Consider the following 57,671-nt stretch of genomic DNA (forward strand, 5'->3'; position numbering starts at 1 on the left):
TCATGCAAATACTATTCGTTAAACCTACATAAGGCTCGTAGTTATCTACTATCTCAAATCCTACTTTTTGATACAAATTAATAGCTTCAATCTGTTTATATAATGTTTCCAAAATCATGATTTCAAAACCCTGACTTTTCGCTTCAACTTCTAACTCTCCGATTATCATTTGCGCCAACCCCAAACCTCTGGCTTTGGGCGAAACAAACATTCTTTTTAATTCGACTGCATTTTTATCATATTTCTTAAAACAGCCACAAGCGACAGGCTCATCATCTAAATAAATAATAAAAACATTGGAATTAAATTCAATTATATTATTTCCCCAATATTCCTTCTTTAATTCCGGATAACGTTCCCACAAAAAAGTATCGAATGTTTCGATCAAAAATAAAAAATCAGGATTTTCACTAGTTGTTTTTACAACTTTTATAGTTGGATTCATTTATAAAATCTTAAAAGGCTAATATATAAAAAATAAGAAAAATCATTCAATAAAGTTTAAAGAAATAAAAAAGAGAAATCATAGCTTTTGCATTTGCAGTGATTTCTCTTTTAATATAAATCCATTACGTTTATTCAATTAATGCTTTTACTTCGTCAAAGTTCAATCCACCATAATTACCTGAACTCATCAATAATAAAGCAGAGTTTTCAAGATTTAAATTGAATAGATATTCTTTAAATTCCACAGGATTTGTGTAAATAATTAAATCTTTTCTATTAAAAGAAGTTGCAATTTGTTCGTAGGTTACTTCTTCTAATTGCTTAATTTTTACTGCATCCGGAGAATAGAATACTACAGCTACATCAGCATATTCAAGCGCTCCTTCGTATTCTTTTAAAAACTCAGCATTTAAACTGCTATAGGTGTGCAATTCTAAACAAGCTACTAAAGTCCTGTTCGGATATTGTTCTTTTACAGCTTTTGTTGTTGCTGCCACTTTACTTGGCGAATGGGCAAAATCTTTATAAGCAACCTTTCCTTTGCCTTCTGCAATTTTTTCAAGTCGTTTTGATGCTCCTTTAAAACTTGCAATTGCCTCATAAAAATCTGCTTCATCGACACCCATATTTTGGCAGATCCATTTTGCTCCGGCTAAATTATTTAAATTGTGCGCTCCAAAAACTTCAATTGGCATATCACCTTCCGGAGTTTTAAGCAAAGTTATACCATCACTAACTGTATATTCGGGCGTATTATAAGGCAGTTTACGAATTGGATTTGTAGCAGCCTCTGAAACTCGTTTTACTTCAGGATCATTTTCATTGTAGACTAAAATTCCTCCATTTGTAATTTTGCCAATGAAAATCTCAAACTGCTCTACATAATTTTCATACGTTGGAAAAACATTAATATGATCCCAGGCAATACCTGAAATCAAAGCAATATTTGGCTGATATAAATGAAATTTCGGACGTCTGTCTATTGGCGAAGATAAATACTCATCACCTTCCAGAACCATAAAATCATTTTCTTCGGTAAGATGAACCATTGTATCAAAACCTTCTAATTGTGCACCAACCATATAATCCACTTCGATATTATGATAATGCATTACGTGCAAAATCATTGAGGTAATAGTTGTTTTTCCGTGAGAACCACCAATTACAACACGTGTTTTATTTTTAGATTGCTCATACAAAAATTCAGGATACGAATAAATTTTCAATCCTAATTCCTGAGCTTTTAACAATTCAGGATTATCAGCTTTAGCATGCATTCCTAAAATTACAGCATCGATATCTGATGTTATTTTTTCAGAAAACCAACCCATCTCAACAGGTAAAATTCCTTTTTTCTCTAATCTTGATTTAGATGGTTCAAAAATAGCATCATCACTACCTGTTACCTTATATCCTTTGTTATGCAATGCTAATGCTAAATTGTGCATGGCACTTCCGCCTATAGCGATAAAATGTGTTCTCATTTAAATTCCAATTTTTATCCCGAAGCATCGGGACCAAATTCCAATTATATTTCAGAATTCAGTATTTAATATTTGCTTATTACGGTTCAAATTTTTGTTTTAATTCCCTGGCTTTTTTAGGGTCATTTAATTTATTCAAATATAAATTATATAATTTTTGAAATGTGTTTTTTGATTTACCAATTTCATGCGCTTTTATAAAGTTTTTTTCGGCTGCTGTATATCTTTTAAAATAAACATCTATTCTTCCTCTCGACAAATAACCATCAACCGGCGATAATTGTGCTAACTGATTGGAGTATGAAATCGCTTTTGATTCACTTCCACCAAAAATTCCCGGCAATTGCAAATATATTTCGATTAATGCCCATCTGGCCGGAATATGTTTTGGATCTAAAGCAATCGCTTTTTCAAAAGATTCTTTCATCTCTCCTACCATTCCCAAAGCCTTAAATCTACTTACTTCCATAGCTCGCATGGCTAAACAACCACCGTATTTATAAAAATAATCAGCCACAGTAGGTTTAAGTTCTTTAAGTTTCCTGAAATAGACAGCTGCATTTTCCCATGCTTTGTTATGAGCCTCAATCTCCCCCAAATATTCAAGCGTTTTTATATCCGAAGGTTTCGTTTTTAAAATTCCTTCAAAAATAACCTGAGCTTCATCATACTTTTTTGAGTGAAATAATTTCTCTCCTTTTTCAAAATTAGTTTGTGACCAAAGTATAAGCGGTACAAACAAAAAAAGGAATAGCAGTTTTTTCATGTCTCAAAAATAAGGAAATATAACGTGCATCATTTAGTTTTAATTGCAAATTAATATTCAAAAAAAATCCGTCCTGTAAAAACAAGACGGATTTTTAAATGTTATTAAATTCGATTATTTTACAATCGTCATTTCATCAATAATATTTTTAGCACCTGCATATTTGTCAATAATCCAAAGTACATAACGAATATCCACATTGATTGTTCTTTGTAATTTAGGATCAAAAATAACATCACCGGCCATAGCTTCGATGTTACCATCAAAAGCAATTCCTATTAACTCTCCTTTTCCGTTAAGAACCGGAGAACCAGAGTTTCCTCCTGTAATATCATTATCTGTTAAAAAGTTTACTGGCATATATCCTGCTTTATCAGCATATTGACCGTAATCTTTTGCTTTATTCAATTCTAACAAACGTGCTGGTAAATCAAATTCCTGATCTCCTGCTTTATACTTTTTCACCATACTTTCCATGGTAGTATAATTGTTTATTGTAGCATCATTACGAGTATCAGCAGGCAATGCGCGAACTTTTCCGTAAGTAAGTCTCAAGGTTGAGTTTGCATCCGGATATTGAATCGTATTTAATTTTGATGCTCTTAAACCTTCAACCAATTCGCGGTAAGCAATTGCAAAACCATCATCAGCTTTTGCCTGATCGTCTGTTTTAGAACGGTATTTTGTCAACAAATCGTTAGAAATAATATACAAAGGATCATGTACAATTGCTAATGGTTTCGGATTAGCCATAAATGCCAATACTTTCTCTTTAGTTGTAAAATAACTTATTTCAGTTGCCTTTGCTACATCTGCAGTAAAATCACCATTATTCTCTGATTTCATTTTAGCAATTTGTGTAGCTAAACCATATTCAGCAGCTTTAGAAGCATACAAATTTAATTGCGCTGTTAATATATCTTTTTCAAGAGGCGCATGAAATTCACCGTAAATATTATCAATCATCGTGTTGATTTTTGGTAACATTTCTGCTTTTTTAGCATCATTTTCAGCATAGTAAGCAATCAATGCATTTCCTAAATTTGCAGGACCTGCTGCGTAAGCAGAAGTACGTAAAAGCTGCATCAAATAATTATCATGACGTGCTTTTAAATTGGTCTCTCTGTAATAATCATTAATTGTTGGAATTACATTTTCATATTTTTCGCTATTTGCCGGTTTAGTTGCCCATTCGTAGAATTTGTCTTCTTGTGCCGTTTTAGCATCTACCGTTCCCGCTTTTGTCAAAGCATCGATCATACCTTGACGGTTTTTCCAGTAATTAGCTGTCGAAGCATATTTAGATGCATATTGCAAACGCACTGTAGCATCTTTATCCATATACTTTTTCATTTGGTCCATTCCGGTTTTTGCACCTTCAACCCAAGCAGGATAAGCGTACTTAATATTTTGCTCAATTCCGCCAGCCGGCATCCAACGGTTTGTTCTTCCCGGATATCCAAGAATCATAGCAAAATCATTTTCTTTTACACCTTTAATACTTACAGGTAAAAAATGTTTTGGCTTTAAAGGCACATTCTCTTTAGAATATGTTGCCGGATTTCCGTCTTTATCAGCATAAACTCTAAACATAGAGAAATCTCCAGTTTGACGCGGCCATTCCCAGTTATCAGTATCTCCACCAAATTTACCAACACTTTCAGGAGGTGTTCCCACTAAACGAACGTCTGTATAATCCTGGTAAACAAAATAGTAATATTCATTTCCCTGAAAGAAAGGACGAACAGAAACAGTGTATTTTCCACCTTCATTATTCTCTTTTTCAATCAAAGCAATTTCTTGTTGAATAATTTTGTTTCTTTCTGTTTCTGTCATCGTATCATTTACTTTCGATAAGATTCTTTTAGAAACATCATCCATACGAACAAAGAAACGAACGTATAATGATTTTGGTTTCATCTCGGCACTTCTCTCTTTTGCCCAAAAACCATCTTTTAGATAATTTTGTTCTGCTGTAGAAAGCTCAGCAATTGCATTATATCCGCAGTGGTGATTTGTTAAAACCAATCCATCTTTAGATACAATTTCAGCAGTACAACCTCCATTAAACTGAACAACAGCATCTTTTAAACTATGATGATTAATACTGTAAATTTCTTCGGACGTTAATTGCAAGCCCATTTTTTCCATATCCCTATGGTTTAATCTTTCGATAAACATCAAAAACCACATTCCTTCATCAGCTCTTACAGGAAAAGCCATTAAGCACATGGTCAAGAATAAAACTATTTTTTTCATGTTATTTTGTTTAAGTATGCGAATATAGCGCATTTTCGCAACAATACACAAAATTAGCGCCTAAATACAAAACATATTAAATGTATTTCATCTCAGTTTTGCGAAATTCATAATTCATAAAAAATAAAATTTAAACTAATTTCAAAGATCAAAAATCAATTAACTTATTAAAATCTAAAAGAATGCAAAAAGAAATCATTAAGAAACAATACAATTTGTAAAAATTAACTTTCAATTAAAAATAAATAATATAAATTATTTCTTACAATTATGTTTGTCTAAATTTGCTTTAAATTTAAAACAAATACAAAATGAAAAAATTTTTACTGGCATTAGCCTTATTAGTAGTTACTATTTCTAATGCACAAAAAGGATCAATGTTATTAGGTGGGAATGTTGGGTTTTCTTCAGAAAAACTAGGAGACAGCAAATCAGAAAATTTTGAATTTTCTCCAAAAATTGGATATCAATTTGCAGATAAATGGACTGCAGGAGTTGAAGGTTCAATCAAAACTTTTAAAAACACAGGATCAGACAGCGCAGAGAAATATAAAATTGGAGGTTTTGTACGTTATGCTACTCCACTTTCTGAATTATTTTCGGTTTATGCTGATTTAGGTGCAGGTTATCAAAATGCATCTATAAATAATGCAAAAGGAATGTATGTAAATCTTACTCCTGCTTTGTTTATTAATATGAAAAGAGGATTTGGTTTAAACTTCTCTATCGGAGGTGTTAACTATGATAACATTGATGGTAAAAATGATCCAAGACAAGAACGTTTAGGTTTTGATTTTGGAAAAACATTTAACATTGGTGTATCTAAAAACTTCGGACTTTAATCTTTAAATAAAAAGATAAAAACCGAGATGCTTTTGTTATTCGCTAAAAGCAAAAACCCGACAAGCTATTAACTGTCGGGTTTTTTATTTTATTTTAATTAAAGATTTTAATCATTTAGCATTTTCCAAAGCTTATCTTTTAAATCTGTCAAACCTTGCTGTGCAACAGATGAAATAAACATATACGGAACATCTTTAAAGGCAACATCTAATTCTAGTTTTAATTCTGCTTTTAATTCGTCATCCAGCATATCACATTTTGATATTACTAACAAACGTTCTTTGTCTAACATTTCAGGATTATACTTCGTTAATTCATTAACTAAAATATCATACTCTCCTTTAATATCAGGCGTATCAACAGGAACTAAAAACAGTAAAGTTGAGTTACGCTCAATATGTCGAAGGAAATAATGTCCTAAACCTTTTCCTTCTGCAGCTCCTTCAATAATTCCAGGAATATCAGCAATTACAAAAGATTGAAAATCTCTGTAAGCTACAATTCCTAAATTTGGTTTTAAGGTTGTAAAAGGATAATCGGCAATTTTTGGTTTTGCCGAAGTTAATACAGACAATAAAGTTGATTTCCCGGCATTTGGAAAACCTACTAAACCAACATCTGCCAAAACTTTAAGTTCCAGAATTACATCCATTTCTACACCCGGTAAACCTGGCTGTGCATATCTTGGAGTTTGATTTGTTGAACTTCTAAAATGCCAGTTTCCTAACCCTCCTTTTCCTCCTTTTGAAAGAATTCTTTTTTCTCCGTCTTCCGTAATTTCGAATAAAGTTTCTCCGGTTTCCTTGTCTTTTACAACAGTTCCCAAAGGTACTTCGATAAATTTATCTTCTCCATCTGCGCCCGTACTACGGTCTCCTCCTCCATCTCCACCGTGACCGGCTTTAATATGACGAGCAAATTTTAAGTGAAATAATGTCCACAAACCTTTATTTCCAACCAAATATACGTGTCCACCTCGACCACCATCACCTCCGTCAGGCCCTCCTTTTTCAATAAATTTCTCTCTATGTAAATGTGTAGATCCTTTTCCTCCCTTTCCGGAAGAAACATATATCTTAACGTAATCTACAAAATTTCCTTCTGTCATTTTTCCTTGTTTATATATAGTTTCAAGTTTCAGGCTTCAGGTTAATCAACAGAACGTCAACAAACTTGAAACCTGAAACTTGAAACAAATTTTCTTTTACTCTTTAAGCGCTTTTACCAGCACTTTATCAATCTTTACACCGTCCATATCCAATACTTCAAGTACAAACTTTTGCCAGATTAATTTTTCGCCTTCTTTTGGAATATGTGAAAGCTCGGTCATAATCATTCCACTTACCGTATTTACTTCATAATCGTTTGTTAGTTCATCTAACTCAAAATACGTTAGAAAATCATGAAGCGAATAATGTCCGTCAACCAACCAGGAACCATCTTCTCTTTCGATTAACTGAAACTCATCTTTATAAAACTCAGATGCATCTCCTACTAATGCTTCAAGAATATCATTCAGCGTAATTATTCCCTGAAAAACTCCATATTCATCTGAAACCAAAGCATAATGAACACCCGTTCTTTTAAAATTTTCCAACGCTTTATAAGCCGTTGTCTGCTCCATTAAATATGGAGGATCTGTCATGATTGCCGACAAATCAAAATGATCGCTTTCGATATTGGCAAATATATTTTTTAGCGTTACGATACCCACAATATCATCGTAGTTATCGCTATAAACCGGGTAAACAGTGTGCAAATCCATTAAAACCAATTCTTTAATTTTGGCTCTTTCTGCATTTAATGGCAACATATCAACCGATTTACGGTGTGTCATTAATGAGTTTACTTTTCTGTCGCCAATATGAAAAACTCGTTCTACGATATCTTGTTCAATTTCCTGAACCTCACCTACCTCAGTTCCTTCTTTTATGATGGCTTTAATTTCTTCTTCGGTAACTTTTCCGTCAGCAGTTGGTTTTATCTGAAAAACATTCAATAAAAAATCTGTTGAAGATGTTAACAACCAAATAAATGGCGCTGTAATAATCGAAATTACTTTCATTGGCATTGCTACCATTTTTGCAATCGATTCCGGATAATTTAATCCGATGCGTTTTGGAAGTAATTCTCCTAAAACCAAAGAGAAAAAAGTTAAAACCACAACTACAATTCCTACTGCAACTGAATGTGCGTAAGGCTTTAAAACTTCGAATCCGTTTACAAAAGTTTCAACATCTACTGTGATTTTATCTCCACTATAAATACCTGTTAAAATACCAATTAAGGTAATTCCGATTTGTACGGTTGATAAAAACTTATTTGGAGAGTTGGCTAAATCCAAAGCTGTTCTGGCGCTTTTATTTCCTTTTTTTGCGGCCGTTTCCAATCTGTTTTTTCTAGCCGAAATCAGTGCAATTTCTGACATGGAGAAAACTCCGTTTAATAGTATTAGAAAAAATATTATTAGTATTTCCAATTTGTGGTTTATTCGTTATATAATAGTTCGTTAATTGTAATTTGTAACCTCAATGTATTTTATAGCCCAGATGAAAGAGAAAAGCCCGGAGCTAAAAAAACTAATTTTTCTTGCCAGAAAACAGCTGACTTCCGAAGCGTCGGGAGAAGCTTGTTTTGTGGTTAGAAAAATAGTTTTTTTAGCGTCCCGAAGCTTCGGGATGTAACGTACAGCCGGAAAAAGCTTCTACAAATTATCTATAACTGACGTTAATCGCTCTGTGATTTCTTCGATAGTTCCGATACCATTTACGGCATGAAACTTACCTTGTTCTTTATAATAACCAATTAATGGTGCTGTTTTTTCGTTGTATTCCTGATATCTCACACGAATTTTCTCTTCGTCCTGATCATCTGCTCTGCCACTTGTTTTTCCTCTTTCCAGTAAACGTGCTACTAAAATTTCGTCATCGGCTTCTAATGCGATTGTTGCCGTAACACTTGAACCAATTGTTGGTAAAAATTTATCTAAAGCTTCTGCCTGATCTAATGTTCTTGGATAACCATCAAATAAAAACCCTTCAGTATCAGGGTGTTTTTTTACTTCATCGATTAACATTGCTGTGGTAACTTCGCAAGGAACCAATTCGCCATTATCCATAAAAACTCTGGCTTTTTTTCCTAATTCGGTATCATTTTTTAAATTAAAACGAAATATATCTCCAGTTGAAAGATGTGTTAATTTATATTTTTCTTTTAAAAATTCTGCCTGAGTCCCTTTTCCTGCTCCTGGCTTTCCAAATAAAACGATGTTAATCATAATGTTAGTGTTTCTTGACTTCCTGACTGTAATTCGAGAAGTTTAAAATGAATATATAGTTGTGTTTTGTTTAAATTTATTCTGCTAATTTGTAAACTTCAGATAAATTACGCCCTAAACCATCGTAATCTAAACCGTAACCTACAATGAATTTATTTGGAATTCTGATTCCAACGTAATCAATCTTAATATCTTTTTTATACGCCTCTGGTTTAAAAAATAAAGTAGCCACTTTAAAATGTTTTACATTTTGCGCTTTAAAAAGATGTTTTAATTCTTCTATAGTATTTCCTGTATCAATAATATCTTCAATAATAACAACCGATCTGCCGGATAAATCCTGATTGATACCAATTAATTGTTTTACTTCATTGGTACTTTCTGTTCCTTCATAAGATGCCATTTTTATAAATGAAACTTCGCAGGGACTTTTGTATTTTTTCAGAAAATCGGCAACAACCATAAAAGCACCATTTAAAACGCCGATAAAAATTGGCGTATCGTCTCCAAAATCATCTTCAACCTGAGCTACTATTTTGGTTAAGGCAAAATCAATTTCTTTAGCCGAAATAAACGGAACAAATTGTTTATCGTGAAGTTGTATCATTATTTTTACTGTTTTAAAACAATGGACAAAGATACAGAATTAGAAACAAAATCTTAGTATCAAAATAAACGGTTGATTTATTTTTTTTGTTAATGTTAAATATCAGTTAATGTTTACAAAATTCAATTTAACATTATTTTTAAATTTATTAAATTGTTATAGTATAAATATTTAACTAGAGAGCGTAATGAAAACAGCGACACAATTATTTTCTATATCATTATTAATTTTAATGACAGCTTGCAACGGTCAGGTAAAAAAAGAAGAAAAAGAAGCTCTGGCAAAACAACCCGGAAATGTTGTAAAAACGGCAGTGGGAGAAATTACTTTACCACCTCCTTATGCTACAGAATCTAAAACAAAAAACAGTAAAGTAATAGGCTGGCCAGAAGGTAAAATGCCTACCGCACCGGAAGGTTTTACAGTCACAAAATTTGCTGATGGTTTTGAAAACCCCCGTTGGACTTATATTGCACCAAACAATGATATTTTTGTTGTAGAAAGCGGAACAAGAAGCAGTAAAAATCAAATTACAGTTTTACGAGACAAAGATAAAGACGGCAAATTTGAAACCCGCGAAGTTTTTATAGATGGCTTAAACAAACCTTTTGGAATGTTGGTTTTAAAAGACTTTTTCTATATCGCGAATACGGATGGTTTGTATCAATATCCATATAAAAACAATCCGTTAAAATTAGAAACAAAAGGTGTAAAAATTCTTGAACTTCCTGCCGGAGGTTATAACAATCACTGGACCAGAAATTTACTTGCCAACGCCGATGGGACAAAAATTTATGTTTCTGTTGGATCTGGAAGTAATGTAGCAGAAAACGGAATCGATAAAGAAATTCGTCGCGCTTGTATTCTGGAAATTAATCCTGACGGAACGGGCGAAAAAATCTACGCATCGGGACTTAGAAACCCTGTTGGTATGGATTGGAATCCGGCAAACAAGGAACTTTGGACAGCGGTTAACGAGCGAGATGAATTGGGCGACGATTTAGTTCCGGATTATATTACAAGTGTAAAAAAAGATGGTTTTTACGGATGGCCGTATTCTTATTTTGGTAATATTTTAGATCCAAGAATGAAAGGACAAGGGAAAGATCTTGCTGCTAAAGCAATTGTTCCTGATGTTCCGGTTGGTTCTCATACGGCATCTTTAGGGTTGGCTTTTTATAATAAAAGTGCTTTTCCGGCAAAATATAAAAACGGCGCTTTTGTGGGTCAGCATGGTTCATGGAATCGCTCGAAAATATCGGGTTATAAAGTCCTTTTTGTTCCTTTTGCAAATGGAAAACCGTCTGGAAAACCAGAGGATTTTTTAACTGGTTTTATTTCAAATGATGAAAAAGCCGAAGTTTACGGGCGTCCGGTTGCGGTTACGGTTATGAATGACGGATCGCTTTTGGTAAATGACGATAGTGGAAATACAGTTTGGAAGGTGACGGCGAATAAATAAAATTTTAAAATTCCAAACTAGAAATTCCAAATTCCAATTGCTAGTGAATATTAAACACATAGATTCTACCTTTAAAGAAAGGTATTGCATCCAGAATTATTTTTTAATTTTTAATTCTCAATTTTTAATTAAAAAAACTTTATGATCTTAAAAAAATATTGTTTTTTTGTTTTTGTGCTTTTTGCTTCTATAAACAATTTTGCACAAGAACAAAAAGACAAAGCTATTGACACTCTTAAAACAGAAAAACTGGAGGAAGTGGTTATTAGTCCGCTTCATATAAATACCAATATTTTGGATGCTCCGGCTTCGATCGGGATTTTATCCAAAAGTCAGCTTTTGCAAAATAACACCACAGATATTACAACGGTTATTAATACAATTCCCGGCGTTTTTATGCAATCGTCGAATTTTACAACTAGCCGAATTTCGATTCGCGGAATTGGTGCGAGAACTACTTACGGAACCAACAAAATCAGGGCTTTTTACGGCAGTATTCCGTTAACTTCTGGGAACAGCGAAACTGTAATTGACGATATTGATCTTGAAAACCTCAACCAGATCGAAATTATAAAAGGTCCGCTTTCGAGTATTTACGGCGCAGGTTTAGGCGGTGCGATTTTAATTTCACCTCAGCTTTCCAAATCAAAAGGACAAAGTGCCGGAATAAGTTCGGTTTTTGGTTCTTACGGTTTATTAAAAAATAGTTTGAATTATAGCTTAAACGAAAATGAAGGCAGTTTAAACATCAGTTATCACAATTTAAAAACAGATGGCTGGCGCGAAAACAGTGCGTACAATCGGGAAGGAATTACGCTTGCGGGTGAATTGTTTCGAAAACAAAACAGCAAACTGACTTATTTTACCAATTATACGTATTTAAAAGCTTTTATTCCAAGTTCGATTAACAAAGATGCTTTTGAAAATAATCCCGAATCTGGTGCTCCAACCTGGGTGGCTTCTAAAGGATTTAAGGAGTACAAATCGACTTTGGGCGGATTAGCGTATGATTTCAAAATTGGTGACAACCTAAATAATTCAACTTCTGTTTTTATCAATTATAAAGACAGTAATGAGCCGAGACCTTTTGATATTCTGCGTCAATATACTTTTGCGACCGGAGCGAGAACGCAATTTTCCGGTAATTTTAAAATTAAGGAAACCGGAATTGATTTCATCGCCGGAGTTGAATATTTTACGGATACTTATAGCGGAAATACTTTCGAAAATTTATACCAGCAAAATAATGGTCAGGGAAGTCTGCAGGGAAATCAGCTTACAGAAACCGATCAAAAAAGGCACTTTTATAATGTATTCTCGCAGCTTAAAGCTTCACTTTCTGAACACTTTGAAGTTCAGGCGGGAATCAATTATAACAAAACACAATTTGAACTTACAAATTATACCGAAAACTCAAATCAGAAATACAGTTATGATGGTATTTTCTCTCCGCAATTGTCTTTTCTTTTCAAACCAAATAAAGAACAAACTATTTATTTTTCTGCAAGTCGGGGATTTTCTCTTCCGGCTACCGAAGAAACCCTTACCAGCGAAGGCACGATTAATCCGGATATAAAACCTGAAAACGGTTATAATTTTGAACTTGGCGGAAAGTTCTATTTTTTCAATAAAAAACTTTATACTGAAATTGCAATTTATCGAATGGAAATTAAAGATTTACTGGTTGCAAAAAGAGTTGGCGACGATCAATATGTGGGCGCAAATGCGGGAAAAACTTTTCATGAAGGAATTGAAGTTACGCTAAATCATAATTGGCAAATTAATCGTTTTTTTGGGCTGAATTCTTATTTGGGAGCGTCTATTGGAAATTATGAGTTTAAAGAATTTATTGATAACGGAAATGATTTTTCGGGAAATAAACTAACCGGAGTTCCTGCCAATAAAATAAATGCAGGTTTGAGTTTTAATACCCGTTTGGGAATTTATTTTAATGCCGATTATCAGTTTGTAGACGAAGTTCCGATGAACGATGCTAATTCAGCTTTTTCAGATTCATATGCAATTATTAATCTGAAAACGGGATATCGATTTGAGATTCTGCAAAATCTAACTTCTCATATTGCTGCGGGAATAAATAATGTAACTAATGAAAAATATGCTTCGTTAATTTTACCAAATGCGGTTGCAAATGGCAATACAGCGCCCAGATATTATTATCCTGGTTTGCCTGTAAATTATTACGGCAGTGTTTCATTAAATTACTTATTTTAGATGTTTATTTCAAATCGAAAATTAAAAAAAATGTCTTCTGAATTGCAAAAAAAACTCGACTATGTTAGTCCTTGCAGAGCAAGCAGATCGCTGCTTTCAGGTGAAATTTTAGAAAACCATTCTTTATTTGATGAGCTGGTTGCTGCCTGTTTTTTAACTTCGGATAAAAATCATCACAGAGCTTGTTGGGTTTTAGAATTTGTTTGTTACGAAGAATTACTTTGGATGCAGCCTCATGTAGATTTTTTCTGTTCGAATCTGAAACATTTGAAAGAAGAAAGCGCCATTAGACCGATTGCAAAAGTGATCCAGCTTTTAATAAAATCTCATTATAAAAAAGCCGAAAACTGCATTCTCCTTTCTGAAGAAAATCTGCAAAATTGCATCGAAGCTTCTTTCGACTGGCTGATAAATGATGTAAAAGTAGCTACAAAAGCCTATTCTATAAGAACTTTATATGTTTTGGGAAATCATTACGATTGGATTCATCCTGAACTGAAAATTATTCTGAATAAAGATTTTTCAAATCATTCGGCAGCATACAAAGCCGTTGCCAAAGAAGTTTTGAAGAAAATAAAATAGCATTGAAGTAATCTGAATATTTGTAAAATAAATAAGGGCAGCTGTGATAGCTGCCCTTATTTCTAATATTCTGAATTTGATTTTTTTGAGTTATTAAATTTAAACCTCAAGAAAAATTCATTTGAGTTTTTGGCACTTGCCATAACTTTACCTGTATTTGTTTCATAAGCATAACCGAATGTCAAATGCTTACTAATTGTTATACTGGCCATTGCTGCGTAAGCATTGTCTACTCTGTAACTTCCTCCAATTTCTAAAAATTCTTCAATTTGAAGCATCAAATTTAGATCTACAGAAAGCGGCGCACCATTAACATAACGCATCATAAAAGATGGTTTTAAAATTAAAAGTGTTGTTGTTTCAAGATCAAAATTATAACCACTACTTAAATAAACGTGTGGTCTGTCTGTAGCAACAGCCTTGTAACCATCTTTGTTTTTTGCTCGTTCAGTATTCAAAATTCTTGGGACAGAAAGGGATACGAAATATTTGTCGCTTTTTAATAAGGCTCCAACACCAACATTTGGATTAAACTGATTGATGTTTGCCAAAGCAGGATCTGACTGATTTGAATATGTTTCAAGACCAGTAGCATTGACATTGTAAAAATTTCCACCGGCTTTTATTCCGAAATACAAATCAGTAAGTTCACCAACCTGCATTTTGTATGAAAGGTCAATTCCTAATTGGGTTTGTTTTTCAACGAATGTCTTATCGTAAACCATAGAAACTCCTAATCCTATGTTACCTCCAACCGGTGTACCAAAAGATAAAGCTTGTGTTTCGGGAGCATTTTCAATTCCTGTCCATTGTTTACGAAATGTAGTTGCCAAAGCAGTTTCGTTATCTACACCTACATAAGCCGGGTTTACCAAATTCATGTGGTAACGGTATGTTGTAAGTATGGTTTCCTGTTGGGCAAAAAGCATACTACTAAAAAGTAGTAATGCTCCCGCCGATATATTTTTAATTATTTTCATTTCTAAAATTTTAATTTTTACAATTACCTGTTTATGTATATCCAACCTTGTCTGTCAATTGTTCCGTTACCATCTAAATCGATTTGATAGTAATAAGAACTTGCTGCAGGTAAAGTGCTTGACTGACCTTTCGCTTGTCCATCCCAATTATTTTGGTAATTTCTTGCAGTAAATACTTCTGCTCCCCAACGATTGAAAACACGAACTACAGAAGCAGGATGATTTTCTATATTAGAAATAACCCAGGTATCGTTTATACCATCTCCGTTTGGAGTAAAGGCTTCAGAAATATTCATTTGATCTTTATCGCAGGTATCTCCAATACCATTGTTGTTACGATCTTCCTGATATGGATTTGCTGTAATTGGGCAATTGTCTTTTGTATCTAAAACTCCGTCATTGTCATCATCAGGATCGCAATTGTCTAAAATTCCGTCATTGTCATTATCTCCAAATTTGTTTACAACAGTCACTTTTGCAGTTGCAGTTGCTGTGTTTCCACTTTTATCTACTACCGTTAAAACAACTGTATTGGCTCCAACATTGGTACAATCAAAAGAAGTTTTACTAAGAGTCATGGTACCGATACCACAATTGTCTGAACTTCCGTTGTTAACCTGATTAGCCGTAACCGAAACATTTCCTGCCTGGTCAAGTTCAACCGTTATATCCTGAGTTTGAACTATTGGTGCAACGTTTTCAAGTACGGTTACTATTGCGGTTTCAGAAGAAATTTCTCCGTTTGTACCCGTTGCAGTAAGTGTTACTGTATTGGCTCCGGCATTGGCACAAGTAAATGATGATGGAGAAACTGCTAAAGTTAGCGATCCGCCACAAACGGTTATTGAACCATTATCAACATCTGCCGCTGCGATCGAAGCATTTCCTAAAGCATCAAACTGAATTGTGATGTTTTTTGTTAAAACAATTGGTGCTGTTTTATCTTCAATTGTTACTGTTGCAGTTGCTGTATCAAAATTTCCGCTGGCATCTGTAACGGTTAAAGTCACTGTATTGGCTCCAACATTTGTACAATTAAAAGTATTTGGTGAAACTGAATATGTTAATGTTCCTCCACAAAAATCTGCAGATCCATTATCAACATCATTTCCTGTTATTGTAGCATTTCCTGTTGCATCAAGTTGAACAGTGATATTTTTTGCTGAAACAACTGGTGCCTCAGCATCAACTACAACAACATCATAATTACAAGTCTCCGTATTTCCGGCAGCATCTGTTACTGTCCAGATTACATTTGTTGTTCCAACCGGAAATACTGCTCCGTTTAGTGTAGCTGAATTATTAAAATTATTTAAAACTGATACTGTAGAACAATTATCAGTTGCAATAGCATCTAAACTATTGTCTGCTACTGTAAAACCACAAACTCCCAAGTCATTATTATACGAAGCCGCGGGAACAGCACATGTAATTGTTGGTTTTTCTGTATCAACTACAACAATATCATATGTACAAGTTGCATTGTTTCCGGATGCATCTGTTGCTGTCCAGATTACAGTCGTTGTTCCAAGAGGAAAAATTGCTCCGCTTAATGTAGCTGAATTATTAAAATCATTTGAAACTGTTACTGAACAATTGTCTGCCACAACAGGATCTAAACTTGTGTCTGATACTGTATAACTGCAAACACCTGCATCATTATTATAAGAAGAAGCAATAGCAGCACATGTAATAGTTGGTAGAGCTGTATCTTCAACTGTTATAGTTGCATTTACCGAAGAAACATTTCCACTATTGTCTGTAACATATAAAATCACATCATGATCACCAAGATCTGCACAAGAATAAGTTATTGATGCTGTTGCAGATGAACTTGAAGGTCCATAAGCTGCTTCAACAGCTAATCTTTTTTGTGTTCCGTTACAAGGATCTCCAAATGTAGAATTACTTGAATAAATAGTTGCACTGTTTTGCCCAAGTAAGGCCGATGATACGACACTTAAGCTATTAGCTGCATTGCAAAAACCTGAAACAAAATTTCCACAAGTTCCTGTAGAATTTCCAAAGCTAGCAAATACAATATTATTAAAAATACTTCCTGCCGGTGCAGTAAGTACTAAATAGTCCTCTTCGCCAACAACATTACAAACAGTACCTGAAATTTCAGGCGTGATTTTATAATTGTTAATTCCGCAATTATCTGTACTATTATCATCCAATTGATCTGCATTTACGATAACACTTCCAGTTGCATCTAATTGAACTGTGATGTTTTTGGCAATTGCAACGGGATTTACGTTATCTAAACCGGTTCCCTGAACAGTAAAACTATACGGATTCTCATCTGCATCATCACTTGCAATGCTAACAATAGCAGTTTGCAAACCTACAGTTGTGCAGGTTGGATTGAAACGAACTGCAAATGTTTGTGAACCTAAACCTGCAACTGTTGCAGAAGCTGGCTGGGTTTGAATTGTAAATGCAGAACTCCCACTAATACTTACAATTGGAGTACCTGATAAAGTCAAGTCGTTAGTACCTCTATTTCGGATCGTAAAAGTGTGATCTAACGCACTTTCGCTAACTACTGTTCCAAATTCTGTATCATTAGCAGCTATTGGTGTAGTATTTCCACTTGCGATAGAAAGAGATCCACCTTTAACACTGATTTCCGGATCAGGTCCGGGAGGCGGATAATTTACAGTTACTTTGGCATAAATACCTGGCTGTCCAGGAAGGTTATCAATACCTTCAGAGCTCCCTGTTGTGTTAATATTTATAGTGTTTAAACCCTCTTCATTATAATTCGAAGGATCTACGGTCCATGTGGAAATATATGGACCAGGGTAAGAACAGCTGCAATTATAAGGAACGTTAACCAACCCAGATTGATTGCCATTGTTCAGAGTTATTCCTTTTGCTGTTGAAATACAATTGATAATAAAATTTACTTCTACTGTAATACTCGTTGGAATTCCTACTCCTGTTGAGTTCCAGTGAAATTGCATATCTCTCGCATAATTGTATTTGCTTGTTGCTCCACAAGTCGAGGAAAAAGATTCAAAATCCGATAAGGGCACATCATAAACCTTAGTCTGGGCAAACGATGTAAACGTCTGCAGCAATGTGACTATTATAATTAATAAAATTTGTTTTTTCATATTCTAATATGATTTTTGTTTTTTTTGAGTTGATTATTAATCTCTTTATTTTTATTTCGAAAACAACAATAAATTGCCTGTTCCAATTGCTAAGAACAATGGAACTTTACTTGTCTCGAAGACAAATTATTTATAAAAGGAAAATTTAAAAACTGTCCGAAATAACAGCTTGCATTATTTAATATGCAAAGGCGAAATAAGAAGTTTTTTGAAAGTTGCGAAGCTTATTCGCATTGAAGCGTAGTTTTATTATCATATTGTTTAAGTTTAAGTTATCCAACAAAAATATATTGAAATAAAACCGCTCAAATAGCCCATTCGGACACATCAATAGCCCGAAACGACCAACTCAATTTTACAAAAAATTGTTGTAAGGATTGGATTTCTTTGCGAAAATTAAAACATTGAAAATCAGTTAAATAAAACTTATACAGAAATAAGATAAATTATAAAAAAGTATTTATTATAAAAGAAAAAACATGAAAAAGAAAGAATTTTACAGCGCTTAAAGCCTTATTTCTGAAGGCATTTTTCCAAAACGCTTTTTAAAATTTGCCGTAAACTTGCTGGAACTTTTATAACCCGTTGCCAAAGCAATATTTTTTATCTGCATATCGGTGTTTTCAATCATCTGCATGGCAAGCAATAATTTCTTTTCTTTATGATACTGCATCATCGAAACACCATGAACTAATTTAAAAGTTAACTTGAGTTTTGTAGGCGACATGCCGACTTTTTCTGCTATATATTCTACGCCCAAAAACGGACTTGTTATAGTGTCTAAAAGCATTTTTTCGGCTTTTGAAATTTTTCTGTAATCAGGAGTTTCCTGAAAGGTGTAACTTCCAATTCTCTGATCTAAAGAAGCATTCTTGAAAAAAGTAGAAATCAGCTGAAAAGCCTGGGTTTTTAAAAGTGCTTTGCTTAAAATATCTTGTTTATTGTCTTCTAAAATAACCAAAATTTCTTTAGACAATTGCTCGGCATTCGGAACTATGTTTTGGTAAGTAATAAATCCGCTATCTGAATCCAGGAATTTTTTAATGTGATTATCTTCAGAAAGTGTTTCAAAAGAAAAATTACGTTCGGCCCACTCTTTACTAAAAGCAAACAAATTAAATTCACATTCAGAACCTTTATAAAAATAGGCTCCAACAGGCGTTCCTGGTTTTTTGAATCCCCAATATTTGCTCGAAAAAGGCGTTTTGTCTGCAAATGTGTTTTGCAGTTTTACTTCACTCTCAAAAACCGAAAAGGTTAGTGTATAATAATCAATAGGATAATCTTCATCATAAATCGCTTTCAGCATTACGTTTTTCTTAAAAGTAATACTCGTTACAATAACCCACAAACCTTCTTCAATTTCGCGGTATCGCATGACACCTTTAGAAAAAGGATTATTTCTGTAAACAGCCTGCTCTTCCTCAACATGTTTTACCGATGGAGAATTGACAATACTTTTTATAATTACCTGAGGCGAATTAGACAAATAAGGCAACTCAAAAAAACCATCTCTATAAAAGTTTATGTTGTCTTTTATAAATTTAACCCATCTTCCTACGTTCATATATGAAACCCAATTTAATTTTCCCTAAAAACAGAAGGCAATTCCTTAAAACGTTTTTTAAATGCCGCTGTAAATTTACTTGCGCTTTCAAAACCTGTAATTATCGCAATTATCTGAACTTCAATTTCTGAATTTTGAAGCAATTGCTTTGCCAAAAGCATATTTTTTTCTTTATGATATTGCAACATCGAAAATCCAAAAACGGTTTTAAAATTGGCTTTTAATTTTGTTGGCGATGTATTTACTTCAAAAGCAATTTTATCAATTCCCAAAAAAGTTGATTGCAGATTGTGCAGAATCATTTTTTCGGCTTTGGCCACATTAAAATAATCCAGATTGCACAACGAAATATTATCTTCAATCCTACTGTCTTCAAAAGCATTGCTAAAAAACTCGGCAATTAACTTCATACAATGTTTGCGCAATTCAGGCGTATTTTGATGAATATTAGCTTCGTCTTCTAAAATATTTGAAAGTTTTTTGGATATTGAGTGTGCTTTTGGAGCAATATCAAGCCAGGTATAAAATCCCTTTTGTCCGTTGAAGAAATTTTCAAGAATTCCTTTTTCGCAAAATTTATCTGACTTTATATGCTTGTCAACCCATTCTTTATTCATGGCAATATTAAAAAACTTGCCTTTTGTACCTTTATAAAAATAAGTAGCCACTTCAGTATCGGGTTTGTAAAAAGTCCAGCACGTACTTAGCAGGACTATATCCTCTGAACCGGGGAATGGAAATCGATACTCAAAAACCGAAAAAGACAGAATATAATAATCCTTAATATGATCTTGAGTATAAGTTGCTTTGGCCAATATATTCTCGTTCATCGTAAGGTTGGTTTCCAGAATCCAGAACCCGTCTTCGATGGTGCGGTAGCGCATTGTACCTTTCCAAAAAGCATTATCTGTAACGATTAATTGCTTTGTTGGTGTATGTTTTGTAATAGGCAATTTGATAAGGCTGTCTAACATTACCTGAGGCGAATTAGACAGATAAGGCAATTCAAAAAAATCATCTTTTAATAAAAAAAGATATTTCTGAATATGGTTCGCCCAATTATTTGTGGTCATTATATTACGAAATGGATAATGGTTGAAAATCAGATCAAACCTAAGGAATTCAGGCATATAAAACAAAATATTTAAACCACTTCTTTAAAAAAAATACATTATTTTAACAAATTATTTTTTGCTTTTGAAATTTTAAAAAACAGCAATTCCATACACAATAAATTGGCATTTCTATTTTATCAATTATCTTTGCACAAACACACTACAAATGAATTATTTTTCTTCTGATTTTAAATTAGGAATATTAGGCGGCGGACAATTGGGTAAAATGTTATTGTCTGACACCAGAAAATTTGACATACAAACTTATGTTTTAGACCCGAGCGACGAAGCGCCGAGTAAAATTGCCTGTAACAAATTCTTTAAAGGCGATTTGATGGATTATGAAACAGTTTACAATTTTGGAAAACAAGTTGATGTTCTTACTTTTGAAATTGAATTGGTTAATCTTGAAGCTTTAACACAATTAGAAAACGAAGGCGTAAAAGTATATCCGTCTCCAAAAACATTAAAAGGAATTCAGAATAAAGGCATCCAAAAAGCTTTTTATACCGAAAGTAATATCCCAACCGCAGCTTTTTTACGATTTGATTCTCCGGAACAACTTCAAAAATCGATAGGAAATAACGAAATCACAATTCCGTTTGTATGGAAATGTACCGAATTTGGTTATGATGGAAATGGCGTAAAAGTAATTCGCCAGATTTCTGATCTGGATGATTTACCTAACGTAGAATGCATTGCAGAAACTATGGTTCCGTTTAAAAATGAATTGGCGGTTATTGTGGTTCGAAATCCATCGGGAGAAATTAAAACGTATCCGGTTGTAGAAATGGAATTTCACCCTGAAGCCAATCAGGTTGAATATGTAATTTGTCCCGCAAGAATTGATGAAAAAGTAGCCGAAAAAGCCAGAGCAATTGCTTTGAATGTTTCAGAGAAATTCAATCACGTTGGGCTTTTGGCTGTAGAAATGTTTCAAACCAATGAAGATGAGATTTTGGTAAACGAAGTTGCTCCTCGCCCACACAACTCGGGCCATTATTCTATTGAGGCCAGTTATACATCTCAATTCGAAAATCATTTACGCGCGATTCTTGATCTTCCTTTAGGAAATACAGACAGCAAAGTAGCTGGAGTTATGGTAAATTTAGTAGGTGCCGAAGGTTTCTCCGGAGATGTCGTTTATGAAAATATCGAAACTATTTTAGGATGGAATGGCGTTACACCACATATTTACGGCAAAAAACAAACAAGACCATTCAGAAAAATGGGGCATGTTACGATCGTAAATGAAAATATGACCGAAGCAAGAAAGATTGCCGAGAAAGTTAAGAATACGATTAAGGTGATTAGTGCTTAGTTTTCAGTCGTGGTCGCAGTTTTCAGTCTCTAATAGCAATCATTTTTTAATTAGCTTTGTAAAAACTCAATAAATGAAAATTTCAAAATTACATATCGATCAGTTTAGACATTTAGAAAATCTGGATTTTGATTTTACTTATCCTGAAGATTTCCATATTAAAGAAAAAAGAGGAAAACCTTTAGATAAAATATGTTTTATTGGACAAAGTGCAACTGGGAAGACTGGGTTATTAGAATTGATTAATGAACAAATTATGTGTGCTTTACATATAAGTCTACTAAATGGAAATACAGATTCACCATCAGTGTTTAGCGAATATTTGCCTGAATTAAATGGGAAAATTGAATTATTATTTAGCGATACAACATATAGCCGTGAAAATAAAAAATTTTCTTACAACAATAAAGATTATATTTTCGAATTACAAAACGGTTATGGAACACATTTAATACCTACTAAAGAAGAAAAAATCATTTACTTAAAAGCTAATTTAATTTCTGATAAGAATATTGATATTTTCACAAAAAACCCAATTGATTTAATTGAAATATATCGAAAAGGTACTGAGGTAAATATTGAAAATTTACTAGATAAAAGTTTCTATCTTTCAAATTTCGTTTTTAATGATAATGTTGATCCTAAAATCTGGCTATTCCTTCTTAGTGAAATTTTAGAATATCGTAAAAATTTTACACAAAGAATATCTGAATTAATTCATAATAAAGACGGCTCAGCAGATTTGTCAAATTTAGCTTCTGAGATTCAAAAATGGCAAAAAGAAAATCCAAACAAAGTAGAATTATTTGCAGAAAAATTCAATCCTATTTTAAAAAAATTATCGTTAGAGGTTGACATAGTCAATACTGAGTATCCAATTCCAATAAAAAACAAAAAAACAGATAGTATTATACCAATAGAAAACACTAGTACAGGAACTAAGGGTTTATTATTATCATTTTTACCTTTATATAAACTTGACACAAAAGACTCAATAGTATTAATTGATGAACCCGAACGTTCTCTATATCCAGATATGCAGATGGACTTAATGGATCATTACAAAAAACTTGCCCCAGAATCGCAATTCATAGTTGCAACTCACTCGCCTTTTATTGCTGCATCGTTCGAACCAGAAGAAAGGTTTATTTTATATTTTGATGAAAAAGGAACAGTTGCGGTTCGTAGAGGAATTTCTCCAATTGGAGATGACCCAAATGACATGCTTTATAATGATTTTGGTGTAAATTATTATAGTAAAGCTGTACAAGAAAAATTTAAAGAATATATAGAATTATTAGATAAAGTAAAATCAGAAGACGATAAAGAATTAAAGAAAAAATATATTTTAGAAGCTTCTAAAATAGGGAATCTGTACAATTTTGTTTTAGATGAAAAAAATCAAAAAAGACTACAATAGTTCTAAAATTATTACTGACATTTTACAATACAATTGTAAAAAAGGAGCAAATAACAGTCTATTAGGATCTATTCTTTTAAAAGAACAAAAAAGCTTCTGTGCTTATTCAGAAGAATTTATTGATCCAATTATCGATGCAAATGATATTGAACATTTTAATCCAAATTTAAAATGTTCTGATTATGATTCATATTCTAATTGGTTCAAAGTTAAAAACAAAGTTAACTTTCGAAAAAGATTAAAAGAATTAGAATTTAAAAAAAAGAACATCTCTTTTGATGACATTTTACAACCTTGTGAAAATGATTTCGAAGAAAAACTAGTATATATAGTTGGCGAATATCGTTTTGAGGAAAGTTCAGACATAAAAGTTAAAAACCTCATAGATTTATTAGAATTAAACATTCCTGAAAAAATTGAACAGAGACGTAATTTTATCATTAGAAAAAGAAAAGAAATAGATAGTTTTGGAGTTTCACCAGAAGACTTTTTTTCTATACTTATTGAAGAAGATATAAAACAGGTATCATATTTAAGGGTAATTCAAGAAGAATTCGAAATTGATATTTGGAATATGATTCCAGAATTAGAATAATCATAAAAAGCAATTTTCAGTCTAAATAAAACTTGAAACAATAAACAAAACAAAAAACAAATGAGCAAAGTAGCCATCATAATGGGAAGTATCTCAGACATGCCAGTCATGCAGGATGCCATCGACATATTAAAACAATTTAATATTGAAGTTGAAGTAGATATCGTTTCGGCACACAGAACGCCGGAAAAATTATTCGATTTTAGTAAAAATGCACACACTCGCGGAATTTCGGTAATTATTGCCGGAGCTGGCGGAGCTGCACATTTACCAGGAATGGTCGCTTCAATGTCACCGCTTCCTGTAATTGGAGTTCCGGTAAAATCAAGCAATTCTATTGATGGCTGGGATTCGGTTTTATCGATTCTGCAAATGCCGGGCGGCGTTCCTGTAGCGACTGTTGCACTAAACGGGGCAAAAAATGCCGGAATTCTAGCAGCACAAATTATTGGAAGTCACGATAAAAAAGTACTTGATACTATTATTGTATACAAAGAAGAATTGAAAGCAGCTGTTAATAAAGCGGCAGAAGGTTTAAAGAAATAAGAAGTTACGGTTCCTGCAAGGTTTTCAAAACCTTGTAGGTTTAATTATAGAAATCGAATTTAAAACTTCAAAATACCTACAAGGTTTTGAAAACCTTGCAGGATAAAATACAATATGGATATTTCAACACAAAGGCTTCCCATTACGGAAGCCTTTGTGTTTTTAGAATCTTTTTTAATTATGCTTCTTCTTCAATATCCTCCAGAACAGACTCAAACTCATATTCAGTTATGTCTTCTTTATTTATCCAGTTTTCTGAAGTAACCAGATTATAATTTACATTATCTTCTGTTGTCAATTCCCATATAATAGCTTCGGCTTCAGGAAATGGAATGTTTTGAGATATTTGATTTTCAAACAATCTTTTTATCAGATTTCTGTCAGACAAACCATTGTTCAATAATTTCAGGACATTTTCCGCTGTCAATTTTCTTAGTTCACCATCCATTGGAGTCATTGAAAAATGAACAACCGACGCTTTTGCATTTGGAAATTTTCCGTTGTAAGCTTTAAAAAGCAATTGATTTACATTAAACAAAATTCCTTGCATGTGTATTTCCGGATATTCTTCACAAACTTTATCGATCAACATATTATTTGATATTTGCTCAATCTGCCCTTCGCTCAATTGATCTCCCAATTTATAATCCAGCACTATTGCCGCTGCTTCATTTGGCTCATAATCAGAAATGGCCATTTCTAATAATTCCGGCAAACTGCTTTTCTCCGCTATTGCGCCATCAGGATAATTGAATTTTCCCAGTAACTGAATAAAATCCTGATCAGACCAATATCCTTCTACTTCATTAACAGTATCTATATTCTTTATTGCAATTTGATAGTTCATTGTTTTTTATTTTAATTATGATCAGCGTTTTATAATTCTAATCGATTTTTTCAATTTACGCTTTTAAAACCGCATGCAGTAATAAATAACATATCTATAACACAATTTAAGAGGATTTTATGCTGCCAATTCATTTTGTATAGATGATTAGATTTTTATAAATTGCTATCTTTGGAATTCAAAAATATTGACTTCAATTAATAAAAATAATTACATCATAATGAACGTTTTACTTTCAAAATTTAATACCAAACATAACACAGCACCTTTTTCGCAAATTAAAATCGAAGATTATGTTCCGGCTTTCAACGAAGGAATTGCTTTGGCTAAAGCCGAAATCGATGCTATCGTAAATAATCCTGAAACTCCAACTTTTGAAAATACAGTTGTCGCAATGGATTTTGCCGGAGATATTTTAGATCGTCTTTCAAGTGTTTTCTTTAATCTAAATTCGGCAGAAACGAATGACGAAATGCAGAAAATCGCTCAGGAAGTTTCGCCTTTGTTATCAGAATTCGGAAATGACATTACGCTAAATGCTGCTTTATTTGCAAAAATAAAAACCGTTTACGATCAAAAAGAAAGCCTGAATTTAACTCCGGAACAAACTACGCTTTTAGACAAAAAATACAAAAGCTTTTCGAGAAACGGAGCCAATTTACCGGAAGACAAAAAGGATCTATTAAGAGAAATCGATAAAGAATTATCAAAATTGAGTTTACAATTTGGCGAGAATGTTTTGGCAGAAACCAATGCTTTCGAATTGCATTTGACAAATGAAAATGATCTAGCCGGATTACCAGAAGGAACAATTGAAGCAGCAAGATTATTGGCGAAAGAAAAAGGAAAAGAAGGCTGGATTTTTACGTTGGATCATCCAAGTTACGTTCCGTTTTTGACTTATGCGGATAATCGCGAATTGCGTAAAAAAATGGCGATTGCTTTTGGCGCAAGATCTTTTCAGAACAATGAATATGACAATCAGCAAAATGTTTTAAAAATTGCAAAATTACGTTTTGAAAGAGCTAATTTATTAGGATACAAAACACACGCCCATTTTGTTTTGGAAGAAAGAATGGCGCAAAGCCCTGAAAAAGTTTTCTCTTTCTTAAATGATTTACTAGCAAAAGCAAAACCTGCAGCTCAAAAAGAATTTGCTGAATTAACCGCTTTCGCTAAAAAACTGGACGGAATTGAACAGCTTGAAAAATGGGACGGCGCTTATTATTCTGAAAAATTAAAACAAAAGCTTTTTAATTTAGATGATGAAAAACTAAAGCCTTATTTTCAATTAGAAAAAGTTTTAGACGGCGCTTTTACAGTTGCCCAAAAATTATACGGATTAACTTTTACGGAAGTTTTTGACATTGATAAATACCACGAAGAAGTTACTACTTATGAAGTAACAGATGCTGAAAACAATTTAGTTTCGGTTTTCTATGCCGATTTCTTCCCAAGAAAAGGAAAAAGAAACGGTGCATGGATGACTTCATTCAAATCTCAATCTATAAAAGACGGCGTAAACGAAAGACCGCATATTTCTAACGTTTGTAATTTTACAAAACCTACAGAAACAAAACCATCTTTATTGACTTTTAATGAAGTGACAACTTTATTTCACGAATTTGGTCACGGTTTACACGGAATGCTGGCAAACACAACCTATCCGAGTTTATCAGGAACTTCTGTTTACTGGGATTTTGTAGAATTACCAAGTCAGATTATGGAAAACTGGTGTTACGAGCCGGAAGCTTTGGCTTTGTTTGCCAATCATTATGAAACCGGAGAAATTATTCCGATTGAATATGTGCAGAAAATCAAGGAAAGTGCCAGTTTTCAGGAAGGAATGGCAACTTTGCGTCAGTTGAGTTTTGGATTATTAGATATGGCATGGCACGGGCAAGATCCAACAAGCATAACCGATTTAAAATCTTTTGAAACAGAACAATTTGCCAATACGCAATTGTATCCTGATGTAAAAGAAAATGCAATGAGTACGGCTTTTTCACATATTTTTCAAGGCGGATATTCTTCTGGATATTACAGCTACAAATGGGCAGAAGTTCTGGATGCAGATGCTTTTGAATATTTTCAGGAAAAAGGAATTTTCAATGCTGAGGTTGCTACGAAATTCAAAGAAAATGTACTTTCTAAAGGAGGCACAGAACACCCAATGACTTTATACAAACGTTTTAGAGGTCAGGAACCAAAACCGGAAGCTTTATTAAAAAGAGCAGGGTTATTGTAAATTTTAGATTTCTGATTTTAGATTTTAGATTAAGGCCGAAGATTTGCTTCGGCTTTTTTTATTTATTTTTGATGGAATTTTTTATCTATAAATTCACTTATATTCGTGTTTTTTTTTAAATTTAATCTTACAAAAACTGTATTTTGAAAAAATATCTAAAACCAATTCTTTATCTTTTTATTCTTGGATTAATTTCGATTATAGCTGTAAATATATATGTGAAATCTTCGACTAAAAAACACATTTCTTATTCACTGAAAAGATTCCCGAAAAATGATGTCGGAATTATTTTTGGTGCAGGAATAAACGGAAATCAGCCAAGCAAATATTTAAAAGACCGACTTGACGCCGGAATTTTATTGTATAAAGCAAAAAGAATTAATAAAATTTTGCTTTCGGGAGATAATGGACGTCAAGAATATGATGAGTTAACTGTCATGAAAAATTACTGTTTTTCACATGGCGTTGACACAACAAAAATATTCATCGATTATGCAGGTTTCGATACTTATTCGACAATGTACCGGGCAAAACATATTTTTAAAATTAAAAAAGCAACATTAATTTCTCAGGAATATCATTTAAACCGTGCCATTTATATCGGACAAAAACTCGGAATAAAATCGGTTGGTTACTCTGCCAACAACGGAGAATATTTGGGATACAAATATGTTACTTTTAGAGAATATCTTTCTGTTTTTAAATCCTTTTTTGATGTTTTAAGAAATCGGGAACCTCGTTTTTTAGGAAATCCAATTAATATCAATGGACCTTCAAATTATTCTAAAGAAGATAAACGATAAACAAAAAATCCGAAGTAAAATTACTCCGGATTTTTTTTGAATTAGTGAGCCTTTTATTTTTTTGAATTAATAAATTCTTCAAACTGTTTTATTTTCAATGCTTCGATTTCTTCAATACGTTTTGCTCTTGAGTTGCTTAAATTATTTGCGTTTTTAGCACTAACATTTGTTGGTGGTTTGGTAAACAATAAATAATCTCCAAATAAATGGCTTAAAAACAAAGGAGATTTGCCTGGTCTGGTTTTATCAAAGTTTGCAGATGTATGGCAAGAAAGGCAATTTACCAAATTACTATTATTGATGGCATGTATATCTTTTTGAGAAGCCTGGGTGTAGGTTTCCATAGTAATGTTTGACAAATTAACCGAGCCTCTGGCTAGTGAATCAGGAAGCGCACTTGAAATATCTCTTGTAACAATTGCTTTTACTTGATTTTCAGGAGAAACACCATCAAAATTTAACCAGATCGAACCATTGTAGAAATAATTTCTAAAAACATCTTTCAAATTCGCCGCAACACACTTATTGATATTGTCTATGTTATTAAAATTATCAGGTTCTTTTTGGCTTGTCGCCATAAAATTTCCGGTTTTTAAATCCCTTGGCACTCCATATTCATAAAGGATAAATGCTTTATTAGAAACTACGGGTGAAGTTCCTTTTTTAATCCATGTTATACCATCTAAACCTGTAGTTGTTCCTTTTTCGTAAAATAGCTTTTCATTTGCAGAAGTTACCGAATTATTCTTTTTATCGTAAACAGGCGCCATATCCTGATGTTCAAAAGTTGCCCAGATAAATTCAGGATGATTTTTTACAACTCCTACTACGTGCATGCCTAATAAGGCCATGGTTTTTTCGACATATTGTCCGTTGCTGTTTAGAACAGCGGCTTTAGTTGTAAAATAATTTTGTTGCTGCGCTTTTGCAATTGCATCTATATTAATCCACGAAACTTTTAATTCTAAAGCCCCAACAGGAAATGTCTCTGAGTTAGAAACAGGTAACTTTTTACTGTTGATTAACGACGCCATTGTAACTGCTTTGTCTTTTAGCAGCGCATTAACGTGAATGGAATAATATACCGTATCTGCAGCATTATTAAATTTAGGATTAGAACGCAAAACACCGTGAGATCCTGCCTGGTTGATAGAACTCAGCGTTAGTTTCATACCCAACTGCGGTACAACATCTTCCATTTGCGGACTTACTAAATCCAGAGAGTCTAAAAAGAATGGATTTCCGCTTGGTAGTGGTTTTGTAACCCACAAAAACTTTTGCCACGACCATTGATGAAAATCACAATTTGTTGTAGATGCATTATCAAACGGACTTCCATCACCTTCTGACGGTGCCGGGGTTTGCTCGTGCGGAAACCAGCTGGTTTCGCAATCACATGAATCAGTTGCTGAAGCGGTATAGCTGGAAGAAACTCCAAGCTTTTCCATTATTTTTTCCTTATTGAAAAAAAACAATGTAACCGCTGCTATTATGAAAACAACTAATAAACTAATTATAATCGGTTTTCTTTTCATTTTGTTTTTGGTGATTAATTATTGAGGACAGAATAATTGTAGATGAAATAGATATTTTTAAGATTTTCTAAAAGAAAAATACTTAACAAAAAAGGCCGCCTAAAACAGACGAGCCTTTTAATCAGAATTATTTTTTAGATAGAATTGGTTTTTATGCCAATTGTTCTTGTAATTTTTTTGCTGCTGCCACAGGTACATTTTCAATTTGGTGTTTGAAATATGAAAATCCTCCAGTTCCGTTCCATGCGTTATCGATAGCAAAATGAGCATCAAAATCAGCTAAGAAAGCACCAAGTGCCGGAGGTGGGAAAGACTGAACATATTGTCCGTGTAAACTAACTACCTGAGTAAATTGTCCAAATCCGGTTGCATATATTTTTCCTTTTACAGAAACAACGATATGACTATCAGGACCGTTTACAGCCTGTGTAATAACTACTGTACCAGACACTGTATGTTGTGATGGTACTACTACTAAACTAAATGTTGCAATTGGAGCGCCTGGCATTCCAACATTTCCGATTGTGCCTTCTGCTAAATAAGCTCCTTCTAATAAATTTTCCATGGTGATAGTTTTTTGGTGTTTTTTTCTTACTCGTAAGGCTTTTCAGAAACCGCCTCGTTTATTTTAGTGGTTTCTGCTCCACCTTCATTTTGTTTTTCAAAGTATGTTTTTGTAACAAACCCATTTTTCTGGTTCAAAAATTATCTGCACAGTTATGTATTTCTACTGTCATTTTTATTTTCATGATTAAAATTACAATGCAGATGAAATCATGAATAAAAAAATGTCATGAGACAGGTTTTTTTATCCATGAAGCGAATAATATGTGGAATAAAAATTTTGAAAACTTATAAAATGAAAATTTCAGAAAAAGACCGTTTATCTTAAATCCAACAACATTGGGGTTTTAGTTGTATTGGGATCTGTGTACAATTCTGAAGCGGTGACAAGCAGAACTTCCACTTCCATAAATCTTTTATCGTAGTGTAGTAGTTTTTTTAATTCTGAAGATTTTTCCTGAATATAATCCTCTCTTTTATTTGTAGAGATATGTTGTACGATTAAAAGCCTAACAACTTCCTTAAAACTTTCATTGGTAGATAATTGAATTTGAAAAGCATCTGCTTCAGTAGTAACAGAAAGAAATTCGTCTAAATCAAAGTGTTGTTCACAAACGATAAAAGATTTCGTTTCCCTGGATTTTAATTCTAAAAATGATTTTCCATTTACCTCAACCCATCTCCCCAAATCGCCAATTGCATATCTAAAAACCGGAAATCTTTTGCGGAAAGTATTCGTAACAGCAATTGTTCCATATCCGTCCTGATCAGGGTTGATAATTTCGACGATAATACCTTTAATAACTGAAAACAAAGATGGATTTTTAGTAAAATTTGACCACGCCCAAATTCCGGTTTCGGCAGAACCGTACATCGAATATATTTGCTGAAAACCGAATACTTTTTGTAAAAGCTTTTGAACATTTGGCCTTAAAAATTCGCCTGCATAAAATAAGTTTTCTATCGCTAATTTTTTATTGTTCGCTTCTAAAAATTGTGCAAAACATAATAATTTTGATGGCGTTCCCATTATAAAATCAGGTTTAAAATAATGAGCCGCCTGTTCCATATCAGTATAACTTGCATGTGAACTTAACGCTAATGTTGTCGCCTGGCATTTTTCTAAAATATCATCCATTATGGCGGCTGTGCGGTACATATCTGAATAACCAAAAATATTCAAAGCGATCGTTTTAGAAGTAAAGAAATTGTTTCTGGTTAGTTCTTCTGCCAAGGCGAGGCGTTGCTTTTGATTTTCCTGTATATCAACCGGAAAAACCAAAGGCTTTTGCGTACTTCCGCCCGAGCGAACCAAATAAACACCTGTTTTTTCTTCCTGAAGTTTAAAATTGGTATCTAAAATCGGCATCAATTCTTTTTTACTGAGCATTGGTGCTTCGGTTGCCAGATCATTTCCTTTGTAAAATTCGATGTATAAAGGATTCTTTCTGGCTAATTCAAAATATTCCTGCAATACTGAATTATCTATTTCTGAAGAAATACAAGCTGAATACATAATTGATGGGTTTATTTATTTCTTTTTTTGAAATAATAGCGATTTCTAATTAAGATCCTGAAATGATGCAAAATAAATAACGCTTTTTGCCGCAACGAAGGCAATCGTTCCATTGCGTGCTCCAACCAGCGTTGAGACAACATTCCCATTAATTGCTGATCGTATAGATTAGCACTTTTTTGATATCGTTTTACAGAAACCGGAATTTCTAATTGTTTCCAATTCGTATAATTCTGGCGGGATAAACTTCCTTTTACTTCTCTTACTTCAATACAGGCTTTATTCAGTAAGCCAACCATCGCGTTTTTATTACTTTTTAAAACACGATACCAAAAATCAATGCCTTCATTTAAGGAAACATTTGTCTCATAGCGAATGTGTTTCAGCTTTTTTTTGCGAATGACAACATTGCTGCCAACTCCCATAATAAAATCCGGCGAACTAATGGTATTCAATATATTGGGTATCAAAAACAATTCATCAGAAAGAGCAACCAATTCTGACTCGAACGATTTAATTTTTGGCAGATAATATTCAGATGGAAACAATAGAATACCAAGTATTAAAACATCTATATTTTCGTTTTGCATAATGGAATCAACCTCGCTTAAACACGAAAAAGTATAAGAATCATCGGCATCCAGAAAACTAATAAGTTCTCCGGTTGCCAGTTCTATACCAATATTTCTTGCATTACCGGGACCTTTATTTTCTTTTAATTCAATAATTTGAACATCTGTCTGTAAAAATTGCGGTGCAAAAAATGATATTGCATCTTCCAGATAAAATAGGCTTTCATCTGTACTGCAGTCATCAATTATAATAATTTGCGATGCTTTTTTTTCCTGAAAAGCCAGCGAACGAATTGTATCCCATATATATTCCTCCTTGTTATAAAGCGGTATAATAACTGTATGTTTCATAGATTTATTAGTCTAAAATTGGATAAATCAAAGCTCGCCCCTGATGCACATTTACCACCGTTTCGTCTGAACCACGAAATAAACCGGATCCATAATTTTTATCGTCTTTGCACAATAACATGCCTACTAAATGAATCTGACGATTATTTTCGACATCGGTAAATTCTTGCTGGTCAACAAAATGCTGAATCAGGTATTTATTCCAGTTTTGTCTAATAATTTTTTCCCACTTCTGGGTTGTACAATCTTTTTTAACATACGCACCAATGCCTCTTCCTCCACTGTTTAATTTTAAAATCAAATTCTCCTCGCCATTTATAAAAATGTCGCAGCCGGAAGGTTCTGTAATCACAAAACTCGGAATGAGATACTTTTGCAAAAAGCCATAATCTTCTTTGCTTAAATAATCATTCATAATTGGAGCATCGTACATGACAGCCAAAACTCTTTTATCATGAATTAAAATTAAAGTTCGAATATCATTAAAGTATGACTTTTCGTCGATGAGCTTATCCAGCACTTCTGGTTTTATTTTTTTTAATTCTTCCCGATCCATTTCTAATATAAATTGCGAAACCGGTTCTCCATTTACATATATCGAATCATTTGAAAGAATTAAATCCTGAGGTTTTGCAGAGATTAATTCGATTTTGAGTTTTGCCAATTCCTTTTGCAGATAAAAAATCTCTGTTCCTTTTTCATCATCATGAAGGAGAGCTATTTTTTGATGAGGAACAAATTGATTGTATAAATCGTCAATAAGATTTTCTAAATTATTTTCTGTTTTATCTTTATTGGCAGTTGTCTGATTGTTTATTAATTGCAAATAATAACTAATCATCCAGCCGTTTAAAGGATATCGGGCGCCTATCTCGCAAATTTTAGGATGATCGTTTTTGTCATATAAAAAATCAGGGCGATAAAAACCCTGATTGAATGCTGCATTATTACTTTTTTTCAATAAAGTTTCCAGGTCATCATCAAGCTGATAGTATTTCCGAATCCTCTCATCTTCAAAATAATTCACAACAATTGCCGTACAAGCCTTATTCAAAATAGAACACAATTGATTCATTTCCTCACTATATTCTGAAGATAGCGTTACAGAAGAACTGGCAAAATAATCGCCATTTAATCCTGTCTCTTTCTGAAAATATTTTGAAAATAACTGATTCCATTTTTCTTGTTTTTCGGCGTGATTTTGCTGCAACTTAATTTTAAACATAATGACTTGGGAATTTCTTTCTGGTAATAATTTTATTTTTAAAAACTCAATTCTTCAACTTCTAAAAGATCTTGCATTACAGCCGATTTTTTAGCCAAATAATCTTTAATAATTACTTCTAAATCGTACGCTTCAAGATTAACATTCATTGCTTTGGCATAATGAAAGATTGAATTAACGGCAAAAAAGAAATGATTTTTTTCAGTTGGACCACAATGAACACTGATCCACGCCAATGTTTTATCACATTCTTCTTCAGAAAAACCGTAGTCGTTCAGCAGCCATGATTGAAATTTTGGAAGTATCAATTCTACTTCGCCATGCGTATAAATTTCATGAATCAAAGTGGTCAATAATGCGATCATAATATCCTTATTTCGTAACGAATTTTGATCTTTCCATGCTTTAAAATCACAAGCGCTTTGGTTTAAATATTTACGCGAAAGCCAGTCATCATCTGTACAAATAGTCGTTGCCATGGTATAAAACATTTGAGAATGCAGAATTCTGCCCACAACTGCCAAATCTTCATCTACAATTCTGTTTAAACTTGTGATAGAATGCAATAACGCTTTTTCGTCTGCAATGGGTTGGTTTTTATGAACCAGCATTGTCATACGGTTGCTAATTCCTGCAACGGTCATGGCGCTGTTATTGGTCTGGCTCCAACTATGAAAAAAGCGCTGTAATCTTTCCTTATCCTGCACTTTTGAAGTAAGCTGATTAAAACTTTTTTCAATTTTTGAAAATGATTCTTCCTGATTAGGCAGGAATTTTAGTAATTGGTCTTTTAAATGGGATTCTTCCATTCCCTGAAGAACAGGAAGAATAATAGAACTTAAATTGGTCATGATTATTTTGGGTTTTAAATTGGTTACTATTTTATTTTCCTTTTGATATTTATTAGTCTGATCTCAAGGTTTAGAGCGATAATATTTGATTTTTCTAATCACATCAATATCCTTAAGATGGTATTGTTCTAACCAGTGGGCTTCATCAAAAAAATTGCATCGGGACTCAGCGATTACAACTATATTTTTGTTTAATGAAATCTGATATAGCTTATCTAATAATGTTTTGTATTGAAAATTAAAAAGAGGATTATAGAGGTAAAAAACAGTACCGTCAGAAATATCAGTTTTTAAAATATCGCCTGTAATTGCGGCAACATTTGGTATTTGTTCTTTTTCTATTAAATCCATACAAACCTGATTTCGTTCTTCCAGAATTTCAATTCCAATAAATTTTGCTTCCGGATATTTTACCGCTCCGTATAAAATGATATTTCCGTAACCTGAACCCAAATCATAAAAAACCGTTTCATGAGTTATTTGAATAGGATCAAAAAGATCATCCAAAAAACTGGAAGACCCGTATCTGTATGAATTAAGACCGTATTTAATGGTAATATCCGGCAGACTTAAATTGTCTTCAATAGTATTCGAATACTGGTCAATTTCTGATTGAATTTTTTTAAGTAGTTCCATAATTATTTCATCATTAATAATTCGAGTTTCTCCAGCGATCGTTTTGCTCTTTCCATTTTAATGGCATATTCATCATTTACTTTCTGAACATCGGCATTACAAAAGCTGCAGGTAGTTTCTTCTTCATACACATAATTATCACAACCATTGCATAATTTAAGTGCTTTGGGAATTCTTGGAGTTCTGTCTGCAATATTCGAAACAGGAAGTACAGTAGTATCGTTTGGAGATTGTATTTCTACAATTTCTCCCTTTTCATTTTCAACAATAATCTCAAAAAGTCCCTGATCAAAAGAAAGTCCGGGCGCTTCTTGTGTTTTTCTGATACGTTCTCTAAGACCTTTCTTTTTTAATTCTAAAGCACGGTAATGACAAAACGGATTGTTTCCTCTTTTGCCAAACAACACATGACTTGTCCAGGTGCAGCCGGCCAGGCATGAAGATTCATAATAACAGCCTTTGCAGCCTCCCCATAATTCTTCTTTATTTCTATATCTGGAAAAAACCATTTCTTCACTGTATTTCCAGATATCTTCGAGATCCATGTCTTTTACATTTCCTCCGGTATATGCGTTTGTTGGTAATGACGGGCAGCCTTTAATTTTACCGTCGGCTTCGATACCAATTCCGGTATGTCCTGCTGAACATCCTGTGTAATATTTTTCATTGCCTTGTCTCCAGATATGTTCGTATGGACCAAAATATCCAATGTTATTTCCTGCTTGTATTAAAACATTATTGGCTAATGCTTTTCTGTAGATTACAATAAGATTTTCGTAAAAATCATTTAATTCGTAAGGCTGTAAAATCAATTCATCTGAATTATCAACGGCATTTCCCATTGCTACGGCGAGTTGTATTTGCCAGTTTCTAACACCATTCTCAATCAGAACCTCCAATAATTCATTCAGTTCATTTTTATTGGTTTTTGTAATTACAGTATTTACACTTGATGGAATATTGTGCTTTTTTAACAGCTGAAGACAATGAATTACATGTTCGAATGAATCTCTTCTTCCTCTGATTTTATTATGTGTATCCGGTAATCCATCAATAGAAACACCAATGTTTCTGATTCCTGCTTTTTTGGCATCAATAATTCTTTCTTCATTTAAATTGTATGCTCCGGACTGCATCGAACATTCAATACCGCTTTGACTTATTCTTTCTATAATTTCCAGCCAGTCTTTTCTTAAAAAAGCCTCGCCGCCAATAATTGTAATTTCTCTTGTACCAAGACGTTTAAGACTATCAATAACTCCGAAACATTGTTCTGTCGTTAATTCACCAGGCCTTACTTTTCCAGCTCTTGATCCGCAATGCGAGCATTTTAAATTACAGGCTAAAGTAATTTCCCATACTACATGAACCGGCGTGGCAGTTTTATAATCGTCTCTTACTCTGTATCGTGTTGAAGTCTTAATCGTATCCATCTTAATTTTATTTAGGGTTTGGTCATTATTTAAAAAAACGGTTTAAAAAGCGAATCTTAATAAACCGTCTTTTTTAGATTACTTTCTCAATGATTCAATTGCTTCTAACAATTCTATCAATGCTGAGCTTAAGTCTCCTTGTTCTCTTACAGTTTGTTTCGCCTGTTCGGCTACTGCTTTCATTTTTTCTAAATCATTTGAAGCAATCGCCTCTCTGATTCCTGCTGCGTAAAGCATTGTTACTCCCATAATATTGTTGTTTTAAGTTATTCCTACTCTTAAGGTTTTTCGGATACACCCTTGTTTTACTTAACAAGACAGCTCGTTATTTTTTTATCTTTTATTTTTTAAAGCATCAATTGCATCCAGCAATTCTACCAAAGCAGCACTTAAATCCCCTTGTTCCTTTACGGTTTGTTTGGCCTGTTCTGCAATAGCTTCCATTTTAGATAAATCGTTTGAAGCGATTGCATCCCGAATCGCCACTCCGTACATTGGTATAAATCCCATGATATTTGTGTTTTAAATTATTCCTACTCTTTTAGGTTTTTCGGATACACCTTTATTTCTACAAGACAACACAACTATTTTTTAGTTTTTAGTGCAGCAATTGCTTCAATCAATTCTAAGTATGCTGCAGTAAGATCTCCTTGTTGTTTTATTGTTTGTTTTGCTTGTTCGGCAATAGCTTCCATCTTTGTTAGATCGTTCGAAGCCAAAGCTTCTCTAATGGCGGCGCCATATGGCATCATTACTCCCATAATTTTTATTTTTATGATTAATATTTGATTATTGTTTTAATTAAAAGGTCCAAACTGGCGTATGAAAATTGCCGGTTCATTTGGATCTAAACAAGTTAAATCACCCATCGTTACTGTTTTTCCGTCCTGGTTTTTTCCGGTAATAATGATGTTTTTTGCTCCTGCCGATAAGTTTCCGAAACGTTTACCGCCTTTTACTTCAACCCCCATTTCGTGAGGCGTGCCGGTTCTTGTCGCGATAACATTTCCGGAACCACTTTCAATAAGCAATATTTGCCCAATTGCCGGCGGTGGAAATAACTGACTTACTGTAATATCCGTAAGCGGACCAAGTGTAATATAAGGAGGCACACTTCCTACGCTATTTGCTTCAGAGTTTGGCTGATTAAGTGTAATAGTTCTTCCAAATTCCGGCTGATTGCTTGCGTTTGTGCAATACATCCACGGAGTCGTAAAAGGAGTTCCGTCTTCTGTTTCGCCCATTGCTACATATCTTTGGTGAATGCCCAGCTTAGGTTTTTCGGTGACATTAAGGTCAAGATTATAGAATACAGACATAATAAGTGTTCCAACAGCATAAGTTCCGCTGGCTCCTTCGATAACCGGAAGAATTACAGGTCCAACTCCTCCTCCATGCCATTCGACATAAGGATATACATTAACATTTTTAACTTTTACAGGTATTGGTTGCATAACAATTAGTTTTAGTCCTACTCATTTGGCTTTTCAGATCCGCCTTCGCATTTTACTGTGCGAAACAGTTCGTTTTTTAAGTGGTTTCTGCTCCACTTTCTAAATTTTGTTGTTTCCTTATAATTTGTCTTTCTCATCTAACAAACTTTTATAAATCATATCAACTGATTAAGATTTTCTTATGAGAGATCAATTAGAAACAAATCCTGAAAACAAATGGTGTTATTTTTTATTTTCTGTAGTAAAATTATGTCAGAAATAAAGCCTGGAATAAAAAAATGATATAAGAGGGGGATTATTATGTATGAGAGCCTTAAAAATTAACACGAGTCGTTTTTTCATCATAAAATACTCATTATCAGCATTTAAAAACCAAATACAGAAAACAAAGTTCAGTGAATACCAATAGAATAGCCCCCATGAACTAATACATCTAATTTTAATATAAAAAGGAGTATTAGTTCTCGAAGGAAATTCTAATTGAAGTAATAATGTGGATTCTGGGTTTAGGCTCTATAAAATCAAAAGCTCATCAATCTGATTCTTGTTTGCACAACAATGATTCTTAATAATTTCATACGAGGAATCAAGAGCCACTTAGGGAATCTTGGATATTCCAGGTGCTCACTAATCATAATAAAAGTTACAACCAACATCGCTAAATTGTGTCCTTTGGGTAAAAGCATAGGAAATAACATCAATGCCCATCCAGAACCAATGCACCAAACACCGTGGGTAAGTCCAAAAAATAATGAATCCCTAAAGGCCTTCCATCCAAAGGCTGACAGAATTCGATGATCATGACCGAGGTTTAAAAACCGCTGCTTTATTGGCGAAATCTCCCATACTAGTGCAATAACAAACAATACAAATGCAGGCATATAGGACATGGGTAGTAAAAGGTTAACACCCATTATTATTTCTATCATAAAAACACCAGCAACCATCCATACTAATATATAGCCAAACACAAATAATAAAGAACACAAAAAACGATAGCGTTTGAAGCTCTGCTGGTAAATAAACTGAATGGGCAGAATTAATTTAGGAAGCATCATTGCAACCACCATAAGCCCCCAACCAATTAATTGCGCCGAAAAAAGCTTCATCTCAAGCAACATCTGAAATGATGTTGCAGAGGGACATGAAGCAAATACATGACAGTATTTCATTGCCATAATATGTCCAGGGTTTACCAAAAGTAATGTCCAGACAAAAATGCTGATAAATACTAAATTAATTGCAATACGCTTGTTTTGTGAAAGTTTCATATGTCTTTTTTGACTTATTGCCCTGAACGGTAAATGCCTATTCGCTCTACTGTGATTTCATCACCATCGATAGGGGCATCTTTACTCTTTATTTGAACATCTAGTGAATTAATATCAATAGCACTCTCCAGATGTAATTCGTCAACAATACTTGTGATATTGAATTTAAAAGTAAGTCCTGCACCGCCATGAGCCGTATTTTTAAGAGATGCACCAAGGAGTCCAAAAAGAGAAACAGACTTAATAAATGTATTATTTACATAAACTGAAAGAAAATTGGAGTCAGCACCTCCTTTTACACCTTCTAACTGAAGATACACCTCATCGGGGATATTAGAGACAGAAGCTTTTAAAAGACTATTCTTTACTGATTTCCACGCCGTATTATCCAATTGAACAGTAGCTTTGGTTTCTTTATCCTTTAATGTAATTGAACCACTGCTTGCTCCAACTAATTCATTATTTTGTTTACTAGCCATCTTAATTCCTGTTTCTAAATTTATCGCACTCAGTTTATTTAATCTAAGAGATAAGTTCTCTTTCAAAAAACCCGGTTGAATTGTGTCATAAGAAGTTAAAGAGAGATCGCTATATGTATAAGAATAATAAGATCCGTTATACTTCAAATTATTTGTCGTTTGAACATCTGCAGGTGTGTAATACCAGGCAGTACCCTGTGCATCCAAAGGCATAGCAAATTGTGAATTGCCATTAGCAGTTGGTCCTGCCAGCCAATTTACATCCGAAGGATTGTTATTCTGTCCTGTTACATTCCAGGCATCCCACATACGGTCAATATTAGAATGATGCAAGAAAAATATAGGGTCGAGCCCAGCTGTTGCCGGCACACCCATCAAACCTATTTGTCCCGCAGCATTTTGTCCACCTACCATACCATGAACGAAATTATGAGGATTCTGCTCAAGATCTCCAGTCTCTGAACCGCTATGTGAAAATCCGGTTTCTCCACCGCCATAAAAATAGCCATTTAAATCACCTGCTCCAATTTGTGCAGGAGCAGCCCCTTCGCTGTAAATAGTATCCCATTGGCATTGATCATTTGCTGAATTCTCTCCATTACCTACTTGTACATTAGATCCATAACGCTCAGGTACATACAAAGGGTTTGGTGTGTTATCCGGTAAAACAGCGACAGTAAATGCTGGAGGGATATGAGATTCAATATAGACAGTAGATTGGTTTAGATAATTCCAATAGGGCAATGCCCAGTCCGAAGGCCCATTTAATTGAGATATAATAGTACGAAGAATATTTTCGAGTGCTACCAAATAACCTCTGTGCCAAGGAGGGAAAAACCAGGTACCATGCTGACATTGATCCCAAAAAATAGTTGTTAATGCATTGGATGGAACCACACTTAAATTTGCAGCAGCTCCTATGTAGTTAACATTCTTCCAGTTTAGATATTGGTATGGCTTTGGATATAAAGATCCTGGCAATAGTAATTCACCATGAATTGCAGCATAAAACCACCAGCTGGTAGGATCGCTTATTGGGCGGGATTGCATTACCTTAACAGCTTTTGCATACCAATAAAGGTCGGTATAATTGCCAGACTTATCTATAAATTGCCCACCGTTGTTGTCATCCCATGCATTTTTTCTTAAATAAACTAGTTGTTTCCAAGTTGTCCCATTATCCCAATTTATATCAGAATTGTTATTTGACAGCGTACCTGTTTTATTTCCTCCATCATCCGTAAAGTTTACGGTAATTACTGATGGATTAGAAGCGTTTAGAGTACCTTGAAAGGGGCCGCGTCCGTTGCCGTAAGCTACACTAATGCTAGTTTTAGATCCGGTAATTGTGATTAACACATTTTGTTGATCTACCCATTTTCCAATAAATGAATTCATATCTTAATGATTTAATTATTTGTCTTACTCATAAGGCTTTTCAGATGACACCTTCGCATTTTACTGAGCGAAACAGTTCGTTTTTTAAGTGGGTTCTGCTCCACGACTTGATTATTTATTAATAATGAGGATATTAAAAAATAATTTTAAAAATTTATACCCAAAGCTATTTTAGAACTACAGATTTAATTAGGAAAATGTTACAGAAAGAAGATTCTTTGTCATAAAACACAAAAAACAATACATAAGACTATTCTTAAAAAATAATATGTTTTGAAAATAAGTTTCATTTGTTTTTGAAAGTTTAAAAACTTTTGTTTACATTTGTTCTATGGAATTCAAAGAAGCAAAAAATAAGTTTGTACAAACCTGGGGAGCGTTAGGTTCTCAGTGGGGAATTAATAAAACCATGGCGCAAATCCATGCTTTATTAATGGTCTCGAATGAAGCTGTTTCGATGGAAGATATTATGGAGGAATTGCAAATTTCGCGCGGAAATGCAAGTATGAACCTAAGAGCTTTAATGGATTGGGGAATTGTTTATAAAGAATACAAAGCCGGAGAAAGAAGGGAGTTTTTTACTGCCGAAAAAGATCTGGACGAATTGGCCGTAAAAATTTCGAGAGAAAGAAGCAAGAGAGAAATTAAACCTGCCCTTAAAATTCTAAAAGAAGTTTCGACAATTGAAGCAAAAGAGTCTTCTGCAGAAGAAAAACACTTTGTTGATCAGACTTCTAAATTATATGATTTTGTTTTAAAAGCAGATAATATGTTAGACAAAATAACAGAATTCAACGAAAACTGGTTAGGCCGTTTGGTTCTAAAAATCATGAAATAAAAAAATTTAAATAAAACTTTCATTTTTTTCTGAAAGTTCAAAACAAACACAAGATGACAACTTTTACCAATTTACACAAAATCAACAAAATATTTTATTTCACAACTCTTGGACTTTATCTTCTAGTCTATTTTGGAATGCTCTTTCAAATCGTATTAGGGATTGTACAAGTAACAATAGGAATTATTTTACTCACAAAAATGAAGGAACTCAGCAAAGAAAAAAAGAGAAAAATTCGACTTTACTGGATTTTGGTTGTGATTGATTTTTTTCTGATCCTTACCAATTCTGCATTAGGAAATGATTTCGGAAATCTTATTAGTTTTTTTCTGTTTCCAATGGTAATAGCAACTTACTTCTACTTTTTGACAGCCAATATTACTTCTGATTCATTTCTACATGCAGAATGGAAAAACTTAGCTCTTTTGAATTATGAAGTTGATCCTAAAATCTTAGAAAAATATATTCCTGCAGGAACTGAAATCGATATCTGGAACAACAAATGTTATGTAAGTCTGGTTGGGTTTATGTTTAAAAACACAAAAGTTCTGGGCGTAAAAATTCCATTTCATGTCAATTTTGAAGAAGTAAATCTTAGATTTTACGTAAAACGTTTTGAAAACGGAGAATGGAAACGCGGCGTAGTTTTCATCAAAGAAATTGTTCCCAAAAAAGCGATTACATTCATTGCAAACACTTTATATCAGGAACATTATGAAACTCAGAAAATGAAACATGAAATTATTGAAGATGATGATACGCAAACTTTCATTTATCAATGGAAAAATAAGGAACAATGGAATACAATTCAGTTAGAAACGGAAAAGAATCCAATAGAAATTGAAATCGGTTCTGAAGCTGAATTTATTACGGAACATTATTTTGGATATACTAAAATTGATAACGAAACCACTTTCGAGTACGAAGTTCAACATCCGGCATGGGAACAATTTAAAGTTCTAAAATATAAAGTTGATATTGATTTTCAGGAAAATTATGGTCATGACTTTGAGTTTTTAGAAACTGCAATTCCAACTTCCGTTTTTCTTGCAAAAGGATCTGCCATTGAAGTAAAAAATAAACGCAAATTGGAAATTGCAGACCTTTTGACACAACGCGGTTTAAATTATGAATATTAACCCCAAAAATAATCGTCATGAATCTCAACATCATTGGATATTTTATCTATCTCGGCATTACGATTTTCATTATTCTAAGAGTTGGAAAAATATGCTACAGAAACGGAAACATTTACGTCGCAGAACTGATCCCGAACCATGCTGATATCTGCCAAAAAATTAATCAGGTTTTACTTTTGGGATATTATCTTTTAAATATCGGTTACTGTGCAATGACGCTTATTTCCTGGCAAAAAATTTCATCTTCGACGCAATTAATTGAAACCATCGGAACAAAAACAGCAATTATAATTTTCATCATTTCGATATTGCATTATCTCAATATCATTATTCTAACCAAGTACATTCACAAATTAATTAAATAATACCTTAAATTAAATATCATGGAAACTACAAAAATCTTAATCGGTTACGGACTTTATTTACCAATCGCTTTATTCCTTACTTATTATGTTTCTAAAACTCTTTTTAAAAACGGAAAAATATTTATGCTGGACATTTTTAAAGGCCGCGAAGATATTGCAGAAGCCACCAACAAACTTTTTGAAACCGGATTTTATCTTTTAAATATTGGTTTTGCCTTAATGATTCTGGAAATGCAATTAAGCGACAACAGTTATCAGGAATTGATCGAAAGATTAAGCTACAAAATTGGCGGATTTTCTATTTATTTGGGAGTAATGTTATTCTTCAATTTGTATTTCTTCTTTAGAGGAAAAAGAAAAGCCAAAGAAGCACAACAAGAAGAAAGATTGGTTTTTAAAGCGTAATTACGTACTCCAGAAACCTGACAGGTTTTAAAAACCTGTCAGGTTTAATCTCAATAAACATACAAATGAACAAACTTATAATCGCAGCTGGAACAGGATTTTTAGGACAGGTTTTAGTAAATCACTTCAAAGACAAATTTGATGAAATTGTAATTCTGACCAGAGGGAAATCTACAACAATTGACGGAATTAAATATGTAAACTGGAACGCAAAGACTTTTTCTGGTTGGGAAAACGAACTCGAAAATGCAACCGTTCTAATTAATCTCGCAGGAAAATCGGTTGATTGCCGATACAGCAAAGAAAACAAAAAAGAGATTTTATGGTCACGAATTCAGAGCACAAGAATTTTAAACAAAGCGGTTTTGAATTGCACAAATCCACCGAAGCATTGGCTGAATTCATCAACTTCTACTATTTATAGATTTTCTCTTGACAAACAAATGGATGAGGTTGATGGCGAAATTGGAAATGATTTTTCTATAAATGTTGCGCTTTCCTGGGAAAAAGCATTTTTTAAAATCGAAACTCCAAATACTTTAAAAACTGCTTTGCGAACTTCGATTGTTTTAGGTAAAAATGGCGGTGCTTTTATTCCGTTAAAGACTTTGGCAAAAATTGGTTTTGGAGGAAAACAAGGAAAAGGAAATCAGTTTGTGAGTTGGATTCACGAAGAAGATTTTGCCAATGCAATTGAATTTGTCATTCAAAAAGAAATTGTTGGAATTATAAATGTTGTTTCACCGCAACCTGTTCGTAATGCTAATTTTATGCAGAAACTTCGAAAAGCAGTTGGTTTCCCTTTCGGAATTCCATTAAATGCTTTCTTGTTAGAAATTGGCTCATTCATTATTCGTACTCAACCGGAGTTGGTTTTGAAAAGCAGAAATGTGATTCCGAAACGACTTTTGGATAATGAGTTTAAGTTTAAGTTTGGAGATATTGATGAGGCTTTTAAAGATTTGTTACGCAAATAATTTATTATTTTCTGATAGCTCCAGCGGAGCGTAATATTTATAGAAAACATAAAAATGCATCGTTCTTTTAAGCTCCAGCGGAGCGATATATTTGCTTTCTGATTATTCCTAAACATGCCACCCCGCTGGGGTTCAAAAACCTTTTTTTTATGGTTCTATAAACATAACGTCCCGCCGGGACTTGTAATATGCTGATTAATTATGACAACAATAAACCTCACAACAAAAATAAAAGCACTAAAACAAATCGTTTTTGATGCTTCACGAAATATCGATATTCATCAGAAATCTGCGAGTAAAACAAGTGAAAAAGCAATTGCCGGAATAACTTCAGGATTAATCAATTTAAATGAAACGGTAACCTGGCGCGGCAAACATTTTGGATTTTATCTCACACACAAAAGCCGGATTACGGCAATGACATTTAATGATTATTTTGTCGATGAAATGGAAAGAGGCAAATTCAAATCTTTCAAACATCAGCATTTTTTTGAAGAAGTAAATGGTTTTACAATTATGAAAGATAAATTGGAATATGAAACACCTTTCGGAATTTTTGGAGAATTATTTGATATTTTATTTCTCGAAAAACATATGACCCAATTTCTTTTGGAAAGAAATAAAGTTCTAAAAGATGTTTCTGAAAAATAGCATAATTTAAGTAAAGAATATAATATTTGGCTAAAGCCACTTTTATTCTATCATTTTTACCTCCAGCTAAAGCTGGAGGCAATTCAAATAAATCATCTAAAATTTTCTTTAAAAAATGAATTTTCTCGCTTTACGGTTTGCGTGAGGGATAGAAGTGGAAAGCCCACAGCCTGACGAAGGAAGTGCGAGGACTTGCAGCGGATAGCCCGACCCGGAGGGACACGCCCAAAATATTATTATTTAGAATCCGATGTTGAACGCATCGGATTTTTTATTTACAGAAACACTATCATCAGCCACCAAAAAATGGGTACGCTTTCGACCCAAAAAGAAGTATAATATTTTGATCGATTTGTATTGGCGAATAGAATAAACAACATCAAAGTAAGAACCATTACAAGATTGATAATAAGATCATGAAGTGTAAAACTTAAAATTCCTAAAACCCAAAACGGAACTAATAATGAAAAGCCTAAAATTTTTGTACGCTTAACGCCAATTGTCTGCGGAACGGTTTGCAAATGCGGATCATCATTGGCTAAATCTAAAATCTCGAAAACCAGAATCAGCACAAAAACCAAGACAAAACGCTGAATGCATTTGATAAAAAAATTACCTGTAAAAGGAATTTCTGCATTTATATAAGGTAAAACCAACGTTGCTCCTACCCAACAAAGTGCCACAATGTAAATTTTTACACCGGCCCAGTTTCTGGCATTTTTACGATTTGGAAAAAACGGAAGTGTGTAGAGTGCAGTTATAGCAAATATTCCAAAGGAGACTATTTGGGTAATTCTTTTTAACTGAAAAAAATAATAGCCAACTAAAATCAGTGAAACAAAACTCAAAACTGCTATAATTTTTAACTGATTTCCGATTGGTTTTTTTTTCACCCGAACCAAAGCATCGTATTTAACAAAATTATACCCCACAATTGTTCCGAAAAAAACGAACAAAGCCATTGGTTCATCATATTGAATATGAAAGAAATAAAATGTTATATGGACTAATGCATAACACGACAAAGCCACATGAATACTACTATGGAGGTAAAAATCGAATATTTGTTTCAACACTTTCATTCCTTAAATCTAATCAATTATTAACAAATCAACTCTTTAGTTAGAAATTTCATAAAAATTGAAGTTAAAAATACCTATTAAATTATTAATAATACTTAATTTTGCGCCACAAAAAACAACACATTTACTATAAAATGTAATAAACCTTGTGTACACTGCTTAAATTGAAGTTTACGCTTTGTTAATTGCATTGCCCTTAAAAAATAGATAGCTACAAATGAGAACAGATGCTTTTGCTTTAAGACACATTGGCCCAAGAGAAACAGATCTTCAACACATGTTAAAGACTATTGGAGTGGAATCGATTGAACAACTTGTTTATGAAACTCTTCCGGATGACATTCGTTTAAAAGCGCCTTTGAATTTGGATCCTGCAATGACGGAGTACGAATTCGCAAATCACATTCAGGAATTAGGAAAGAAAAATAAGGTATTCAAATCGTATATTGGTTTGGGTTATCATCCAACTATCGTTCCTGCGCCAATTCAAAGAAATATCTTTGAAAATCCAGGATGGTATACGGCTTACACACCTTATCAGGCAGAAATTGCTCAAGGTCGTTTGGAAGCTATTTTAAATTTCCAGACTACGGTTATTGAATTAACAGGAATGGAAATTGCAAATGCATCTTTATTAGATGAAGGAACTGCAGCTGCGGAAGCTATGGCTTTGCTATTTGACGTTCGTACACGCGACCAAAAGAAAAACAATACAAACAAATTCTTCGTTTCTGAAGAAATTTTACCACAAACTTTATCTATACTTCAAACACGTTCAACTCCTATTGGAATTGAATTAGTTGTTGGAAACCACGAAACGTTTGATTTTTCAAATGAATTTTTCGGAGCCATTTTACAATATCCGGGTAAATATGGTCAGGTAAACGATTATAGTGCTTTTGTTGCTAAAGCAAAAGAAAATGAAATCAAAGTTGCCTTTGCTGCAGATATTTTATCACTAGCTGCTTTAACTTCTCCGGGAGAAATGGGAGCTGCAGTTGTGGTTGGAACTACACAACGTTTTGGTGTACCAATGGGTTATGGTGGTCCACACGCTGCTTTTTTTGCAACTAAAGACGAATACAAACGATCTATGCCAGGTCGTATTATTGGAGTTTCTATTGATGTTAATGGAAATCGCGCTTTACGTATGGCATTAGGAACTCGTGAGCAGCACATTAAACGTGAAAAAGCAACTTCAAATATTTGTACAGCTCAGGTTTTATTAGCGGTTATGGCCGGAATGTATGCTGTTTACCACGGACCAAAAGGTTTACAATATATTGCAGGTAAAGTTCACGCATCGGCAGTTACTGCTGCTGAAGCTTTAAATAAATTAGGCGTTTACCAAACTAATACGGCTTACTTTGATACTATTTTGGTAAAAGCTGATGCTCAAAAAGTAAAAGCGATTGCTGAGAAAAATGAAGTAAATTTCTTTTATGTTGATGCTGATACAATTTCGATCTCATTCAACGAAACAACTTCAATTGCCGACATCAATCAAATTATTGCGATTTTTGCTGAAGCTTTAGGAAAAGAAACTTTTACTGTTTCTGAATTAACTGCTGCAAGTCAGTTACCGGCTTCATTAGAAAGAACATCTTCTTTCTTAACGCATGATGTATTCAACAATCATCATTCAGAAAGTCAGATCATGCGTTACATCAAAAAATTAGAACGTAAAGATTTATCATTGAACCATTCGATGATTTCATTAGGTTCTTGTACAATGAAATTAAACGCAGCTTCAGAAATGTTGCCTTTATCAATGCCAAACTGGAACAGCATTCACCCGTTTGCACCAGTTGAACAAGCAGAAGGTTATATCACGATGCTTAAAAAACTAGAAGAGCAATTAAATGTAATTACCGGATTTGCCGGAACAACATTACAACCAAATTCTGGAGCTCAGGGAGAATATGCAGGTTTAATGGCGATTCGTGCTTACCATTTGTCAAGAAACGAAGGTCACCGTAATGTATGTTTAATTCCTTCATCAGCTCACGGAACCAATCCTGCTTCTGCAGCGATGGCCGGAATGAAAATCATCGTTACTAAAACGACTCCGGAAGGAAACATTGACGTAGAAGATTTAAGAGAAAAAGCGATTGAGCACAAAGATGATTTATCTTGTTTAATGGTAACGTATCCATCTACTCACGGAGTTTTTGAATCTTCGATTATAGAAATTACTAAATTAATCCACGACAACGGCGGATTAGTATATATGGACGGTGCAAATATGAACGCGCAAGTTGGATTAACAAATCCTGCTACAATTGGCGCTGACGTTTGTCACTTAAACTTACACAAAACATTCGCTATTCCTCACGGTGGAGGTGGACCTGGAGTTGGACCAATTTGTGTGAACGAAAAATTAGTACCTTTTTTACCAACAAACCCAATCTTAAAAGTTGGTGGCGAACAAGCTATTACAGCAATTTCATCTGCACCTTACGGATCAGCTTTAGTTTGTTTAATTTCTTACGGTTACATCACAATGATGGGTGCTGAAGGATTAAAAAGTGCTACAGAACACGCTATCTTAAATGCTAACTACATGAAAGCCCGTTTCGAAGGACACTATCCAATTCTTTATACAGGAGAATGCGGAAGAGCAGCTCACGAAATGATTTTAGATTGTCGTTCGTTTAAAGAAAACGGAATCGAAGTTGGTGATATCGCAAAACGTTTAATGGATTACGGTTTCCACGCTCCTACGGTTTCTTTCCCTGTAGCAGGAACTTTAATGATCGAACCAACTGAATCTGAAGATTTAGCAGAATTAGATCGTTTTTGTGATGCGCTTATCTCAATCAGAAAAGAGATTGAAGCTTCAACAGCCGATGATAAAAATAATGTATTGAAAAATGCACCTCACACATTGGCAATGTTAACTACTGATAATTGGGATTTTCCTTACACTAGAGAAAAAGCTGCTTACCCATTAGAGTATATTGCTGAAAATAAATTCTGGCCATCTGTTCGTCGTGTAGATGATGCATACGGTGACAGAAATTTAATCTGCAGCTGTGCTCCTATTGAAGCTTATATGGAAAACTAAGAAATAAGTTTTTCTTTAAATAATACATTTCTCCAACCCGACAGGTTTTAAAAACCTGTCGGGTTTATTTTTTGTTTCAAGTTTCAGATTTCAGCTTCAAATAACTTGAAACCTGAAACTTGAAACTTTATTAGTTTTCTATTTTAACACTTTTAAAATCTTCCGTTTCATTTATAACAAAATCAAAATGACTTTAAGAATTCTACGAAATAAAAATAAGTTCTCAAACAATTCGCAAACGTTTGAAATCTCGATAAAATCACAAAATCATTAGAAAATAAACAATATATCCATAAAAAAAATTACTATTTCATAATTATATGCATGCATAGTATTTTTTATGATAGTTATCATAAATTTATTTATAATTTAGCAATAAATTTATCGGATAATTAAGGAATAATGAAAATAAAAATAATTGGTATAGGAAGTTACATTCCTAATAAAGAAGTTAAGAATACTGACTTTGATAAACATATTTTTTTAAATGAAGACGGAACTCCTTTTGGATACCCGAATGAAGTTGTAATTAAAAAATTTAAAGGCATTACCGGAATCGAAAACCGTCGTTATGCCGAAGATCATCATACTTCATCTGATTTAGCTTTTTTTGCTGCTGAAAGAGCGCTTGAAAATGCTAATATAGATCGTGAAACTTTAGATTACATCATTTTTGCCCATAATTTTGGCGACGTAAAAACAGGTACACATCAAACTGATATTTTACCAAGTTTGGCAACACGCGTTAAGAATAAACTGGATATCAAAAACCCTAAATGTGTGGCTTATGACATTCTTTTTGGATGCCCAGGCTGGATTGAAGGTGTTTTGCAAGCCAATGCATTTATTAAATCCGGAATGGCAAAAAGAGTTTTGGTTATTGGAGCCGAAACTTTATCAAGAGTTGTAGACGATCACGATCGTGATTCCATGATTTATTCTGATGGTGCCGGTGCTTCTATTTTAGAGGCTTCTGAAGATGACGAAACTGGTTTACTATCTTACGAAAGTGCTACTTATGCTAATGATGAAGCTAATTTCCTTTACTTCGGAAAATCATATAATCCAGATTTAGATCCGGATATCAAATACATTAAAATGTACGGTCGTAAAATCTACGAGTTTGCATTAATTCAGGTTCCTTGCGCAATGAAAAGCTGTTTAGACAAAAGCGGAATTGGAATCGATGAGGTAAAAAAAATCCTGATACATCAGGCAAATGAAAAAATGGACGAAGCTATTGTCGATCGTTTTTATAAACTATACGACAAAACTGCACCTAAAGATATTATGCCAATGAGTATTCATGATTTAGGAAACTCAAGCGTAGCAACCGTACCAACTTTGTATGATCTTTTGATACAAGGAAAATTAGAAAATCACGAAATTAATAAAGGCGATGTTGTCATTTTTGCTTCCGTTGGAGCCGGAATGAACGTTAATGCCTTTGTTTACCGATATTAATTAAGTTATATAATAAGTCCCAGTGGGACGTCACATTTAGAACAAATAATTCATTTTGGGAAAAGCTCCATCGGAGCGATATTTTGGCAAGTGCAAAACATATCGCTCCGATGGAGCTCTAAAAATCCATTACCTAATTATCTATAAAGATTACGCTTCTACGAAGCTATTAGTAAATCACATAAAGTATAAAGTTATAGTCCGCATTTGAAAACATATTTTAAATGCGGACTTTTGATTTTCATTCTAATTAAAAAATACAAAAAAGAAGATAACTTTGTATATTTGCGCCTTTGCCGATAAAAAATAAAAAATGTACGAAAAAACGTTTCCCAATAAAAGATTCAAACTTACTTTAGAATTTTTACAAAAACATGTCAAAACATCAGAAACCATTTTTGATTTTGGTGTTCCCAATCCGTTCTCTAAAATAATGGAGGAAAATGGTTATACAGTAAAAAATACAAAAGGTGAAGATTTAGATAACGATCAAACGGCTTTACAAACAGAAGAATATACTGTTTTTACGGCATTTGAAATTTTCGAACATTTATTAAATCCGTACACGATTTTAGAAAACGTAAAATGTGACAAATTGCTAATTTCAATTCCGTTACGTTTATGGTTTTCTCCGGCATATCGTTCAAAAACAGATATGTGGGACAGACATTATCATGAATTTGAAGACTGGCAATTAGACTGGCTTTTAGAAAAAACAGGCTGGAAAATAACCGATCGCCAAAAATTTACACATCCGGTAAAAAAGTTTGGTTTTAGACCACTTTTGAGATATTTCACTCCGAGATATTATATTGTTGTGGCAGAGAAAATAAAAGCCTAAGGGCAAATTCCAAAAAATAAATTCCAAATTCCAATTTTAACCTTATCGGTAAGATTGGAATTTGGAATTTTAGAAAGTTGGATTTATTCTCAGCAATTGGAATTTGGAATTTAAAAAAAATTGGAATTTAAAATGAAGTATTACATCGTTATTCCCGCGCACAACGAGCAAGATTTAATTGGTCTGACCTTACAATCTTTGGTTTCGCAAACTGTTTTGCCTTCTAAAATTGTGGTTGTAAACGACAATTCAACAGATAAAACAGAAGAAATCGTGTTGGGTTTTGCAAAAGAAAATCCGTTTATTTCTGTGGTTAATAAAACTTCAGATGCGATTCACATGCCGGGAAGCAAAGTAATTCAGGCTTTTCAGAAAGGTTTTGAAGCGTTGGATTCAGAATATGATATTATTGTAAAAATAGACGGCGATTTAATTTTTCCTTCCAATTATTTCGAGACAATTATCAATCATTTCCAATCTGATCCAAAAATCGGAATGGTGGGCGGATTTTGTTACATCGAAAAAAATGGTGACTGGGTTTTAGAGAACCTGACAGATAAAGATCATATTCGCGGCGCATTAAAAGCCTACAGAAAAGAAACTTTTCAGCAAATTGGAGGTTTAAAACCCGCTATGGGCTGGGACACAGTAGACGAATTACTATGTAAATATTACGACTGGAAAATCGTTACAGACACTTCTTTACATGTAAAACATCTTAAACCCACTGGAGCAAACTACAATAAAACAGCACGTTATAAACAAGGTGAAGCTTTTTACACCTTAGGATACGGTTTTTGGATTACCGCAATTGCTTCTGCAAAACTGGCGATGATGAAGAAAAAACCATTCTTGTTTTTTGATTATATCAGAGGATTCTGGAAAGCAAAAAAAGCAAAAACACCTTTATTAGTTACACCCGAACAGGCTAAATTTATAAGAAAATATCGTTTTGAGAAAATGAAACAAAAGTTAATTTGATTCGAAAAACAACCGAAAATCGGTAACTCATAACCCAAAACTCATAACTTATTTTTACCTTAGCCAATATTTGTAAAACTTATGATGCTAATTCGTTACTTATCTCAGATAGGAAGATATTTTTTAATGCTAAAAGAAATTTTTAATAAACAGACAAAATGGTCTGTTATGAGAAATTTAATTTTCAAAGAAATCGATGATTTGATTATCGACTCACTAGGTATCGTTTGTTTTATCTCTTTCTTCGTAGGAGGAGTTGTTGCCATTCAGACCGCACTAAACTTAACAAATCCGTTAATTCCAAAATATTTAATTGGTTTTGCTACACGTCAATCTGTAATTTTAGAGTTTGCCCCTACTTTTATTTCGGTTATTATGGCCGGAAAAATGGGTTCGTTCATCACATCAAGTATTGGTACAATGCGTGTTACAGAACAAATTGATGCTTTAGAAGTAATGGGTGTAAATTCATTAAACTATTTAGTTTTCCCTAAAATTATTGCTTTGCTATTGTATCCATTTGTTATTGGTATCAGTATGTTTTTGGGAATTTTTGGAGGATGGCTTGCCGGAGTTTACGGAGGTTTTACAACAAGTGCCGCTTTTATTGATGGTGCACAAATGGAATTTATTCCGTTTCATATTGTTTATGCCTTTATCAAAACGCTAATTTTCGCAATGTTATTGGCAACAATCCCATCTTTTCATGGTTATTATATGAAAGGTGGAGCACTAGAGGTTGGTAAAGCCAGTACAGTTTCATTTGTTTGGACGTCGGTTTGTATCATTCTTTTTAATTATATACTAACACAATTGTTACTAGGATCATGATAGAAGTAAAAAATTTAGAAAAATCATTTGGAGATAGCAAAGTTCTAAAAGGGGTTTCGACAGTTTTTGAAACTGGAAAAACCAACTTAATTATTGGACAAAGTGGATCCGGAAAAACAGTTTTATTAAAAAGTTTATTAGGAATTCATACACCTGATTCTGGAACTATTGAATTTGACGGACGAGTTTATGCTGATTTAGATCCGGATGAAAAAAGAGAATTAAGAACTGAAATTGGAATGGTTTTTCAGGGAAGTGCCTTATTTGATTCGATGACTGTTGAAGAGAACGTTGCTTTTCCTCTAAAAATGTTTACCAACGATAATAGAGCAAAAATCAAAGAACGTGTTGATTTTGTTTTGGAAAGAGTTAATCTAGTTGATGCTCATAGAAAATTACCTTCAGAAATTTCAGGAGGTATGCAAAAACGTGTGGCTATTGCCCGTGCTATTGTAAACAATCCGAAATATTTGTTTTGTGATGAACCAAACTCTGGTTTAGATCCAAATACTTCAACTTTGATTGATAATCTGATTCAGGAAATCACTAAAGAATATAATATTACCACCGTAATTAATACGCACGATATGAACTCGGTTATGGAAATTGGTGAGAATATCGTATTCCTTAAAAAAGGTTTAAAAGCGTGGCAGGGAACCAAAGAAGAAATCTTTAGAACAGACAATAAAGATATTGTGAAGTTTGTTTACTCTTCGAACCTGTTTAAGAAAGTAAGAGAAGCATATTTGAGAGAAGGGTAAACTTTTTCAAATTCCAATATACAGGAAATTCCAAAAAATAAATCCCAAATTCCAAAACTAAGCAAGTTGGAATTTGGGATTTTCCTTTATAATTGGAATTTCCCCACAAGTTTGGAATTTGGATTTTTTTTTATTGGAATTTCTACTTGATGTTGATCAATTCAACCTCAGCATTTGGATTAAAAAGATAGGTTCTTCCTGAGCTTATTTCGATGCATTCAAAACGTTTTGTTCTCACGGCAAGTTTCTTGAATATTTTTCCGTTTTTAATTCTGAAAACACTTCCGTATGGAATCTCAAAAACATAGTTTTTATCGTTTTCCTTGTCGTATTGTTTTAAAGCCAGAGACAAAGTCGTATCTGTATCACTACTTGCTGTAGGATTCTTAAAATGACGCGCTAACAACGGCAATAATTGCCCCGGGAAAATCTCCGGACGAATAAAGGGAACCATTAATCTTTGAAAAGTAAATTTCCATTCGTCGCCGTGCGGTTTTATATTTCTTCCAAACTTTTCAAAAGCAACTAAATGGGCAATCTCGTGAATTAACGTAATTAAAAAACGATATTTATTTAAACTTGCATTTACCGTAATTTCATGCTTACCCGTATGACCGCGCCTGTAATCGCCATGACGCGTTTGTCGCTCATTTACGATTTTCAGATGAACCTGATTGGCAACAATCAAATCAAATGCAGGTTTTACAGCATGTTCTGGAATGTATTTAGCTAAGGTTTCGTTCAAAATAATTATAAATTATAAAGTATGAGTTATGAGTTTACTAACTTGTTATTTTTCTTTGATGTAATTATTATGCTTTTGATGATTTTTAGCACTTCGCCGCATTGATTATGCATTGACTCAAATTCTATTTGAGAAATATAATTTGTTCCGATTAATATCTCTAACCAGTACATTGATTCATCACACTCTTTTTGAGAAATAGATAATTTATGTATAAAATCAGCTTTACTTTGTGCATTTACTGCCTCACGAACATTTGCCCCAACTGATGTAATAGAACGTAAAAATTGTTTACTCATCACAAACTCTTTCTTCTCAGCGACTAACCACTTGTAAAAATTAACTCCTCTAATAGCTAATTCAAAACTCTTAACCTTCACAATACTCTCACTCATAATTCATAACTTATAACTCATAATTAATTAAGGGTTCGTCGAAGAAACTTCCAAAACCTTCCCATTAAAATATTTATTTCCGTTTAAAGTAAAATCATAAATATAATTTGCCATTCCTTCGGCAGAAATTGGCGCCTGATAACCTGGGAAAGCTTCATTTAACATTTCTGTCTGAACTGAACCTAAAGCCAGAACATTAAACGAAATTCCTTTTTCTTTGTATTCTTCGGCTAATAATTCAGTTAAAGTAATTACGGCCCCTTTGCTTGAACTGTAAGCTGCCAATCCGGCAAATTTAAGACTTCCCCTAACGCCGCCAATTGAACTTATGGTTACAACGTGGCTTCCGCTTTGAAGATAAGGCAAACAGATCCTCGTAAGATTTGCAACTCCAAAAACATTCACTTTATAAATACTTTCAAAATCAGCTTGCGTTGTTTCTGCAAATGGTTTTAATAATAAAGCCCCGGCATTATGCACAACGGCATCAACTTTTTTCCATGTTGAAGAAAGAAAATCTTCAACAACAGCCAAAGCCGATTCGTTTGCCAAATCAACTGAAAGACAAGTTATATTTTGATGTTGTAAAAGTGCCTGAGGTGTATTTCTCGAGATAGCCAAAACCTGATGACCTGCATTGGCAAACTGCAAAGCCAATTCGTAACCAATTCCCCTACTCGTTCCGGTAACAATAATATTTTTCATGTGGCAAAAATAAGCAATCCAACAAAAAGAGTAATTATTATTTCATTGTAATTTCCTCTGTTGGAGTATCTGCCATTTTGGTAACAGCGGGTAAAAATTCCTGAATAAAAGCGGTCATATGTGGAATATCCATTAGTTTAAATTCATCTGAAACATGATGATAGAATTCGAAATTTTCAAAATCAAAAGTACTTATCGATTGACATGGTTTTTTGAATGCTTCATAAAAAGAGAAATTGTCAGATCTGTAAAACAATTTATACTCTGCTTCTTTTGGTAAAAAACCAATTGTATTTTTCCCTGTATATTGGTTTATTTTCTCTGCCATGTTTGACTTATCAAAACCAGTTATGTATGCCAAATAATCGCGTTTCATTGGAACTCCAATCATTTCGATATTCAATTGTGCATATAAATTAAAATCCTGTGCTTTTAGTTTTTGAGCTAAACTTTTAGAACCCAAAAGTCCTTTTTCTTCTCCGGCAAAAAACACAACCAAAATACTTCGCTTATTCGATTTTGTTTCTGTAAAATATTTTGCCATTTGAGCCACAGCCGTTACGCCCGAAGCATCATCATTTGCTCCATTATTTACAACATCATCTTGTTTCTTTTT

General features: G+C 33.5%; 54 protein-coding genes (2 of these 54 cut by a window edge). 22 read left to right on the forward strand and 32 right to left on the reverse strand.

The features are described 5' to 3' along the window. The 4 genes from AC4FQ3_RS15205 to AC4FQ3_RS15220 form a co-directional block, all read right to left on the reverse strand. On the reverse strand, positions 1–445 hold the 5' portion of the coding sequence (locus AC4FQ3_RS15205; protein WP_491182376.1) for a GNAT family N-acetyltransferase. It extends 17 nt beyond the left edge of the window; only the first 445 of its 462 coding nucleotides appear in the window; it begins with the start codon at positions 443–445; its stop codon lies off the left edge, out of view. A gap of 130 nt (positions 446–575) precedes the next feature. Continuing rightward, positions 576–1,931, reverse strand: coding sequence for a UDP-N-acetylmuramate--L-alanine ligase (locus AC4FQ3_RS15210; RefSeq protein ID WP_491182377.1), 1,356 nt, complete (start codon positions 1,929–1,931; stop codon positions 576–578). A gap of 79 nt (positions 1,932–2,010) precedes the next feature. Then, the gene (locus AC4FQ3_RS15215) at positions 2,011–2,697 is read right to left on the reverse strand and encodes a tetratricopeptide repeat protein (protein ID WP_491182378.1); all 687 of its coding nucleotides are present in this window, start codon (positions 2,695–2,697) and stop codon (positions 2,011–2,013) included. A gap of 114 nt (positions 2,698–2,811) precedes the next feature. After that, entirely contained in the window at positions 2,812–4,956 is a 2,145-nt protein-coding gene (locus AC4FQ3_RS15220) for a S46 family peptidase (RefSeq protein ID WP_073395751.1), read from the reverse strand. Between the two features lie 311 nt (positions 4,957–5,267). Here AC4FQ3_RS15220 and AC4FQ3_RS15225 point away from each other — a divergent pair, with 311 nt between their 5' ends. Continuing rightward, positions 5,268–5,798 (forward strand): outer membrane beta-barrel protein, encoded by a 531-nt coding sequence (locus AC4FQ3_RS15225; RefSeq protein ID WP_073395748.1) that lies wholly within the window; start codon positions 5,268–5,270, stop codon positions 5,796–5,798. Positions 5,799–5,905: 107 nt separating this feature from the next. On the opposite strand, the gene obgE is transcribed toward AC4FQ3_RS15225, so the two are convergent. The 4 genes from obgE to hpt all read right to left on the reverse strand — a co-directional run bounded on the left by obgE (position 5,906) and on the right by hpt (position 9,683). Continuing rightward, positions 5,906–6,907 carry a GTPase ObgE gene (gene obgE / locus AC4FQ3_RS15230; protein WP_073395746.1) on the reverse strand — a complete coding sequence of 334 codons (1,002 nt, stop codon included), beginning with the start codon at positions 6,905–6,907 and terminating at the stop codon, positions 5,906–5,908. 96 nt (positions 6,908–7,003) lie between these two features. Next, positions 7,004–8,278: a hemolysin family protein gene (locus AC4FQ3_RS15235; RefSeq protein ID WP_073395744.1), complete on the reverse strand. Its 1,275-nt coding sequence runs from the start codon at positions 8,276–8,278 to the stop codon at positions 7,004–7,006. Between the two features lie 225 nt (positions 8,279–8,503). Then, on the reverse strand, positions 8,504–9,076 hold the full coding sequence (locus AC4FQ3_RS15240; protein ID WP_042565855.1) for an adenylate kinase: 573 nt from the start codon (positions 9,074–9,076) through the stop codon (positions 8,504–8,506). A gap of 76 nt (positions 9,077–9,152) precedes the next feature. Beyond that, positions 9,153–9,683 carry a hypoxanthine phosphoribosyltransferase gene (hpt, locus tag AC4FQ3_RS15245; protein WP_073395742.1) on the reverse strand — a complete coding sequence of 177 codons (531 nt, stop codon included), beginning with the start codon at positions 9,681–9,683 and terminating at the stop codon, positions 9,153–9,155. A gap of 187 nt (positions 9,684–9,870) precedes the next feature. Between hpt and AC4FQ3_RS15250 the strand changes: the two genes are divergently transcribed. The 3 genes from AC4FQ3_RS15250 to AC4FQ3_RS15260 all read left to right on the forward strand — a co-directional run bounded on the left by AC4FQ3_RS15250 (position 9,871) and on the right by AC4FQ3_RS15260 (position 13,959). Then, positions 9,871–11,145: a PQQ-dependent sugar dehydrogenase gene (locus tag AC4FQ3_RS15250; RefSeq protein WP_491182379.1), complete on the forward strand. Its 1,275-nt coding sequence runs from the start codon at positions 9,871–9,873 to the stop codon at positions 11,143–11,145. A 141-nt stretch (positions 11,146–11,286) separates the two neighbouring features. Further along, complete coding sequence (locus AC4FQ3_RS15255; protein ID WP_491182380.1) at positions 11,287–13,377, forward strand: TonB-dependent receptor; 2,091 nt, start codon at positions 11,287–11,289, stop codon at positions 13,375–13,377. Positions 13,378–13,407: 30 nt separating this feature from the next. Beyond that, positions 13,408–13,959 (forward strand): hypothetical protein, encoded by a 552-nt coding sequence (locus tag AC4FQ3_RS15260; RefSeq protein WP_302093581.1) that lies wholly within the window; start codon positions 13,408–13,410, stop codon positions 13,957–13,959. A 62-nt stretch (positions 13,960–14,021) separates the two neighbouring features. Here the strand turns inward: AC4FQ3_RS15260 and AC4FQ3_RS15265 are convergent, their stop codons facing one another. The 4 genes from AC4FQ3_RS15265 to AC4FQ3_RS15280 all read right to left on the reverse strand — a co-directional run bounded on the left by AC4FQ3_RS15265 (position 14,022) and on the right by AC4FQ3_RS15280 (position 20,701). Continuing rightward, on the reverse strand, positions 14,022–14,939 hold the full coding sequence (locus AC4FQ3_RS15265) for a PorP/SprF family type IX secretion system membrane protein (protein ID WP_491182381.1): 918 nt from the start codon (positions 14,937–14,939) through the stop codon (positions 14,022–14,024). A 23-nt stretch (positions 14,940–14,962) separates the two neighbouring features. Continuing rightward, a complete protein-coding gene (locus AC4FQ3_RS15270) occupies positions 14,963–18,061 on the reverse strand; it encodes a T9SS type B sorting domain-containing protein (protein WP_491182382.1) in 3,099 nt (1,032 codons plus the stop codon). A 505-nt stretch (positions 18,062–18,566) separates the two neighbouring features. Beyond that, entirely contained in the window at positions 18,567–19,628 is a 1,062-nt protein-coding gene (locus AC4FQ3_RS15275; protein ID WP_491182383.1) for a helix-turn-helix domain-containing protein, read from the reverse strand. 14 nt (positions 19,629–19,642) lie between these two features. Then, entirely contained in the window at positions 19,643–20,701 is a 1,059-nt protein-coding gene (locus AC4FQ3_RS15280; RefSeq protein ID WP_463459783.1) for a helix-turn-helix domain-containing protein, read from the reverse strand. A gap of 208 nt (positions 20,702–20,909) precedes the next feature. Here AC4FQ3_RS15280 and AC4FQ3_RS15285 point away from each other — a divergent pair, with 208 nt between their 5' ends. The 4 genes from AC4FQ3_RS15285 to purE all read left to right on the forward strand — a co-directional run bounded on the left by AC4FQ3_RS15285 (position 20,910) and on the right by purE (position 24,625). Continuing rightward, complete coding sequence (locus AC4FQ3_RS15285) at positions 20,910–22,064, forward strand: 5-(carboxyamino)imidazole ribonucleotide synthase (protein ID WP_491182384.1); 1,155 nt, start codon at positions 20,910–20,912, stop codon at positions 22,062–22,064. Positions 22,065–22,137: 73 nt separating this feature from the next. Beyond that, positions 22,138–23,484, forward strand: a complete 1,347-nt coding sequence (locus AC4FQ3_RS15290; protein ID WP_491182385.1) for an AAA family ATPase — start codon at positions 22,138–22,140, stop codon at positions 23,482–23,484. Next, the gene (locus tag AC4FQ3_RS15295) at positions 23,456–24,079 is read left to right on the forward strand and encodes a hypothetical protein (protein WP_491182386.1); all 624 of its coding nucleotides are present in this window, start codon (positions 23,456–23,458) and stop codon (positions 24,077–24,079) included. Before AC4FQ3_RS15290 ends, AC4FQ3_RS15295 begins: the two co-directional genes overlap by 29 nt. A 60-nt stretch (positions 24,080–24,139) precedes the next feature. Further along, complete coding sequence (purE, locus tag AC4FQ3_RS15300) at positions 24,140–24,625, forward strand: 5-(carboxyamino)imidazole ribonucleotide mutase (RefSeq protein ID WP_491182387.1); 486 nt, start codon at positions 24,140–24,142, stop codon at positions 24,623–24,625. Positions 24,626–24,803: 178 nt separating this feature from the next. On the opposite strand, the gene AC4FQ3_RS15305 is transcribed toward purE, so the two are convergent. Further along, positions 24,804–25,472: a hypothetical protein gene (locus AC4FQ3_RS15305; protein ID WP_491182388.1), complete on the reverse strand. Its 669-nt coding sequence runs from the start codon at positions 25,470–25,472 to the stop codon at positions 24,804–24,806. A gap of 220 nt (positions 25,473–25,692) precedes the next feature. Here AC4FQ3_RS15305 and AC4FQ3_RS15310 point away from each other — a divergent pair, with 220 nt between their 5' ends. Both AC4FQ3_RS15310 and AC4FQ3_RS15315 read left to right on the forward strand, forming a co-directional pair. Further along, positions 25,693–27,720: a M3 family metallopeptidase gene (locus tag AC4FQ3_RS15310; protein WP_491182389.1), complete on the forward strand. Its 2,028-nt coding sequence runs from the start codon at positions 25,693–25,695 to the stop codon at positions 27,718–27,720. Positions 27,721–27,863: 143 nt separating this feature from the next. Further along, a complete protein-coding gene (locus AC4FQ3_RS15315; RefSeq protein ID WP_463459781.1) occupies positions 27,864–28,523 on the forward strand; it encodes a SanA/YdcF family protein in 660 nt (219 codons plus the stop codon). A 53-nt stretch (positions 28,524–28,576) separates the two neighbouring features. On the opposite strand, the gene AC4FQ3_RS15320 is transcribed toward AC4FQ3_RS15315, so the two are convergent. From AC4FQ3_RS15320 to AC4FQ3_RS15385, 14 genes are all read right to left on the reverse strand, one after another. Beyond that, the gene (locus AC4FQ3_RS15320) at positions 28,577–30,058 is read right to left on the reverse strand and encodes a hypothetical protein (protein ID WP_491182390.1); all 1,482 of its coding nucleotides are present in this window, start codon (positions 30,056–30,058) and stop codon (positions 28,577–28,579) included. Between the two features lie 151 nt (positions 30,059–30,209). Continuing rightward, positions 30,210–30,623, reverse strand: coding sequence for a DUF1842 domain-containing protein (locus tag AC4FQ3_RS15325; RefSeq protein WP_491182391.1), 414 nt, complete (start codon positions 30,621–30,623; stop codon positions 30,210–30,212). A gap of 318 nt (positions 30,624–30,941) precedes the next feature. Further along, positions 30,942–32,138, reverse strand: coding sequence for a phenylacetate--CoA ligase family protein (locus tag AC4FQ3_RS15330; RefSeq protein ID WP_491182392.1), 1,197 nt, complete (start codon positions 32,136–32,138; stop codon positions 30,942–30,944). A gap of 11 nt (positions 32,139–32,149) precedes the next feature. After that, positions 32,150–33,061: a glycosyltransferase family 2 protein gene (locus AC4FQ3_RS15335; protein ID WP_491182393.1), complete on the reverse strand. Its 912-nt coding sequence runs from the start codon at positions 33,059–33,061 to the stop codon at positions 32,150–32,152. A 7-nt stretch (positions 33,062–33,068) separates the two neighbouring features. Next, a complete protein-coding gene (locus tag AC4FQ3_RS15340; RefSeq protein WP_491182394.1) occupies positions 33,069–34,286 on the reverse strand; it encodes a hypothetical protein in 1,218 nt (405 codons plus the stop codon). 38 nt (positions 34,287–34,324) lie between these two features. Beyond that, positions 34,325–35,137, reverse strand: a complete 813-nt coding sequence (locus AC4FQ3_RS15345) for a hypothetical protein (RefSeq protein WP_491182395.1) — start codon at positions 35,135–35,137, stop codon at positions 34,325–34,327. A gap of 63 nt (positions 35,138–35,200) precedes the next feature. After that, on the reverse strand, positions 35,201–35,773 hold the full coding sequence (locus AC4FQ3_RS15350; RefSeq protein ID WP_052483707.1) for a class I SAM-dependent methyltransferase: 573 nt from the start codon (positions 35,771–35,773) through the stop codon (positions 35,201–35,203). A gap of 2 nt (positions 35,774–35,775) precedes the next feature. Continuing rightward, positions 35,776–37,206, reverse strand: coding sequence for a radical SAM protein (locus AC4FQ3_RS15355; RefSeq protein WP_491182396.1), 1,431 nt, complete (start codon positions 37,204–37,206; stop codon positions 35,776–35,778). A gap of 78 nt (positions 37,207–37,284) precedes the next feature. Beyond that, the gene (locus AC4FQ3_RS15360; protein ID WP_073395700.1) at positions 37,285–37,455 is read right to left on the reverse strand and encodes a DUF1843 domain-containing protein; all 171 of its coding nucleotides are present in this window, start codon (positions 37,453–37,455) and stop codon (positions 37,285–37,287) included. Between the two features lie 84 nt (positions 37,456–37,539). Further along, entirely contained in the window at positions 37,540–37,716 is a 177-nt protein-coding gene (locus AC4FQ3_RS15365) for a DUF1843 domain-containing protein (RefSeq protein ID WP_073395697.1), read from the reverse strand. Positions 37,717–37,790: 74 nt separating this feature from the next. Beyond that, positions 37,791–37,967: a DUF1843 domain-containing protein gene (locus AC4FQ3_RS15370; protein ID WP_073395694.1), complete on the reverse strand. Its 177-nt coding sequence runs from the start codon at positions 37,965–37,967 to the stop codon at positions 37,791–37,793. Between the two features lie 36 nt (positions 37,968–38,003). Further along, a complete protein-coding gene (locus AC4FQ3_RS15375) occupies positions 38,004–38,660 on the reverse strand; it encodes a hypothetical protein (RefSeq protein WP_491182397.1) in 657 nt (218 codons plus the stop codon). Between the two features lie 521 nt (positions 38,661–39,181). Beyond that, positions 39,182–39,931 (reverse strand): copper chaperone, encoded by a 750-nt coding sequence (locus AC4FQ3_RS15380; RefSeq protein WP_491182398.1) that lies wholly within the window; start codon positions 39,929–39,931, stop codon positions 39,182–39,184. 14 nt (positions 39,932–39,945) lie between these two features. Continuing rightward, complete coding sequence (locus tag AC4FQ3_RS15385) at positions 39,946–41,808, reverse strand: tyrosinase family protein (protein WP_491182399.1); 1,863 nt, start codon at positions 41,806–41,808, stop codon at positions 39,946–39,948. Positions 41,809–42,139: 331 nt separating this feature from the next. On the opposite strand from AC4FQ3_RS15385, the gene AC4FQ3_RS15390 reads away from it, so the two are divergent. The 6 genes from AC4FQ3_RS15390 to AC4FQ3_RS15415 all read left to right on the forward strand — a co-directional run bounded on the left by AC4FQ3_RS15390 (position 42,140) and on the right by AC4FQ3_RS15415 (position 46,183). Then, positions 42,140–42,646: a GbsR/MarR family transcriptional regulator gene (locus tag AC4FQ3_RS15390; RefSeq protein WP_042565834.1), complete on the forward strand. Its 507-nt coding sequence runs from the start codon at positions 42,140–42,142 to the stop codon at positions 42,644–42,646. 53 nt (positions 42,647–42,699) lie between these two features. Further along, positions 42,700–43,785 (forward strand): YqjF family protein, encoded by a 1,086-nt coding sequence (locus tag AC4FQ3_RS15395; RefSeq protein WP_491182400.1) that lies wholly within the window; start codon positions 42,700–42,702, stop codon positions 43,783–43,785. A gap of 17 nt (positions 43,786–43,802) precedes the next feature. After that, the gene (locus AC4FQ3_RS15400) at positions 43,803–44,150 is read left to right on the forward strand and encodes a hypothetical protein (RefSeq protein ID WP_491182401.1); all 348 of its coding nucleotides are present in this window, start codon (positions 43,803–43,805) and stop codon (positions 44,148–44,150) included. A gap of 18 nt (positions 44,151–44,168) precedes the next feature. Continuing rightward, complete coding sequence (locus AC4FQ3_RS15405; protein WP_302093605.1) at positions 44,169–44,555, forward strand: hypothetical protein; 387 nt, start codon at positions 44,169–44,171, stop codon at positions 44,553–44,555. Positions 44,556–44,620: 65 nt separating this feature from the next. Continuing rightward, on the forward strand, positions 44,621–45,532 hold the full coding sequence (locus AC4FQ3_RS15410; protein ID WP_491182402.1) for a TIGR01777 family oxidoreductase: 912 nt from the start codon (positions 44,621–44,623) through the stop codon (positions 45,530–45,532). A 201-nt stretch (positions 45,533–45,733) separates the two neighbouring features. After that, complete coding sequence (locus AC4FQ3_RS15415) at positions 45,734–46,183, forward strand: SRPBCC family protein (RefSeq protein WP_491182403.1); 450 nt, start codon at positions 45,734–45,736, stop codon at positions 46,181–46,183. 275 nt (positions 46,184–46,458) lie between these two features. Here the strand turns inward: AC4FQ3_RS15415 and AC4FQ3_RS15420 are convergent, their stop codons facing one another. Beyond that, entirely contained in the window at positions 46,459–47,265 is an 807-nt protein-coding gene (locus tag AC4FQ3_RS15420) for a UbiA prenyltransferase family protein (RefSeq protein WP_491182404.1), read from the reverse strand. Positions 47,266–47,482: 217 nt separating this feature from the next. Here AC4FQ3_RS15420 and gcvP point away from each other — a divergent pair, with 217 nt between their 5' ends. From gcvP to AC4FQ3_RS15450, 6 genes are all read left to right on the forward strand, one after another. Beyond that, positions 47,483–50,332: an aminomethyl-transferring glycine dehydrogenase gene (gene gcvP, locus AC4FQ3_RS15425; RefSeq protein WP_491182405.1), complete on the forward strand. Its 2,850-nt coding sequence runs from the start codon at positions 47,483–47,485 to the stop codon at positions 50,330–50,332. A 402-nt stretch (positions 50,333–50,734) separates the two neighbouring features. Beyond that, the gene (locus AC4FQ3_RS15430) at positions 50,735–51,796 is read left to right on the forward strand and encodes a 3-oxoacyl-ACP synthase III family protein (RefSeq protein ID WP_042565827.1); all 1,062 of its coding nucleotides are present in this window, start codon (positions 50,735–50,737) and stop codon (positions 51,794–51,796) included. A 313-nt stretch (positions 51,797–52,109) separates the two neighbouring features. Further along, on the forward strand, positions 52,110–52,637 hold the full coding sequence (locus AC4FQ3_RS15435) for a methyltransferase (protein WP_230033201.1): 528 nt from the start codon (positions 52,110–52,112) through the stop codon (positions 52,635–52,637). A gap of 132 nt (positions 52,638–52,769) precedes the next feature. Then, positions 52,770–53,618, forward strand: coding sequence for a glycosyltransferase family 2 protein (locus AC4FQ3_RS15440; RefSeq protein ID WP_491182406.1), 849 nt, complete (start codon positions 52,770–52,772; stop codon positions 53,616–53,618). Between the two features lie 81 nt (positions 53,619–53,699). Beyond that, positions 53,700–54,449: an MlaE family ABC transporter permease gene (locus AC4FQ3_RS15445; RefSeq protein WP_042565824.1), complete on the forward strand. Its 750-nt coding sequence runs from the start codon at positions 53,700–53,702 to the stop codon at positions 54,447–54,449. Beyond that, positions 54,446–55,210: an ABC transporter ATP-binding protein gene (locus tag AC4FQ3_RS15450; protein ID WP_042565823.1), complete on the forward strand. Its 765-nt coding sequence runs from the start codon at positions 54,446–54,448 to the stop codon at positions 55,208–55,210. The genes AC4FQ3_RS15445 and AC4FQ3_RS15450 overlap by 4 nt, the downstream gene beginning before the upstream one ends. Positions 55,211–55,352: 142 nt before the next feature. Here AC4FQ3_RS15450 and AC4FQ3_RS15455 read toward each other — a convergent pair whose 3' ends face one another. The 4 genes in view from AC4FQ3_RS15455 to AC4FQ3_RS15470 are tightly spaced (at most 37 nt apart) and all read right to left on the reverse strand, a layout consistent with a single transcriptional unit that may run on beyond the window. Then, positions 55,353–55,955: a SprT-like domain-containing protein gene (locus AC4FQ3_RS15455; RefSeq protein ID WP_491182407.1), complete on the reverse strand. Its 603-nt coding sequence runs from the start codon at positions 55,953–55,955 to the stop codon at positions 55,353–55,355. A gap of 26 nt (positions 55,956–55,981) precedes the next feature. Beyond that, a complete protein-coding gene (locus AC4FQ3_RS15460) occupies positions 55,982–56,350 on the reverse strand; it encodes a four helix bundle protein (RefSeq protein WP_491182408.1) in 369 nt (122 codons plus the stop codon). Positions 56,351–56,377: 27 nt separating this feature from the next. Then, the gene (locus tag AC4FQ3_RS15465) at positions 56,378–57,055 is read right to left on the reverse strand and encodes an SDR family NAD(P)-dependent oxidoreductase (RefSeq protein WP_491182409.1); all 678 of its coding nucleotides are present in this window, start codon (positions 57,053–57,055) and stop codon (positions 56,378–56,380) included. Between the two features lie 37 nt (positions 57,056–57,092). Further along, on the reverse strand, positions 57,093–57,671 hold the 3' portion of the coding sequence (locus tag AC4FQ3_RS15470; protein ID WP_073395665.1) for a M20/M25/M40 family metallo-hydrolase. It continues 393 nt past the right edge of the window; the window shows 579 of its 972 coding nt (coding positions 394–972); the start codon falls outside the window, past its right edge; it ends in the stop codon at positions 57,093–57,095.

This window comes from Flavobacterium sp. AK-345 (assembly GCF_058310175.1).

Excerpts from the sequence above, each read along its gene's own strand:
- AC4FQ3_RS15210 (WP_491182377.1), bottom strand. The coding sequence starts at position 1,931 with ATGAGAACACATTTTATCGCTATAGGCGGAAGTGCCATGCACAATTTA.
- AC4FQ3_RS15215 (WP_491182378.1), bottom strand. The coding sequence starts at position 2,697 with ATGAAAAAACTGCTATTCCTTTTTTTGTTTGTACCGCTTATACTTTGG.
- AC4FQ3_RS15220 (WP_073395751.1), bottom strand. The coding sequence starts at position 4,956 with ATGAAAAAAATAGTTTTATTCTTGACCATGTGCTTAATGGCTTTTCCT.
- AC4FQ3_RS15225 (WP_073395748.1), top strand. The coding sequence starts at position 5,268 with ATGAAAAAATTTTTACTGGCATTAGCCTTATTAGTAGTTACTATTTCT.
- obgE (WP_073395746.1), bottom strand. The coding sequence starts at position 6,907 with ATGACAGAAGGAAATTTTGTAGATTACGTTAAGATATATGTTTCTTCC.
- AC4FQ3_RS15240 (WP_042565855.1), bottom strand. The coding sequence starts at position 9,076 with ATGATTAACATCGTTTTATTTGGAAAGCCAGGAGCAGGAAAAGGGACT.
- hpt (WP_073395742.1), bottom strand. The coding sequence starts at position 9,683 with ATGATACAACTTCACGATAAACAATTTGTTCCGTTTATTTCGGCTAAA.
- AC4FQ3_RS15250 (WP_491182379.1), top strand. The coding sequence starts at position 9,871 with ATGAAAACAGCGACACAATTATTTTCTATATCATTATTAATTTTAATG.
- AC4FQ3_RS15255 (WP_491182380.1), top strand. The coding sequence starts at position 11,287 with ATGATCTTAAAAAAATATTGTTTTTTTGTTTTTGTGCTTTTTGCTTCT.
- AC4FQ3_RS15260 (WP_302093581.1), top strand. The coding sequence starts at position 13,408 with ATGTCTTCTGAATTGCAAAAAAAACTCGACTATGTTAGTCCTTGCAGA.
- AC4FQ3_RS15265 (WP_491182381.1), bottom strand. The coding sequence starts at position 14,939 with ATGAAAATAATTAAAAATATATCGGCGGGAGCATTACTACTTTTTAGT.
- AC4FQ3_RS15270 (WP_491182382.1), bottom strand. The coding sequence starts at position 18,061 with ATGAAAAAACAAATTTTATTAATTATAATAGTCACATTGCTGCAGACG.
- AC4FQ3_RS15275 (WP_491182383.1), bottom strand. The coding sequence starts at position 19,628 with ATGAACGTAGGAAGATGGGTTAAATTTATAAAAGACAACATAAACTTT.
- AC4FQ3_RS15280 (WP_463459783.1), bottom strand. The coding sequence starts at position 20,701 with ATGACCACAAATAATTGGGCGAACCATATTCAGAAATATCTTTTTTTA.
- AC4FQ3_RS15285 (WP_491182384.1), top strand. The coding sequence starts at position 20,910 with ATGAATTATTTTTCTTCTGATTTTAAATTAGGAATATTAGGCGGCGGA.
- AC4FQ3_RS15290 (WP_491182385.1), top strand. The coding sequence starts at position 22,138 with ATGAAAATTTCAAAATTACATATCGATCAGTTTAGACATTTAGAAAAT.
- AC4FQ3_RS15295 (WP_491182386.1), top strand. The coding sequence starts at position 23,456 with ATGAAAAAAATCAAAAAAGACTACAATAGTTCTAAAATTATTACTGAC.
- purE (WP_491182387.1), top strand. The coding sequence starts at position 24,140 with ATGAGCAAAGTAGCCATCATAATGGGAAGTATCTCAGACATGCCAGTC.
- AC4FQ3_RS15305 (WP_491182388.1), bottom strand. The coding sequence starts at position 25,472 with ATGAACTATCAAATTGCAATAAAGAATATAGATACTGTTAATGAAGTA.
- AC4FQ3_RS15310 (WP_491182389.1), top strand. The coding sequence starts at position 25,693 with ATGAACGTTTTACTTTCAAAATTTAATACCAAACATAACACAGCACCT.
- AC4FQ3_RS15320 (WP_491182390.1), bottom strand. The coding sequence starts at position 30,058 with ATGAAAAGAAAACCGATTATAATTAGTTTATTAGTTGTTTTCATAATA.
- AC4FQ3_RS15325 (WP_491182391.1), bottom strand. The coding sequence starts at position 30,623 with ATGGAAAATTTATTAGAAGGAGCTTATTTAGCAGAAGGCACAATCGGA.
- AC4FQ3_RS15330 (WP_491182392.1), bottom strand. The coding sequence starts at position 32,138 with ATGTATTCAGCTTGTATTTCTTCAGAAATAGATAATTCAGTATTGCAG.
- AC4FQ3_RS15335 (WP_491182393.1), bottom strand. The coding sequence starts at position 33,061 with ATGAAACATACAGTTATTATACCGCTTTATAACAAGGAGGAATATATA.
- AC4FQ3_RS15340 (WP_491182394.1), bottom strand. The coding sequence starts at position 34,286 with ATGTTTAAAATTAAGTTGCAGCAAAATCACGCCGAAAAACAAGAAAAA.
- AC4FQ3_RS15345 (WP_491182395.1), bottom strand. The coding sequence starts at position 35,137 with ATGACCAATTTAAGTTCTATTATTCTTCCTGTTCTTCAGGGAATGGAA.
- AC4FQ3_RS15350 (WP_052483707.1), bottom strand. The coding sequence starts at position 35,773 with ATGGAACTACTTAAAAAAATTCAATCAGAAATTGACCAGTATTCGAAT.
- AC4FQ3_RS15355 (WP_491182396.1), bottom strand. The coding sequence starts at position 37,206 with ATGGATACGATTAAGACTTCAACACGATACAGAGTAAGAGACGATTAT.
- AC4FQ3_RS15360 (WP_073395700.1), bottom strand. The coding sequence starts at position 37,455 with ATGGGAGTAACAATGCTTTACGCAGCAGGAATCAGAGAGGCGATTGCT.
- AC4FQ3_RS15365 (WP_073395697.1), bottom strand. The coding sequence starts at position 37,716 with ATGGGATTTATACCAATGTACGGAGTGGCGATTCGGGATGCAATCGCT.
- AC4FQ3_RS15370 (WP_073395694.1), bottom strand. The coding sequence starts at position 37,967 with ATGGGAGTAATGATGCCATATGGCGCCGCCATTAGAGAAGCTTTGGCT.
- AC4FQ3_RS15375 (WP_491182397.1), bottom strand. The coding sequence starts at position 38,660 with ATGCAACCAATACCTGTAAAAGTTAAAAATGTTAATGTATATCCTTAT.
- AC4FQ3_RS15380 (WP_491182398.1), bottom strand. The coding sequence starts at position 39,931 with ATGAAACTTTCACAAAACAAGCGTATTGCAATTAATTTAGTATTTATC.
- AC4FQ3_RS15385 (WP_491182399.1), bottom strand. The coding sequence starts at position 41,808 with ATGAATTCATTTATTGGAAAATGGGTAGATCAACAAAATGTGTTAATC.
- AC4FQ3_RS15390 (WP_042565834.1), top strand. The coding sequence starts at position 42,140 with ATGGAATTCAAAGAAGCAAAAAATAAGTTTGTACAAACCTGGGGAGCG.
- AC4FQ3_RS15395 (WP_491182400.1), top strand. The coding sequence starts at position 42,700 with ATGACAACTTTTACCAATTTACACAAAATCAACAAAATATTTTATTTC.
- AC4FQ3_RS15400 (WP_491182401.1), top strand. The coding sequence starts at position 43,803 with ATGAATCTCAACATCATTGGATATTTTATCTATCTCGGCATTACGATT.
- AC4FQ3_RS15405 (WP_302093605.1), top strand. The coding sequence starts at position 44,169 with ATGGAAACTACAAAAATCTTAATCGGTTACGGACTTTATTTACCAATC.
- AC4FQ3_RS15410 (WP_491182402.1), top strand. The coding sequence starts at position 44,621 with ATGAACAAACTTATAATCGCAGCTGGAACAGGATTTTTAGGACAGGTT.
- AC4FQ3_RS15415 (WP_491182403.1), top strand. The coding sequence starts at position 45,734 with ATGACAACAATAAACCTCACAACAAAAATAAAAGCACTAAAACAAATC.
- AC4FQ3_RS15420 (WP_491182404.1), bottom strand. The coding sequence starts at position 47,265 with ATGAAAGTGTTGAAACAAATATTCGATTTTTACCTCCATAGTAGTATT.
- gcvP (WP_491182405.1), top strand. The coding sequence starts at position 47,483 with ATGAGAACAGATGCTTTTGCTTTAAGACACATTGGCCCAAGAGAAACA.
- AC4FQ3_RS15430 (WP_042565827.1), top strand. The coding sequence starts at position 50,735 with ATGAAAATAAAAATAATTGGTATAGGAAGTTACATTCCTAATAAAGAA.
- AC4FQ3_RS15435 (WP_230033201.1), top strand. The coding sequence starts at position 52,110 with ATGTACGAAAAAACGTTTCCCAATAAAAGATTCAAACTTACTTTAGAA.
- AC4FQ3_RS15440 (WP_491182406.1), top strand. The coding sequence starts at position 52,770 with ATGAAGTATTACATCGTTATTCCCGCGCACAACGAGCAAGATTTAATT.
- AC4FQ3_RS15445 (WP_042565824.1), top strand. The coding sequence starts at position 53,700 with ATGATGCTAATTCGTTACTTATCTCAGATAGGAAGATATTTTTTAATG.
- AC4FQ3_RS15450 (WP_042565823.1), top strand. The coding sequence starts at position 54,446 with ATGATAGAAGTAAAAAATTTAGAAAAATCATTTGGAGATAGCAAAGTT.
- AC4FQ3_RS15460 (WP_491182408.1), bottom strand. The coding sequence starts at position 56,350 with ATGAGTGAGAGTATTGTGAAGGTTAAGAGTTTTGAATTAGCTATTAGA.
- AC4FQ3_RS15465 (WP_491182409.1), bottom strand. The coding sequence starts at position 57,055 with ATGAAAAATATTATTGTTACCGGAACGAGTAGGGGAATTGGTTACGAA.